Origin of the sequence: Micromonospora solifontis, from assembly GCF_003725545.1 — a bacterium.
GTDB lineage: Bacteria > Actinomycetota > Actinomycetes > Mycobacteriales > Micromonosporaceae > Micromonospora > Micromonospora solifontis.
In genome coordinates this window covers 1-57,671 of sequence record NZ_RJLN01000032.1, presented here as the reverse complement: position 1 = coordinate 57,671, position 57,671 = coordinate 1, and the positions used below count along the sequence as shown (strand labels likewise).

Annotated in this window: 31 protein-coding genes (1 of these 31 running past the window's edge); 22 read left to right on the top strand and 9 right to left on the bottom strand. The window is 75.1% G+C overall.

Annotated elements, in window-relative coordinates; translation table 11 throughout:
* From EFE23_RS13690 to EFE23_RS13665, 6 genes are all read left to right on the top strand, one after another.
* Positions 1–854, top strand: partial view of an NAD(P)/FAD-dependent oxidoreductase gene (locus EFE23_RS13690; protein WP_123241304.1) — the 3' portion only. 166 nt of this gene lie to the left of the window's left edge; the window shows 854 of its 1,020 coding nt (coding positions 167–1,020); its start codon lies off the left edge, out of view; its stop codon occupies positions 852–854.
* A gap of 20 nt (positions 855–874) precedes the next feature.
* Complete coding sequence (locus tag EFE23_RS13685) at positions 875–1,480, top strand: class I SAM-dependent methyltransferase (protein ID WP_123241294.1); 606 nt, start codon at positions 875–877, stop codon at positions 1,478–1,480.
* A gap of 253 nt (positions 1,481–1,733) precedes the next feature.
* Positions 1,734–4,004, top strand: coding sequence for an FAD-dependent monooxygenase (locus EFE23_RS13680; RefSeq protein ID WP_123241293.1), 2,271 nt, complete (start codon positions 1,734–1,736; stop codon positions 4,002–4,004).
* A complete protein-coding gene (locus EFE23_RS13675; protein WP_123241292.1) occupies positions 4,001–4,324 on the top strand; it encodes a putative quinol monooxygenase in 324 nt (107 codons plus the stop codon). Before EFE23_RS13680 ends, EFE23_RS13675 begins: the two co-directional genes overlap by 4 nt.
* Positions 4,321–5,544 carry a cytochrome P450 family protein gene (locus EFE23_RS13670; RefSeq protein WP_123241291.1) on the top strand — a complete coding sequence of 408 codons (1,224 nt, stop codon included), beginning with the start codon at positions 4,321–4,323 and terminating at the stop codon, positions 5,542–5,544. Before EFE23_RS13675 ends, EFE23_RS13670 begins: the two co-directional genes overlap by 4 nt.
* A gap of 38 nt (positions 5,545–5,582) precedes the next feature.
* Positions 5,583–6,251, top strand: coding sequence for a TcmI family type II polyketide cyclase (locus tag EFE23_RS13665; protein ID WP_123241290.1), 669 nt, complete (start codon positions 5,583–5,585; stop codon positions 6,249–6,251).
* 87 nt (positions 6,252–6,338) lie between these two features.
* Here EFE23_RS13665 and EFE23_RS13660 read toward each other — a convergent pair whose 3' ends face one another.
* On the bottom strand, positions 6,339–6,746 hold the full coding sequence (locus EFE23_RS13660; protein ID WP_158675858.1) for a nuclear transport factor 2 family protein: 408 nt from the start codon (positions 6,744–6,746) through the stop codon (positions 6,339–6,341).
* Between the two features lie 535 nt (positions 6,747–7,281).
* Here EFE23_RS13660 and EFE23_RS13655 point away from each other — a divergent pair.
* Positions 7,282–8,817, top strand: coding sequence for a DUF6851 domain-containing protein (locus tag EFE23_RS13655; RefSeq protein ID WP_199737066.1), 1,536 nt, complete (start codon positions 7,282–7,284; stop codon positions 8,815–8,817).
* On the opposite strand, the gene EFE23_RS13650 is transcribed toward EFE23_RS13655, so the two are convergent.
* The 6 genes from EFE23_RS13650 to EFE23_RS13625 are packed head-to-tail and all read right to left on the bottom strand — an operon-like array spanning position 8,783 to position 15,142.
* A complete protein-coding gene (locus tag EFE23_RS13650) occupies positions 8,783–9,268 on the bottom strand; it encodes an SRPBCC family protein (protein ID WP_123241288.1) in 486 nt (161 codons plus the stop codon). The two genes, EFE23_RS13655 and EFE23_RS13650, sit on opposite strands and share 35 nt — an antisense overlap.
* Positions 9,265–10,197, bottom strand: a complete 933-nt coding sequence (locus tag EFE23_RS13645) for a TauD/TfdA family dioxygenase (RefSeq protein WP_199737065.1) — start codon at positions 10,195–10,197, stop codon at positions 9,265–9,267. The genes EFE23_RS13650 and EFE23_RS13645 overlap by 4 nt, the downstream gene beginning before the upstream one ends.
* Entirely contained in the window at positions 10,194–11,819 is a 1,626-nt protein-coding gene (locus tag EFE23_RS13640) for an AMP-binding protein (RefSeq protein WP_123241286.1), read from the bottom strand. Before EFE23_RS13640 ends, EFE23_RS13645 begins: the two co-directional genes overlap by 4 nt.
* On the bottom strand, positions 11,809–12,519 hold the full coding sequence (locus EFE23_RS13635; protein WP_123241285.1) for a thermostable hemolysin: 711 nt from the start codon (positions 12,517–12,519) through the stop codon (positions 11,809–11,811). Before EFE23_RS13635 ends, EFE23_RS13640 begins: the two co-directional genes overlap by 11 nt.
* A complete protein-coding gene (locus EFE23_RS13630) occupies positions 12,516–13,895 on the bottom strand; it encodes an aspartate aminotransferase family protein (RefSeq protein ID WP_123241284.1) in 1,380 nt (459 codons plus the stop codon). The genes EFE23_RS13635 and EFE23_RS13630 overlap by 4 nt, the downstream gene beginning before the upstream one ends.
* On the bottom strand, positions 13,892–15,142 hold the full coding sequence (locus EFE23_RS13625; protein ID WP_123241283.1) for an aminotransferase class III-fold pyridoxal phosphate-dependent enzyme: 1,251 nt from the start codon (positions 15,140–15,142) through the stop codon (positions 13,892–13,894). Before EFE23_RS13625 ends, EFE23_RS13630 begins: the two co-directional genes overlap by 4 nt.
* A gap of 426 nt (positions 15,143–15,568) precedes the next feature.
* Here EFE23_RS13625 and EFE23_RS13620 point away from each other — a divergent pair, with 426 nt between their 5' ends.
* The 15 genes from EFE23_RS13620 to EFE23_RS13550 all read left to right on the top strand — a co-directional run bounded on the left by EFE23_RS13620 (position 15,569) and on the right by EFE23_RS13550 (position 51,487).
* Positions 15,569–16,921, top strand: a complete 1,353-nt coding sequence (locus EFE23_RS13620) for an FAD-binding oxidoreductase (protein ID WP_123241282.1) — start codon at positions 15,569–15,571, stop codon at positions 16,919–16,921.
* A gap of 636 nt (positions 16,922–17,557) precedes the next feature.
* Positions 17,558–19,477 carry an AfsR/SARP family transcriptional regulator gene (locus EFE23_RS13615; protein ID WP_233600972.1) on the top strand — a complete coding sequence of 640 codons (1,920 nt, stop codon included), beginning with the start codon at positions 17,558–17,560 and terminating at the stop codon, positions 19,475–19,477.
* Between the two features lie 128 nt (positions 19,478–19,605).
* Positions 19,606–20,967: an NAD(P)-binding protein gene (locus EFE23_RS13610; RefSeq protein ID WP_148058449.1), complete on the top strand. Its 1,362-nt coding sequence runs from the start codon at positions 19,606–19,608 to the stop codon at positions 20,965–20,967.
* 65 nt (positions 20,968–21,032) lie between these two features.
* Positions 21,033–22,367: an MFS transporter gene (locus tag EFE23_RS13605; protein WP_158675857.1), complete on the top strand. Its 1,335-nt coding sequence runs from the start codon at positions 21,033–21,035 to the stop codon at positions 22,365–22,367.
* Between the two features lie 576 nt (positions 22,368–22,943).
* Positions 22,944–24,221 carry an NAD(P)/FAD-dependent oxidoreductase gene (locus EFE23_RS13600; RefSeq protein WP_123241278.1) on the top strand — a complete coding sequence of 426 codons (1,278 nt, stop codon included), beginning with the start codon at positions 22,944–22,946 and terminating at the stop codon, positions 24,219–24,221.
* 66 nt (positions 24,222–24,287) lie between these two features.
* Entirely contained in the window at positions 24,288–25,547 is a 1,260-nt protein-coding gene (locus EFE23_RS13595; RefSeq protein WP_123241277.1) for a cation:proton antiporter, read from the top strand.
* Between the two features lie 12 nt (positions 25,548–25,559).
* On the top strand, positions 25,560–28,355 hold the full coding sequence (locus EFE23_RS13590; RefSeq protein WP_123241276.1) for an ATP-binding protein: 2,796 nt from the start codon (positions 25,560–25,562) through the stop codon (positions 28,353–28,355).
* Between the two features lie 49 nt (positions 28,356–28,404).
* The gene (locus tag EFE23_RS13585) at positions 28,405–30,075 is read left to right on the top strand and encodes an NAD(P)/FAD-dependent oxidoreductase (protein ID WP_233600971.1); all 1,671 of its coding nucleotides are present in this window, start codon (positions 28,405–28,407) and stop codon (positions 30,073–30,075) included.
* A gap of 312 nt (positions 30,076–30,387) precedes the next feature.
* Positions 30,388–36,660, top strand: a complete 6,273-nt coding sequence (locus tag EFE23_RS13580) for a type I polyketide synthase (protein WP_199737064.1) — start codon at positions 30,388–30,390, stop codon at positions 36,658–36,660.
* A 50-nt stretch (positions 36,661–36,710) separates the two neighbouring features.
* The gene (locus EFE23_RS13575; RefSeq protein WP_123241274.1) at positions 36,711–45,899 is read left to right on the top strand and encodes a type I polyketide synthase; all 9,189 of its coding nucleotides are present in this window, start codon (positions 36,711–36,713) and stop codon (positions 45,897–45,899) included.
* 11 nt (positions 45,900–45,910) lie between these two features.
* The gene (locus tag EFE23_RS13570) at positions 45,911–48,316 is read left to right on the top strand and encodes a type I polyketide synthase (RefSeq protein WP_123241301.1); all 2,406 of its coding nucleotides are present in this window, start codon (positions 45,911–45,913) and stop codon (positions 48,314–48,316) included.
* Positions 48,317–48,320: 4 nt separating this feature from the next.
* A complete protein-coding gene (locus tag EFE23_RS13565; protein ID WP_123241273.1) occupies positions 48,321–49,130 on the top strand; it encodes a thioesterase II family protein in 810 nt (269 codons plus the stop codon).
* 11 nt (positions 49,131–49,141) lie between these two features.
* Positions 49,142–49,705 (top strand): flavin reductase family protein, encoded by a 564-nt coding sequence (locus EFE23_RS13560; RefSeq protein WP_123241272.1) that lies wholly within the window; start codon positions 49,142–49,144, stop codon positions 49,703–49,705.
* A gap of 203 nt (positions 49,706–49,908) precedes the next feature.
* Positions 49,909–51,105, top strand: coding sequence for a helix-turn-helix domain-containing protein (locus EFE23_RS13555; RefSeq protein WP_123241300.1), 1,197 nt, complete (start codon positions 49,909–49,911; stop codon positions 51,103–51,105).
* A 136-nt stretch (positions 51,106–51,241) separates the two neighbouring features.
* On the top strand, positions 51,242–51,487 hold the full coding sequence (locus tag EFE23_RS13550; protein ID WP_123241299.1) for a hypothetical protein: 246 nt from the start codon (positions 51,242–51,244) through the stop codon (positions 51,485–51,487).
* Between the two features lie 766 nt (positions 51,488–52,253).
* Here EFE23_RS13550 and EFE23_RS13535 read toward each other — a convergent pair.
* Both EFE23_RS13535 and EFE23_RS13530 read right to left on the bottom strand, forming a co-directional pair.
* Positions 52,254–53,078 carry a PIN domain-containing protein gene (locus EFE23_RS13535; RefSeq protein ID WP_158675856.1) on the bottom strand — a complete coding sequence of 275 codons (825 nt, stop codon included), beginning with the start codon at positions 53,076–53,078 and terminating at the stop codon, positions 52,254–52,256.
* A 174-nt stretch (positions 53,079–53,252) separates the two neighbouring features.
* A complete protein-coding gene (locus EFE23_RS13530) occupies positions 53,253–57,275 on the bottom strand; it encodes a non-ribosomal peptide synthetase (RefSeq protein ID WP_123241268.1) in 4,023 nt (1,340 codons plus the stop codon).
* Positions 57,276–57,671: the final 396 nt, after the last annotated feature.

Genomic DNA, 57,671 nt, shown 5'->3' with positions numbered 1-57,671 from the left:
GCGAGGGGACGCCGCCGGCCGAACTGCTCGCGCGCGGCCGCGCGGAGGTCCGGGGGTACGGCGGCCAGGTGCTTCCCGGGGAGGTGGCGGCCGTGCGCCGCGACGGCGACGGATTCCTGGTGACGCTGGCCGACGGCCGGGTGACCCGGGCCCGCCGGTTGCTGGTCGCCAGCGGCCTGGTCGACGAGCTGCCCGACGTGCCCGGGCTTCGGGAACGGTGGGGCCGGGACGTGCTGCACTGCCCCTACTGCCACGGGTGGGAGGTCCGGGACCGGGCCATCGGGGTGCTGGCCGCTGGGCCGATGTCGGTGCACCAGGCGCTGCTGTTCCGCCAGCTGAGCGACGACGTCACCTACTTCGCCCACACCACCGGGCCGCTGGCGGACGAGCCGGCCGAGCAGTTCGCCGCCCGGGGCGTCCGGGTGGTGTCCGGCGAGGTGGCGGCGTTGGAGATCGCCGCGGACCGGCTCGTCGGGGTACGGCTGGCCGACGGCACCGTGGTGCGGCGGGACGCCCTCGCGGTCGCGCCGCGGATGCTCGCGCGGGCCGGTTTCCTGGCGGAGCTTGGGCTGGCGACCGCCGAGCACCCGTCGGGGATGGGCGAGCACGTCACCGCCGATCCCACCGGCCGGACCGGGGTGCCCGGGGTGTGGGTGGCGGGCAACGTCACCGATCCGTCCGCCCAGGTCGGCGCCGCCGCGGCGGCCGGCACGCTGGCGGCCGCCCAGATCAACGCCGACCTGGTCGGCGAGGAGACCCGTTGCGCGGTCGCCGCCCGGCGGGAGCCGTTCTCGCCCGCGGCCGAGGCGCGGGTGGGTGAACTGGTGGCGGGCGACCGCCGGCACGGGCTGTGAGCCCGGGAAGGAGCGATCAGATGTCCGAGCGGTTCGACGAGGCGTACTGGGAGCAGCGCTACCGCGGCCACGGCCCCGGCCACCGGCGCGAGCCGAACCCGTACCTGGTCGCGGCGGTGGCGGACCGGGCACCCGGCGTGGCGCTCGACGCGGGCTGCGGCGAGGGCGCCGAGGCCGGCTGGCTCGCCGCGCGGGGCTGGCGGGTGACGGCGGTGGACATCGCCGCCACCGCGCTGCGCCACGCCCGCGAGCACGCCACCGCCCTCGGCCCCGACGTCGCCGACCGGATCGACTGGGTGCGGGCCGACCTGACCGGGTGGACGCCCCCGGCGCAGCGGTACGACCTGGTCTGCGCCCACTACGTGCACCCCGCGACGGACGGCCCGGACCTGCTCCGCCGGCTGGCGGCGGCGGTCGCCCCGGGCGGCACGCTGCTCGTGGTCGGCCACGCCCCGTCGCCGGCCAACCCTGCCGCGGGCGCCACCGTCGAGGAGGCCACCGCGGTCCTGGACGCCGGGCGGTGGGAGGTGCAGCTGGCCGAGGCCCGGTCCCGGACGGCCGCCGGCCACCACGGCCACGACGTCACCCTCCACGACACCGTCGTCCGCGCCCGCCGGCGCCCCTGACCGGGTGCCGGCTTGCTCGGCGCGGCCGGGCCGGGCCGGCGTCGATCCGGCCCCGGAACCGGGCGTACGGCGGCGGGAACCGGTGGCCGCCCATTCCCGCCGCCGCGCCGGCAGACCCGGCCGGCGGTCGCCACGGGCGTCACCACGGGCGGACTCGACGCCCGCCGCCGGTGACGGCCGGTTGACGTGACCTCGGGCAGGGTCGCAGCACGACGTCCGCCCCTCGTCCCGTCAGGCCGCCCGAGGAGACCTCATGATCAGGACGATGCTCCGGCTCACCGCCCGCCCGGGCTGCGAGTCCGTGCTGGATGTCGCGTGCCGGACGGTCGCCGGGCAGATCGCCGGGCTGGCCGGCGGCGTCCGCCAGGAGGTGCTCCGCGACGCCACCGACCCGGCGGTGTTGGTCCTGGTCACCGAGTGGGTTGACGAGAGCGCCCGGCGCCGGTACGCGGACGGCCCGGTCGCCACGCGCTTCGTCGACGCCGTCCGTCCACTCTGCGCGGCGCCGCCGCGCGAGCGGGTGATGCGGGACGCGCCCACCGGGTCGACGATCTACGTGGACGTCGAGCTGACCGTGCCGGCCGACCGGCGGGCGGAGTTCCGGCGCGGCTACGTCGAGGTCCTCGCCCGGATGGCCGGGGTGCCCGGCTACCTGCGCGAGGAGCTGCTGCGCGAGCCGGGATCGGACACCCACCACATCTTCGCCGAGTGGCGTGGCGAGGCGGAGTTCCACCGCTGGATCGGCAACCCGGCGCACGCGCGGGAGGAGGCCGGCCCGATCGCGCCGTTCCTCCTCGACATCCGGCGCCGGCTCTTCCACGCCGTGACCGATCCGGACAGCAGCCGAGAACCCAGCGCGGGCAGGGAGGCGGACGTGCACAGGACAACGGACGTACTGGTCGTCGGGGCGGGGCCCACCGGGCTCACCGTCGCCGTCGAACTGGCTCGGCGGGGCGTCGAGTGCCAGGTGATCGACAAGCTGGCCGCGCCGCCCGGCCAGGCCGACAAGGCGATCGGCGTGCACTGCCGCACCATGGAGCTCTGGGAGGAGCAGGGCATCGTCCGCGAGGCGATGGACGCCGGGGTCTGGCTCACCGGCAACATGGTGTTCGTCAACGGTGTGGAGACGCACCGGATGAGCTGGGAGCTGCCCGGCCTGCCGTACGCCCACCTCGGCCTGCCCCAGTACGAGACCGAGCGGCTGCTCACCGAGCGGCTGGCCACCCTCGGGGTGCGCCCGCGGCGGGGGACCGAGCTGGTCTCGTTCAGCCAGGACGACGACGGGGTGTCGGCCGTCCTGGCCACCCCCGACGGCGGGACGGAGGAGGTACGCGCGAAGTACCTGGTCGGCTGCGACGGCGCGCACAGCCGGGTCCGGGAGCTGCTCGGCCTGACGTTCACCGGCGGACTGGGCCGGTTCCCGCAGCTGTTCATGCTCGGCGACGTGGACGTCGACTGGGACATGCCGGACGGCCACCTGCTCCGGTTCCTGCACGAAACTGACGGCCGGATGGACGGCATGCTGGTCTGCGTGCCGCTGCGCGGCGAGCACCGGTACCGGATCGCCACCCTCGCGCCGCCCCGGTTCTTCGCACAGACCGGCGGTCAGGACGCCCCGCCAGGGTTCAGCGAGGAACTGGCCGAACCGACGCTGGCCGACGTCCAGGCCGCGCTCGACCGGCTCGCGCCGCCCGGCACCCGGGCGTCGAACCTGCGCTGGTCCTCGGTGTTCCGGATCAGCCACGGCATCGTGGACCGCTACCGCGACGGCCGGGTGTTCGTGGCCGGCGACGCCGCCCACCTGCACCCGCCGGCGGGCGGCCAGGGCATGAACACCGGGATCCAGGACGCCTGGAACCTGGCCTGGAAGCTGGCCCTGGCGGTACGCGGGATCGCCGCTCCCGGCCTGCTCGACAGCTACGAGACCGAACGGCGACCGGAGGGCGAGGAGATCGTCGGCCGGGCGGTACGGATGGCCTTCACCGACGAGCTGGACCGCGCGGACCTGGAGCGGCAGTTCCTCCAGGAGATGTCCCTGCTGCTCAGCTACGCCGGCAGTCCACTGGTCGGCGAGTCGGTGGCCGACCCCGACGCGCTGCGCGGCGGCCCCGGGCCCGGCGATCTCGCCCCCGACGTGGCCGGCCTGCACCGGCGCGGGGTCGGGCACCCGCTGCGGCTGCGGGACCTGACCCGCGGCACCCGGCACACCCTGCTGCTCTACGCCGACGCCACCGCCGACGAGAAGGCGCTCACCGCGATGGCCGAGCTCAGCGCCGACGCGCAGCGGCAGATGTCCGGCGAGCTGGACGCGTACCTGCTGCTCAGCCCGGACGCCCGCGCGCCGCGGCTGCCCGCGCCACCCGCGGTGGTGGACGCCGACGGCGCGTTCCGGGCCCGCTACGGGGTCGCCGGCACGGCGCTCTACCTGGTCCGCCCCGACGGGCACGTCGGGTACCGCAGCCAGCCGGTCGACGGCGACGGCCTCCGCAAGCACCTGCACCTGCTCTTCGGCGGTGCCCGATGACCCGGGTCCGCACGGTGCTGGCGATGCGCGCCCGACCCGGCTGCGAGGAGCGGTTCGAGGCGGAATGGCGGGCGGCGGCCGAGGAGATCCGGACGCTGGACGGCTGCCTGCACCAGGACCTGGTCCGCGACGCCGACGACCCGCGCAGCTACCTGATCATCAGCGACTGGGCCGACCGGGACCGGCTGGACGCCTTCGGCCGCAGCGCACACCGGGACCGGCTGCTGCGGATCATCCGCGAGCTGCGCGAGTCCGCCCACCGGAACACCTACCAGGTGCTGCACAGCGTCAGCGGCGAGCCCCAGGAGCAGTCGAGATGACCGAAGACGCGGTGCCCGGCCGGGAGCTGTACAGCGACGAGTTCGCCGCCGACCCGTACCCCACCTTCGCCCGACTGCGGACCGACCGGCCGGTGTGCCCGGTCAGCGGCCGGTTCGACCAGTACCTGATCACCCGGTTCGACGACGCCCGGGTCGCGCTGACCGACCCCCGGCTCTCCAAGGACCTCTACGGGCCCGGCCAGCACTACCTGCGGATCTTCGGGCCGAACTCGGCCGGGCTGAACCGGAACATGCTCAACGCGGACCCGCCGGAACACACCCGGCTGCGCCGGATCGTGTCGCAGGCGTTCGCGCCGCGCCGCATCGAGGCGCTCCGGCCCCGGGTCGCCCGGATCGTGGACGACCTGCTCGACAAGGTGCTACCGCACGGCCGGTCCGAGCTGATGCACGACTTCGCGATACCGCTGCCGATGACGGTGATCTGCGAACTGCTCGGCATCCCGCCGGCCGACCACGGCCGGGTGCTGGACTGGACCCAGGTGATCCGGACCTCCGGCTCCTCCGGTCGCAGCGCGGAGGAGGAGCGGGCGGCGGTGCAGGACGCCCAGCTGCGACTGCACCACTACCTCGCCGACCTGGTCCGGGCCAAGCGGGCGCGCCCGGACGACGACCTGATCGGCGCCCTGATCGCGGCCTGCGACGACGACGCGGCGCTGTCCGAGGCGGAGGTCGTCGCCACCACGTTCCTGCTGCTGTTCGCCGGGCACCAGACCACCGCCGACTTCCTCGGCAACGCCGTGCTCGCCCTGCTCACCCATCCCGAGCAGCTCGAACTGCTGCGTACCACGCCGCAGCTGCTGCCGTCGGCGATCGAGGAGCTGCTCCGCTTCGACGGCCCGCTGCCGGTGGCCAGCCCGCGGATCGCCACCGAGGACGTCGAGTACCCGGGCGGCACGGTCCCGCGGGGCGCGATCGTCGGCGTGGTGATCAACGCGGCGAACCACGACCCGGCGCACTTCGCCGACCCGGACCGGCTGGACATCCGCCGCGTGCGCGGCCCGCACCTCGGCTTCGGCCACGGCGTCCACTACTGCCTCGGGGTGTCGCTGGCCCGGATGGAGGCGCAGATCGGTCTCGGGGCGCTGCTGCGCCGGCTGCCCGGGCTGCGCCTGGCCGTACCGGCCGCCGAGGTACGCCGGCTGCCGGCGGCGTCGCCGTTCCGGGGCCTGCTGGAACTACCGGTCACCTTCGCCGCCTGAGCCCCCGTCCGCCTTCCGATCCCACCCAAGGAGCAGCCATGGTCTTCCGTAACGTGATCGTCTGTCGCATGGTCCCCGGCAGCGAGGGCACGGTCGGTGACGTCTTCGGGTACTACGACCGGACCACCCGGCCGCAGGATCTCGGGGTCATCGGCCGGATCCTGCTCTCCCACCACGACCTCTACCTGCACGTCATCGAGCGCAGGCAGGATCCGAAAATCTCGGGGCAGACCCGGGGCCTGCCCGCGTTCCAGAAGATCGCCGAGGCCATCGGCCCGTACGTGACGCCGTACCCGAGGTACTGGAAGAACCCGTCCGACTCGGTGGCGAAGGAGTTCTACCGCTGGGCGCCGGAGGACGGCACGGCGCCCGGGGACACCACGCTGACCGTCGTCGTCCAGCGGATCAAACCGGGCGCCGAGGCGGACGTGGCGCGGATCTTCGCCGAGTCCGACGCCGGGCCGCTCCCGCGCGAGCTGGGCGTCGCCGCCCGCTACCTCTACTCGATCGACGACGTGTTCGTGCACCTGATCGAGCAGGACGCCGCGACCGCCGAGCAGCTCCGCCACCAGCACGAGCAGAGGCCGGCCTTCGGCAAGCTGATAGCGGAACTCGCCCCGTACGTCGAGCCGTACCGGCCGGAGAGCTGGCGGGGCCCGCAGGACTCGGTGGCCACCGTCTTCTACCGCTGGCGCGCCGAAGACTGACGCGTCGGTGAACCCGGCGGCAGCCCGGCAGCCGGGACGCGACCGCGCCCGACCCGTCGGTGACGGGTCGGGCGCGCGTCGGCCTGCTCAGCTCACCTGCTCGCCCCGGCTGGCGCGGACGATGCCGTCGGTGTCGGAGATGCCCTCGCCCTTGATCACCTTGCCGTCGCGCAGGGTCCAGAAGTGCACGAAGCGCACGTTGAATTCGCCGCCGCTGCGGAAGTGGCCGTACCACATCCCGATGGCCGCGGCCCAGTCGTCGCCGGAGACCCGGATCTCCTCGACGTCGAACCGGTTGTCGTCGAGCAGCTCCAGCGCCCCGGTGAAGTACTGCATCGCCCCGTCCAGCCCGCTGTAGTGGCCGGTGGACCACGGCAGGGACTTCGGGGTGACGATCTCCGCGTCCGGGTGGAAGAGGCTGACCACCGCCGGCGCGTCCATCCGCTTCAAGCCGTCGTAGAGCGCCTCCACGACCGCCTCGACCCGTTCCGTCATGCGATCCCTCCCCGGGGTACGGCCGCCCCACCGGGGCGGGCGATGCGCCTGTCCGTCCATGTCGGACGGTGCGCCTGCGTCGATGTCAGCCAAACGCACCGGACCAGCGCGGACAACCCCTAGCCAGCGGGCGGCAGCCCCTATCGACCGGACGCGGACGCCCCGCCCGGGATGCCGACCGGCGGGTAACCCTGGCCGGTCGGACAGCGGGCGGCGGGTCGTTCGGACACGGTTCGCGCAGCCCGGACCGGGCAGCAATCTGGGAGAAGACAGTGATGGCACTCACTCCCAGGATGGGAATCGCGCAAGGGTGGTCACCACGCCGCCCCCCGTCGGTCCCGCTGTCCGCATCAGCCCGACCGTCCTCATCGGACCTCCGCCCGCCACCCGATCGTCCGGCCCGGCGTCGCTTCCACCCACGCCGCAAACCGCCGGTCGGGTCCTCCTCCCGGCGTGATCCGCCGACCGGCGGGCGACCCGGTCCACGATCCCGCCCGCGCCGGTCCACCGGCGCCCTCCCCATGAAGGACGACACATGCAGGACTACTGGCTGGCCCGGGTGCGCCAGCACGCCACCTCCCGCCGTGCGGTGCTACTCGGCGCGGCCGGCGCCGGCGCCGGCCTGGCCCTCGGCGGCACCAGCGCCGCCTCGGCCGCGCCGTCCACCGCCGCCGATACGCCACCGTTCGACTTCGACAAGGGCAACGCGGCCGAGGAGGTGCTCGGGCCGTTCGCCGGCCCGGTGGTCGTCACCGCCGTCGGACAGGGCGACGCCACCCTGATCATCCGGTGGGCGCACATGCTGGAACTCTCCTGGTTCGACGCGATCGCCCCCTACCACCCGACGGCGGTGGGCATCTACACCCAGCTGCCCCGGCGGCCGCGCGCCGAGGCGGAGACCAACCGCAACAAGAACATCGCCATCCTGTACGCCTCATACCACGCGTTCAACAGCATCCTGCCGCAGCACAACCAGACCTGGCGGGCCATGCTGCAGTCGGTCGGCCTGGACCCGGCCGACGGGAGCACCGACCCGAGCACCCCGGTCGGTATCGGCAACCTGGCCGGCAAGGGCGTCGCGGCCTTCCGCGAGCACGACGGCATGAACCAGCTCGGCGACTACGGCGGCCAGGTCTACAACCGGCGGCCGTACTCCGACTACACCGGCTACCGGCCCAAGAACACCGCCTACGACCTGATCGACGCCTCGCGCTGGCAGCCGGCCATCGTCACCAAGGGCAACGGCATATTCCAGGTGCAGCAGTTCGTCACCCCGCAGCTGCAGCACGTCGCCCCGCTGAGCTTCACCGACCTCGAGGAGGTCCGGGCGCCGATACCGACCGCCAGCAACCACCGAAACAAGGCCGCGTACAAGAAGCAGGTGGACGACATCCTCGCCACCTCCGCCGGGCTCACCGACAAGCAGAAGATGATCGCCGAGTTCTTCGACAACAAGTTCGAGAGCCTCGGCATCGCGGTCGGGCAGGCCATCCAGAACGCCGGGCTGGGCCTGGACGCCTGGGTGCACCTGCACGCCGTGGTGGAGACCGCCACCTGGGACGCCGCCACCGCGATCTGGTGGAACAAGAACGTCTACGACGCGGTGCGCCCGTTCAGCGCGATCCGCCACGTCTACCAGGGCAGGACGGTGACCGCCTGGGGCGGCCCCGGCAAGGGCACCGTCCGCGACCTGCCCGCCGAGCAGTGGCGCAGCTATCTGCCGGTGCCCGACCACCCCGAGTATCCGTCCGGCTCGACCTCCCTCTGCACCGCCCAGGCGCAGGCGGCCCGCCGGTTCCTCGGCACCGACCAGGTGCAGTTCCGGTACGAGCGGAAGGCCGGCTCCTCGGTGATCGAACCGGGCGTCACCCCGCGCCAGGACCTCGTGCTGAGCTGGGACACCTGGACCGACTGGCTGCACGACTGCGGGATGAGCCGCTACTACGGCGGGGTGCACTTCCTGCCCGCCATCCGCGCCTCGTGGGACATCGGTCGGAAGATCGGCGATCACGCGTACGAGTTCGTGCAGCGGCACATCAACGGTGAGGCGGTGCTGCGGACTCGACGCTGACCTTCAGCGCCGCGAGCGTCCGCCGCATCCCGTCGCGGTTGTGCCGGGACCGGTCGCGGACCCCCGACGTCAGGGCGGAGACCCGGCGTCGGGCCGATCCGCGCCGGTCCCACCACGACTGGACGACCTCCGTCCCGGTGCCGTCCGGGGCGGAGGTCAGGTCGAAGCGCCAACTGGACACCAGCGTGCCGCCCAGCCGCACGTCGAAGGCGAAGCAGCGGCCGGGCTCGGCCGCCGTCACCGTGCACCGGGTGGTCCAGGAGCGCCACCGGCCCAGCCGGTTGTGGCCGCGGAAGGTGCTGCCCACGGTGAGCGGGAAGCCCGGGTCGTCGAGCGTGGCGCCGACGCACTCCGGGCTCCATTCGCCCATCCGCCGGACGTCGCTGACCGCCGCGTACACCGCGGCGGCCGGCGCCCGGACCGTGATCCGCTCCTGGACGGCCTCCGTCATGCCGCCGCGCGGAGCTCGTCGGACAGGTAGCTCTGCGCGTTGTAGATGGTGCGGGCCGGGTCGAGGATCCGCCGCCGCCCGTGCATCACCCGGGTGTTGTCGATGAGCGCCACGTCCCCATCCTGCCAGGCCAGATCCTCGGTGAGGGCCGCCGTGGTCTCCTCCACCTCGCGCATCAGCTCGGCGGAGAACTCGGTGCCGTCGGCGAAGGTGATCCGCGGCTTCTCGTAGTTGTAGGACGGGCCGAGGATGCTGTTGGCGAACGCCAGCCGGGAGCCGAACAGGGTCGGGTGCGCGGCCGGCACCTGGAACTCGTAGCGGATCGCGCCGCCGTCCAGCGGCTCGATCACGGTCCGGCCCGGCCCGGTGGCCAGCGCCCGCATGTCGTCCACGGTGATCTCGTCGGCCGGCTTGGCGTCGCCGAGCTGGTGCGCGACGAACGCCTTCCAGCGGTCCTCCTCCACCCGGCGGCTGTAGGCGATGTCCTGCGCGCCGAACTGCGCCCGGGCCTCCGCGCTGAACCCGTCCCAGACCCGGTAGCCGTCGCACACCGTGGTCTCCGAGCCCTCGGCGGCCGCCTTCTCGCAGAAGAACCAGGTCAGGTCGGGGGCGAACGGGCTGTTGCCGTTCTCGATGTGCAGCCCGACCGCGTCCGTGCCGGCGTCCACCTTCTGCGCGACGTCCCCGCCGTGGAACTCGCGGGCCGGGTCCAGGGTGATCCGGCCGGAGACGGCGTGCACCAGGGCGGAGAAGAGTTCCAGGTCGGCCCGGAAGCCGCGGAACACGATGAACCCCGACTCGCGCAGCAGCCGGACGGTGACCAGTGGGTCGAGGTCGGTGAGCGCGGCGGTGGACGGGGCGGTGCAGAGCAGCCCGTTGCCGCTGCCGTAGCGACTCATGGCGAAGGTCGTGGTCAGCATTGCCGTCATCTCCCGAGGGTGGTCTCGAAGGGCGTGGGCGTCGACGCCGGCCGGTCGGCCGGCGGGTCCAGCGGCCGGCAGGGCAGCCGTCCGTCGGCGATGGCCGCCCTGATCTCGTCCCGCCGGGGGCGGCCGGTCACCGTGAAGTACCGGCCGTACAGGTCGTCACCGGCGGGCAGCACGCAGGCGGCGGTGACCCGCTCCACGGCGGAGAGCCGCTGCGCGCCGAGCGCCGCGAGGTCCCGGCGGGCGGTCGCCTCGTCGGTCCCGTCGGCGACCAGGAACAGGCCGTGCAGCGTCTGCATCCCGTCGCCGACCACCGCGCCGGCGCGGACGAACGGCAGCGTGGCGTACTGCGCCTCCACCCATTCGGGGGCGACGTTGCGTCCGGCGGAGGTGACGATGACGTTCTTCTTCCGGCCGACGATGCGGATGTGGCCGGTCTCCTCGATCTCGGCGAGGTCGCCGGTGTGCAACCAGCCGTCCGGGTCGACCCGGCACGCGGACGGGTCGGTACCGGTGTAACCGGCGAACAGCGACGAGCTGCGCACCAGCAGTTCGCCGTCGTCGGCCAGCCGGACCTCGACGTGGTCCAGCGGCTGCCCGACCGTGCCGATCCGCCGGTTGCCGGGGCGGTTCCAGGAGACCGTCGAGCTGTTCTCGCTCAGGCCGTAGCCCTCGTACACAGTCAGGCCGTGCCGGTCCAGGCGGCGCAGCGTGCCGGGCTCGACCGGCGCGCCGCCGCAGCAGATCAGCGGCGGCGCGTCCCGGCCGAAGAGCTCCCGCGCCACCGGCCGGCCCTGCGCCGCGACCCGGTCCGCGCGGTCGGCCAGCTCCTCGGCCAGGGCGGGCGTGGCCACCAGCGCGGTCGGCCGGGCGGCCGGGGTGTAGCGCAGCACGGCACCGGCGGCGAACGACGAGGTGCCGACGAGCGGCTCGTCCGGCGGCAGCAGCACCACCGTGCCGCCGTGGCAGATCACCAGGTAGATCGCGGCGACCTGCTCGATCAGCAGGCTGAACGGGACCAGCGACAGGTAGCGGGTGTACGCGCCGGCCGGCATGACCCGGTCCAGCGACCGGAGCAGCGCGTCCAGGCCGGCGCCCCGGATGCGGACGCCCTTCGGGTGGGCGGTGGTGCCCGAGGTGTGCACCACCTTGCAGATCGCCTGCTCGTCCCGCCACGGGTCGTCCGGCCAGGGCGGGGCGGCCTCGACGGCCTCGGCCACCAGGTCGGCCAGCGCCAACGGGACGACCCGGCAGCCGGCCGGCAGCACCCGTTCGGCGCCCCATTCGGCCAGCCGCTGCCGGCCCGCCTCGTCCACCAGGCAGACGGTCGCCTCGGGCAGCAGACTGGCCGCCTGCTCGGCGGAGAACGCCAGCGGCACCGGCACCTCCACCGCGCCGGAGAGCAGCAGCGCGAGGTCGGCGACCACGAACTCCGCGGTGTTGCCGGCGAGCACCCCGACCACCGGCCGGTTCTCCGCCAGCCGCAGCCGGCCGGCCAGCACCCGGGCGGCGCCCACGCCGTCCCGGTAGGACAGCACACCGACCGGACGTCCCGCGCGGTCCAGCGCCTCGACCAGCGCGCGCCCGTCGGCGGCCAGGTGGGCGAGGCGTTCCTCAACGAGCATCGGTCATCGCCTCCCGGGGCAGCGCGCGGCGCAGCGCGACGTCGACGTTGAGGAAGCGGTACCGGCCGGTGCAGGCGCGCACGAGGTCGCCGATCCGGTCCAGCGGCACCAGGCCGGTGGTGGGCGCGTGATCGTAGTAGGTGCCCCAGCGCCTCCGCTCGCCGGGGGTCATCCACGTCGGCCGGGCCCGACCCAGGGACAGGAACGGCACCCCGAACTGCGGCAGCGCCGCCGCGAGGGGACCGGTCGCCGTGCACAGCGCGAAGCGCATGCCCTGGCACCAGGCGAGCAGCGGCAGCAGCCGGATCAGCTCGCCGCCGCTGCCGCCGACCGCCACGAAGGAGCCGACCTCCACCACGTCGTCGCGGGACACCGACGCCCCGGCGACCCGCTGGAGCACGTCCTCCAGCGGGTGGTCCAGGTAGCGCTCGGAGAAGAAGCCACGGGCGGAGTTGAAGGTCATCCCGCCGCAGGCCACGATCTCCTCCGGCCGGTCCGGGCGGTGCCGGGCGGCCAGGACGAAGCAGTCCGGCCGCGGGTCGATCAGGGCGCCGTACATCTCGGCGTATCCGGCGCGGACGAACGCGGCGGCCGCGTCCCACTCGGGCGACGGGGGGCTGGTGACGCGGACCCGCAGCGGGTCCGCGCCGATGGTCGCCGCCGGCCCCGGTGGGGCCGTGGCGGATCTGGTGATCGTCATGCGGCCTGCCAGTCCATCCGGATCGGGGATTTGTTCATCCGCAGCAGCAGCCGCGGGGGCAGCCGGTACTGCCGGCGCAGCAGCGCGGTCGCGGCGCGGGTCAGCGCGCGGGGTTGCCGGTCGAGCCAGGTGAGCGTCTCGTCGAGCGCGGCGAGCGCCTGGTCGATCTCCTCGGCCGTGCAGGTCAGCGGCGGGTACATGCGCAGCACCGGCTCGGCGATCTGCTCGTTGAGCGAGTGCCCGGTGTGGACGCCGCGCATCCCCATGCCGATCGACACCATCAGCTCCACGGCGGGGTTGGCCGTGCGCAGGCCGGTCATCAGACCGATGCCGGGCGCCGCGCGCAGGTGCTTCGGGTGCCGGCGGACGGCCTCCGCCAGGCCCTCGGTGAGCCGTGGCCCCAGCTCGGCGGCCCGGGCCGGCAGGTCGCGCTCGCGTACCTCGGCGATGGTGGCCGCCGCGGCCGCCACCGCGACGCCGGTGACGGCGCTGCCCGAGGTGAGCAGCGACGGGTGCCAGCGCGGGTGCCGCGCCGCGTCCTCGACCACCGCGGAGCTGAGCGCGCAGACGCCGATCGGCACGAACCCGCCGGTGAGCGCCTTGGACAACAGCATGACGTCCGGCCGCACGTCGTCGCGCTCGACCGCGAACATCCGCCCGGTCCGGCCGAACCCGGTCTGGATCTCGTCGGCCACGAACAGGGTGTCGGTGGCCGCGCAGGCCTCGGCGACCCCGCGGACGTAACCCGGTGGGGGAACGGTGAGGTGCGCCCCGCCCAGCACCGGCTCCAGGAACACCGCCGCCACCGAGCCGTCCGCGACGGCGGCGCGGACCGCCGCGGCGTCGCCGTACGGCACCACGACGAGGTGGCCGCCGAGCGGTTCGAACGGGGTGCGGTGGTTGCCCTGACCCAGCAGCGACAGGGCGGCCAGGGTCTTGCCGTGGTAGCTGCCGTCGGCGACGACGATCCGGTGCCGGTCGGGCCGGGCGAGCCGGACCGCGCGCAGCGCCGTCTCGCAGATCTCCGCGCCGGAGCAGCCGAGCGCGAAGCGGTCGAGGCCGGCCGGCAGGATCTCGCCCAGCGCCCGGAACAGCGCGGCGGTGGCGGGGTGCACCGCCCCGGGCGGTGCCGCCGGCGCCTGGCGCAGCGCCTCGGCCACCGCCGCGGCCACCCGCGGGTTGCCGTGCCCGACCAGGAAGACGCCGTAGCTGGCGGCCAGGTCCAGCGCCTCCGTGCCGTCCTCGGCGTACACCCGGCTGCCGCTGGCATGGCTCTCCACCGCCCGCCCGGCGGCGGCCAGCATGGTCGCCGCGGTCGGGTTCCAGTGCCGGCCCAGTGCGGAGAAGATGCGTTGCCGATCGTCCAGCGAGGTCATGCGCGTACCTCCCGCCCGGCGTCGGGGCCGGTGGTGGTGAGCCGGCCGCCGGCGGCGGCCACCCGGTCGAGGAGTTCGGCCACGTCGCCGGGCGCGGCGGTGAGCGGTGGCAGCACGGCCACCACGTCCCCGTCCGGGGGCCGCGCCAGCACGCGGTCCCGGGCCAGCTCGGTCACCAACGCCCGGGCGGCGTCGGGCCCGGCGAGCCGCAACCAGATCAGGGCGCCGTCGGCGCCGACGTCGGTCACCGCCCCGACGCCGGCCAGCGGCGCCAGCCGGGCACGGGCGAGGCGCTCCACCTCCCGCTGGCGGTCGGCCAGCCGCTCGTCGGCGACGACCGCCAGCACGGCCGTGACGGCCGCGGCGGAGAGCGGGTTGGCGCCGAAGGTCGAGCCGTGCAGGCTCGGGTTGCGGCGGGCGTAGACCCGGTCGTAGGTGGCCCGGCTGGTCACCACGCAGCCGACCGGCACCGCGTCCGCCCCGAGCGGCTCGCCGAGCACCAGGGCGTCCGGCGTGACCGGCAGCCGGGTGACCGCCAGGTCGACGCCGAGCCGGGCCGGGCCGGTGAGCCGTTCGTCGAGCACCAGCAGCGTCCCGGTGTGGTCACAGGCGGCCCGGAGCCGCCGCCACCAGTCGGCGGGCAGGTCGGCCAGCCGGCGGCCCGGGGCGGCCGGTGCCACCACCACCGCCGCGACGTCGTCGCGGACCCGGGCGACCAGCTCGTCGGGGCGGTCCCGGGGCACGGCGACCGGACCCAGCGGCTGGTCGGGCAGGAGGGGGAAGCCGTGGGTCAGCGACAGGCCGTGCAGGAGGGTGCCGTGGTCGGCGCCGGCGAAACCCATGACGAGGCGCCGGCGCGGGTGCGTGCCCTTGGCGAGCTTGAGCGCGGAGTCCAGCGCCTCGGCGCCGCTGTTGCACAGGTACGACACGGTCAGCGGGTCGGGGCAGAGCCGGTGCAGCGCGGTCACCGCCTCGGCCAGCGGCCGGCTCACCAGGATCCGGCTGGACAGGGCGGTCCGGCCGGCCTGCGCGACGAGCCGTTCGGTCACCGCCGGATGGCCGGGACCGAAGCCCGCCGAGGCCGCGTCGAGCCAGACGGAGCCGTCCGTCGCCTCGATCCGGGCGCCGACCTGGCGCCGGATCACCGGCGCCTGCGGGCCGGGGCCATCGATCAGGTGCCGGCGTACGACGGCGCCGTCGTCGAGGTCCGGCGCCTCGCGGGTTCCCAGGTGCGAATTGGTCGTCATGAGGTCACCAATCACGGCCGCCGACTCGTACGAAAAGGACGGAGTGGCGCAGGTATAGACGTTGCGGAATGGACGCGGGGTGCGCCGACGACCCCGTCGACCCGCTTCAGCATGTCGGCCCAAGTCTGAAAAGTCTTCGCGCAAATTGCTGTCTTGGCTGCCCGTCGGCCCTGCGTCCGGTCCACGGGACGCACCGCGCGACGGCGGAGAATCCGCAGCTCGCCGCGCTGATGGCGGCGGGCGGTCGAGCGGTGTCCGGGGCGCGTGACGGGAAGCCCGGGTCGCCTTCCGGACATCCGCCGGACGGCTGCCCGACGATCGGCGTACGCTACCCTTTCTCCGGCGCCGGTTAAAAGCCGACAGAGTATGTCGCGCCACGCGGTTAAGTAGTCTCGGACCGCGTGTCCGCCCATTATGGTTGCTGCCATGAATGGGATTTCGGGACCGATCCACCGTCCGGGCGACGCCGGCTACGACACCCACCGCGCCGGCTACAACCGGGTCATCGAGCACAAGCCCGCCCTGGTGGTCGAGGCCGCGGACGCCGACGACGTGGCGGCCGCGGTGCGCCTCGCCGCCGCCGAGGAACGGCCGGTCGCCGTGCAGGCGACCGGACACGGCCCGGCGGTGCCCGCCGACGACGCGGTGCTGGTCCACACCGGACGGATGGCCGGGGTACGGGTCGACCCGACCGCCCGGACCGCCCGGGTGGCCGCCGGCGCGCGGTGGCGGGACGTGCTCGCCGTGGCGGTCCCGCACGGTCTCGCGCCGCTCAACGGCTCCAGCCCGGTGGTCGGCGTGGTCGGCTACACCACCGGTGGCGGGGTCGGCATGCTCGGCCGGCGGTACGGCTTCGCGGCGGACCACGTGCGCGCGATCGACCTGGTGACCGCCGACGGCCGGCTGCGCCGGCTCACCGCGACGGAGGAGCCCGACCTGTTCTGGGCGGTGCGCGGCGGCAAGGGCAACTTCGGCGTGGTGACCGCCCTGGAGATCGACCTGTTCCCGGTCACCCGGCTCTACGGCGGGGGCCTCTACTTCGGCGCCGAGGCGGTGCCCGACGCGCTGCGCGCGTACGCCGAGTGGACCCGGACGGTGCCGGACGAGATGACCTCCTCGGTGCTGATGGTCCTGGTGCCGGACATCGAGGCCGCCCCGGCGCCGCTGCGCGGGCGGTACGTCATGCACCTGCGGATCGCCTGGTGCGGCGCGCCGGAGGAGGGGGAGCGGCTGGTCGCGCCGCTGCGCGCGGCGGCGCCCGCGCTGATGGACACCCTCGGGGTGCTGCCCTACGAGCGGGTTGGCTCGATCCACCACGAGCCCACCGACCCGGCGGCGAGTTACGGCCGGAACGTCACGCTGCGCGCCCTGGAGCCGGACACGGTGGCGGCGCTGCTGGCCGCGGCCGGTCCCGACGCGGGCGCCCCGTACGCGATCGAGCTGCGCCACCTCGGCGGCGCGTACGGCCGACCGCCGGCGGTGCCGAACGCGGTCGGCGGCCGGGACGCCGCGTTCAGCCTCTCCTCGATGTCCTTCGCCGACGGCGCCGACCTGGCGGCCCTGCGGGCTGCCCACGAGGGGCTGCACGAGCGGCTGCGCCCGTGGCTGGCCCCGGGCCTGGTCAACTTCCTCGGCGTGCACGACGCCACCGGGCCGACCGTGCGGGCCGCGTTCGGTCCGGAGCGCTACGAGCGGCTGGTGGACGTCAAGACCGAGTACGACCCGGCGAACCTGTTCCGGATCAACCACAACATCCCGCCCCGTAATGCGCCTCGATAATTGACGGCGAAACTGTCCACCTTGCTTTTCCTGACGCTCGACGGGCCCGTGCGTAAACGCCGGTGGCGGAAATGTTGCCGGCAGATGTCCGCTCCGGTCGAATGCCGCATACTCCGCATCCGGCGTTTGTCGGGAGTGCGATACAAATAGCCTTCAGTCGATGACTACCCTACGCAGGTGTCTCCTCGCTCACAGCAATATGGGAGTGGTTGCGGATGCGCCGTCCCTGGCAGAGTCTTTCCCGATCCTGCCGATGCCGCCGGCGTCGGGTTCGGCGTTCCGCCGTTGCCACCGCCGACCCGCCCCGCCGACACATCGCCGAAAGGAAACGCAGGGACACAATTAAATAGGACAAGAATCAACGTTACCTGTTTGGGTCGCCCGGTTTCCGGACCGGTTCCTGCCGGTCCCTGGACGGCCCATTCGGAAAGCCCACCGGAAAAGACGTCCCGGACGGCCCGGCCGAGCGCCCGCACAGGTCGGTCGGCCGGACGTGGGGAGGCGGTGGGCGGCAACGACGGTGGTGGTCTGCCGCCGGGCCCCGAGCACCGGGTTGTCACCCGGCCGCCCGGGACCCCGCGCGGGCGCTGGGGGAGGCGTTCGGTGCGACAAGTTCGGGAATCACTGTGTCTGGCCGTGCTCGGCCCCATGCGTGCCTGGCGGCACGGGGACGAGATCACGCTGGGCCCGCCGAAACAGCGGGCCGTGCTCGGCCTGCTGGCCAGTCGGGTCAACGACGTGGTCGGCTTCGAGGAGATCATCGACGCGGTCTGGGGCAGCGAGGTGCCGCCGACCGCCGCCAACGGGGTGCACACGTACGTCGCGGGTCTGCGTCGGGTGCTGGAACCGGGCCGCAGCCGGCGGGAGTTGGGCGACGTCCTGGTCTCCACCGGTGGCGGGTACGCCCTGTTCATGGACCCGGAAGACCTGGACACGACCCTCTTCGCGGCCCGGCACCGGCAGGCCCGCCGGCTGCGCGAGACGGGCGACGGCCCGGGCGCGGCGGAGGTCTACCAGTCGGCGCTGCGGCTGTGGCGCGGCGAGGCGTACTTCGGGGTGCCGGGGCCGTTCGCCGCGGTGGAGCGGACCCGGCTGCAGGAACTGCGGCTGACCGTGGTGGAGGAGCTGGCCGAACTCCTGCTCGACCTGCACCGGCCGGCCGACGCGGTCACCGTGCTCTCCGACGCGGTGGCCAAGGAACCGCTGCGCGAGAAGCTGCGCGGGCTGCTGATGCTCGCCCTCTACCGCAGCGGCCGGCAGGCCGACGCGCTGAGCCTCTACCGGGAGACCCGGCAACTGCTCCACGAGGAGCTGGGCATCGAGCCGGTCCTGGAGCTGCGCGACCTGCACAACCAGATCCTGGCCGGACACCCGGACCTGGACGACCCCGCGCCGCCGGAGCTGCTGGCCGAGACGCCCGCCGCGCCCGAGCCGCGCCCGGCCGACCTGCGCTGGCCGGCCCAGCTGCCCTGCCGGCCGCGCGGCTTCGCCGGTCGCCACGCGGAGCTGGCCCGGCTGCGTGACCTGATCGAGCGGGACCGGCATCGCGGCGTGACGACGGTGGCCGTGCTCGAGGGCGGGCCGGGCGCCGGCAAGACCGCCCTCGGCCTCGAACTGGCCCACGAGATCGCCGCCGGCTTTCCGGACGGCCAGCTGTTCGTCGACCTCCGCGGCTCCGCCCCGGCCGGCGGACCGCCGCTGTCCCCCCTGGACGCCCTCACCTTCGCGCTGGTCAGCCTCGGCATCGACCGCCCGCGCATCCCCGACGAGCTGCACGCGGCCAGCGCGCTCTACCGCAGCGTGCTGCACGGGCGGCGGGTGCTGGTGGTGCTCGACGACGCGGCGGACCCGGAGCAGGTCCGGCCGCTCATCCCGGGCGGCCCCGCCTGCGTCCTGGTGACCAGCCGTCGCCGGCAACGCGGGCTCGCCGCCCGCGACGGGGCGTACCGGGTGACCCTCGGGCCGGTTTCCACGGCGGAGGCCACCGAGCTGCTCGCCAACCTGGCCGGCGCGGGCCGGCTGACCGGTCCGGCGGACGAGATCGCCGAGCTGGCGGAGCTGTGCGGCCGGTTGCCGCTGGCGCTGCGGATCGCGGCCGTGACGCTGGCCGCCGAGCCCGCCCTCACCCCCGGCGACCTGGTCCGGCGGTACCGGCTGCCGCACACCCGGCTGGACCATCTCGCGGTACGCGGCGACTCGAGCACCGACGTGCGGGCCGCGCTGGCCGTCTCCTACCAGGGGCTGCCGCCGGAGGCCGCCCGGATGTTCCGGATGCTGGGCTGCTGCCCGAGCAGCGCGGTCACCACCCAGATGGCGGCCGCGCTGTCCGGACTGACCCGCGCCGAGGCGTACCACCAGCTCCAGGTCCTCGTCGACCATCACCTCCTCGAGGAGGTGAACGGCTGCCTGCACCGGTTCCCGGCGCTGGTCCGGGTCTACGCCACCGAGTGCGGCGAGGCCGAGCCGCGGGCCAGCCGGATGGCCGCGCTGGGCCGGATGCTCGGCCTCCAACGCCGGGAGGAGGCCCTCCGCCAGTACGAGGAGAGCGCCGCCTGAGCCCGTGCAGACATCGACCAGAGAACCTCCAGACCAGCGGCGGCAGACTCAGCACACCCGGCGGCGTCGCCGAACCGCGCGCCACCCGATGGTCTCGCTTCCCGACAGCAGCCCTGAGGAGAGAGTCCGTGAGCATGATCGGTAGCCATGCCATCGTCGTAGGTGGCTCCATCGGCGGGATGGCCGCGGCCACCGCCCTCGCCCGCCGGTTCGACCGGGTAACCGTCATCGACCGGGACAGCCTCCCGACCGAACAGGCCCGGGACCGCCGCGGCGTGCCGCACGGCATGCACGCGCACGCCCTGCTCATCAGTGGCCGGCTCGCCCTGGAGGAGCTGTACCCGGGCCTGACCGACGAGCTGATCGATGGCGGCGCGGTGCCCTTCGACCCCGGCGCCGACCTGCTGTTCCACCAGATGGGCGGGCTGCGGGTGCGGTTCCGCAGCGGCATGCTCGGGATCAGCCAGACCCGGGCGTTCCTGGAGCTGACCGTACGCAAGCGGGTCCTGCGGCTGCCCAACGTGACCGTCCACGACCGGCTCGCCGTCTCCGGCCTCACCGGGGTCAGCGGCCGGGTCACCGGAGTGGAGTTGGACGACGGCCGTACCCTCACGGCGGATCTCGTGGTGGACGCCACCGGCCGCAGCGGCGGCCGGTCCGACCGCTGGCTGGAGAAGCTCGACTGCCCGGCGCCGGAGAACGCGGTCGTCCGGATCGACGTCGGCTACACCAGCCGGATCTACGCGCGCCAGCCCGGGGACGTGCCCGACGGCACGCTGCTCGTTCTGATGGCCGCGGTGCCGCCGCACCACAAGAAGGCCGCGGCGGCCTTCGCCGTGGAGGGGGAGCGGTGGGTGGTGACCATCGGCGGCTGGCACAAGGACCACGCGCCGGCCGACCCGGCCGGCTTCCTCGCCTTCGCCGAGGGCCTGCCGTCGCCCGCCATCGCGCACCTGATCAAGAAGGCCGAGCCGCTCAGCGAGCTGGAGACCCGGCAGTTCCCGGCCGCCCGCCGCCGCTTCTTCGAGCGCCTCGACCGGCTGCCCGCCGGCTACGTCGCCCTCGGCGACACCATCTGCAGCTTCAACCCGCTGTACGGGCAGGGCATGACCGCCGCCACCCTGGAGGCCCTCGCCCTCGGCCGCAGTCTGGACAAGTTCGGCACCGCGTCGGCCGAGATGGCCCGGCACTACTACCGGGCCGCGGCGAAGGTGCTGGAGACGCCGTGGCGGATGGCGACCGGTGGTGACTTCGCCTACCCCGAGACCACCGGCCCCAAGCCGTTCGGCACGGACCTGATCAACCGGTACGCCCGGGAGGCGATGCTCGCCAGCCACGTCTCGCCGGAGGTGCACAAGGTGCTGTTGGAGATGCAGCACCTGCTCTGCCCGCCGTCGGCGTTGCTGCGGCCCACCACGGTGCTGCGCTCGCTGGTGGCCGCCCGCCGCTCGCCGGCCCGGGCCGAGGTCATCGCCCAGTCGGCCCGCTGAGCTCCGAGCGGGCCGGTCGCTGCCCGGGCCGCCCGGACCGTCCACCGTCGAACGAGGGAGCTGCCGTGCCACCGTCGAACCCGCCCCGGCCGCAGCGCTGGTGGGCCCTGGCCGCGGTGGTGGCCTGCCTGCTGCTGATCGGGCTCGACACCACGACCGTCTTCCTGGCCCTGCCGGAGTTGATGACCGCCCTCCCGGCCTCGGCCGGCCAGCTCCAGGGTGTCTTCGTCGGTTACCTGCTCGCCTTCGGCCTGCTGATGGTGCCGCTCGGCGCCCTCGCCGACCGGTTCGGCCGGCGGCGCGTACTCCTGGCGGGCCTGCTGGTCCTCGGGCTCGGCGCAGCCGGCGCGGCGCTGGCCGGCAGCGTCGCCGCGCTGCTGGTCGCCCGGGTCGCGATGGGCGTCGGCGCGGCCGTCGTCATGCCGACCGCGATGGCGATGCTGCCCGTGCTGTTCCCGCCCGAGGAGCGGGGCCGGGCGTTCGCGGCGGCCTCCGCCGCGGTGAGCCTCGGTCTCTGCCTCGGTCCCCTGGTCGCCGGCGCGCTGCTGGAACGGTACTGGTGGGGTTCGGTCTTCCTGGTCGACCTGCCGATCGTGGCGGTGGCCGCGCTGCTCGTGGCGGTGCTCTTCCCCGAGTCCCGGTCACCGGGACGTCCGGCCGCCGTCGGTGGTGCCCGGCTGAGCCGCCCCGTCCTGGTGCTGGCGCTGGTGTACGTGCTGATGACCGGGTTCCTGTTCGGGTTGACGCCGTACCTGAACGGGGTCGGCCCGGCCGGCGGGTTCTCCGCCGGCCTTCGGCTGCTGCCGCTGGTCGGGGCGCTGCTGGTCGGTGCGGGCCTCGGCGAGCGGATCGGCGGCCGGGTCGGCCCACGGGCGCCCGTGGTGGCCGGCGCGCTGCTGGCCGCCGCCGGCCTGGCGCTGTTCGCCACGACGGGCACCGCCACCGCCGCCGCCCGGGTGACCCTCGCACTGGTCGCCGTCGGGGCGGGCCTCGGCGCGATGCTGTCCGGTGCGATGCGGGCGGCCACCGCGGACAACCCGGACGACCTGCTCGGCGTGGTCCGCTTCACCACCGCGGTGCGCCAGGTCGCCGGGGCGGTCGGGGTGCTGCTCGCCGGCACCGCGCTGACCCTGGCGTACCGGGCCGGCTCCGGGGTCGTCGGCGCTCACCTGGGTGCTGCCCTGCGCCGGGCGGAGCAGGCCGGGGCGGCGGGCGAGGAACTGCGGGCCAGCGCTCGACTGGCCTACGTCGACGGCCTGCACGCGGCGGCGCTGCTCGGGGTCGGGCTGGCACTGCTCGCGGCCGGGCTCGCCGCGACCGGCCGGTTCGGGCCGCCCGCCGGTGGCCGGGCCCCGGCGGCACGGCGTCCGGCCCCGGCCGGCGCGGACCAGCCCGCCTGACCTCGGCCACCCCGGTACCACCCCCACCCTCCGCCCACCACCCGGTCGCGCTGGGCGGGCACCGGCCGGGCCGGGGGTGATTTCGCCCCGGGCTGCGGCAGTTCGGTGCCTCGGAGCGTCGCGATGCCGCTGTTCGCGGCGATCGGCGTGGCTGAGGCACGGGCTCGCGGAGGCAGCGACATCCCCGGCGCGGCGGGTGGAGAAGGGTCCGGGCGGATCAGCGGGTGGATCGCGGGGCGCGCCGCGCAGGGTGCGGAATGCAACGTGCGGCTCGTGCCGCGGGTCCCGTCGGCGGGATGGCCGGTGAGTCAGCTCCACGACTCTGTGTCCACTAGGGACGGCCGGCCAATCCTTGTCTGAGCTGCCCGGCGGCCGGTGCGCCGCCGCGCCGCCGCCGGCGTCCGGCCGGACTGGGGAACCCCTTAAGACCGCGTCCAGAGGGTCTGCAGAACGGTCTGCGCAGACTGGCGTGGCGCACCTGGGACCCGCTCGTCGGACCGCGCGGGGCCGGTCGTCAGACATCGGTCCGCCCGGGTCGCGCGCCCCTTTCGTGGCCCGATCAAGGGAGAGTTGCGAATGTCGTCCAATCTCTACGGCATCCCAGACGACTTCGACGTCGTCGTCATCGGTGGCGGCCCCGCTGGCGCCACGCTGTCAGCGCTGCTGAGCGAGCGCGGCCGGCGGGTCCTCGTGCTGGACCGCGAGCGCTTCCCCCGCTACCACATCGGGGAGTCCCTCATCCCGGGCTTCATGCGGCCGATGGAGGAGCTGAAGCTCCTCGACCGGATGGAGCAGCGCGGGTTCGAGAAGAAGCACGGCGGCACCCTGGTGTGGGGGGCTCAGAAGATCCCGTGGGGCTTCTCGTTCATCGAGGGCGGCCCCTACAGCTACTCGTACCACGTCCGCCGCGCGGACCTGGACTCGATGATCCTCGACCGGTCGCGCGAGCTCGGCACGCACGTCATCGAGGAGGCCACCGTCAAGGAGGCCATCGAGGAGGACGGCCGGATCGTCGGCGTCCGCTACACGATCCGCGGGTCCGAGGAGGTCCAGGAGGCCCGGGCCAAGCTGGTGGTCGACGCCTCCGGCCAGGCCCGCGTGCTGGGCCGCAAGCTCAGCAACGTCAACTGGCACGAGGACATGCGCAACGTCGCGGTCTGGACGTACTTCGACAACGCCGACCGGCTCCCCGGCGACGAGTACACCAACATCCTCATCGAGGGCCTGGAGGGTGGCTGGTTCTGGGGCATCCCGATCGACAAGGGCACGATGAGCGTCGGCTACGTCACCGCCTCCGCGGCGGCGGCCGCCTCCGACGAGTCGCTGGAGGACCTGTTCCGGGCCCAGCTCGCCCGTTCCAGCCAGCTCAAGGAGCTGCTCAAGAACGCCCGCCAGTCCAGCGGCTTCCGCTCGGCCCGCGACTGGTCGTACACCTGCGACCGGTTCTACGGCCCGGGTTGGGTGCTGGTCGGCGACGCCGCCGCGTTCGTCGACCCGCTCTTCTCCACCGGCGTCGCGCTGGCCACCCTGGCCGGCAGCGCCCTGTCGAAGATCCTCGACAAGGTGCTGGAGCACCCGGAGATCGAGGACGCCGCGCTGGAGCGGTACGCGACCGCGTACCGGGCCTTCTTCGACGAGATCCGCACCTTCGTCGGGAAGTTCTACGACCGCACGAAGTACAAGGAGTTCTACTGGGAGCAGGCCCAGACGATCGTCGACCCGTCGCGCGAGCGCGACCCGCGGGAGGACTTCGTCACCCTGGTCTCCGGCCTCAGCGGCCGTCACCCGCTGTTCAACATCAACGTGGACGACCTCATCGCCGAGCGCGCGGAAACCGCCGCGGTCGGAGCCTGACCCACCCACGCGGCAGCCGCTCCGGCGGCTGCCGCGTGGCGCCGCACCGACGTCGAATGGGGCCCGATGACCAGCCACACCGTCCAGATGTTGTTTGTCGACCTGGCGCTGATCCTGCTGCTCGCCCGCGGGTTCGGCGTGCTCGCCGTCCGGCTGGGGCAGCCGCCGGTGATCGGTGAGATCTTCGCCGGCATCCTGCTCGGGCCGACCCTGTTCGACGGCTGGATCGCCGCGAACCTGTTCCCGGCAGCCGTCCGGCCGCTGCTCTCCGGCATGGCGGACGTCGGGGTGGCCCTGTTCATGTTCGTGGTCGGCCTCGAGCTGGAGCGCGGCGTGCTGCGCGGCAAGGGACGGAACACCGCCGTGGTGGCGGCCGGCTCCACCCTGCTGCCGTTCGTCCTGGGGCTCGGGCTCGGCTGGTACCTGTGGCGCGGCCACGGTCACGGCGACGCCGTCGCGTTCGTGGTCTTCGTCGGGCTGTCGGTGTCGGTGACCGCGTTCCCGGTGCTCGCCCGGATCATCGCCGACCGGGGACTGGCCCGGACCGGCGTGGGCGCCTTCGCCCTGGCGGCCGCCGCCGTGGTCGACGTGGTGGCCTGGGTGGCCCTGGCCGCCGTGCAGGCCGCCATCGGCGGCGAGGACGGGCAATGGCGGGTCCTGCTGCTCCTGCCGTACGTGGCGGTGATGTTCCTCGCCGTCCGGCCACTGCTGCGCCGGCTGGTCAACGGCGGCGATCCGGGCGGCCCGCTCAGCGTCCCGCGGCTGGCCGCGCTGCTCAGCGGCGCCCTGCTCTCGGCCGCGGCCACCGAGGCGATGGGCATGCACTTCATCTTCGGCGCGTTCCTGTTCGGCCTGGTGATGCCGACCGGTGCCGCGGAACCGCGCAGTGAGTCCATCCAACGCCAGACCGGCCAGCTCACCGCCCTCCTGCTCCCGGTCTACTTCGTGGTCGCCGGGTTCAAGGTGGACCTCGGCGGGATCGGCCTGGGCGGGCTGCTGGACTTCGGCGCGATCCTGCTGGTCGCCGTCGCCGGCAAGCTCGGCGGCACCTACCTGGCCGCGCGGGTCCAGGGCGTACCCGCCCGCGCGTCGCTGGCGCTGGGCACGTTGCTGAACACCCGCGGGCTCACCGAACTGATCATCCTGGGCGTCGGGCTTCGGATCGGCCTGCTCGACGGCTCCCTCTACTCGCTGATGGTCGTCATGGCGCTGGTCACCACGGCGATGACCGGCCCGATGCTCGCCTGGATCTACCGCCGGCCGGTGGAGATCACCGCCTCGGCAAGGGGGCCGGCCCTGGTGCCGGCGGCCCGGTCGTCGGCTTAGGAGGAGAAACAGATGAACCTCGTCGAACGTGGATCGGAGCTGGCCACGCTGGCGGAGGTCCTGACCGCCTCCGCCGCGGGCAGCGGCGGCGCCGTACTGGTCAGTGGCGGCATCGGCTGCGGAAAGTCGGAACTGCTCGACGCCGTGCGCGGGCGGGCCGAGGCGGACGGCTTCGCGGTGCTCGCCGCGGTGGGCTGCTGGGCCGAACGGGAGTCGCCCGGCGGCGTCCTCGGCCAGCTGCTCCGCTACGCCGAGCTGCCCGGGGCGTCGCCGGGCCGGATCGGTGAGCTGCTCGACGGGCTCGGCGCCGCCGGCCCGGTCCCGGAGGCCGAGCCGCGCACCCTCGACGCGGGGGCCACCGCCGCCCTGCACCAGCTCTGCACCGAGGTGCTCCAGGTCGCCGAGCGGATGCCGGTGCTCATCTGCGTCGACGACGTGCAGTTCGCCGACGCGATCTCCCAGCACTGGCTGATCCAGCTGCTCGGCCGGCTGCGCAACACCAGGGTCGCGGTGGTCGTCGCCGAGTGCGTGCTCTCCCGGCCGACCAACCCGCGACTACGTGCCGAGCTGCTGCGGCTGCCCAGCTACCGCCGGATCCCGCTGCCGCGGCTCTCGCCGGCCGGGGTCGCCACCGTGCTGCGCCGGCACCTCGACCCGGACACCGCCGCCGCGCTGGCCGGCGAGGTCCACCACGTCAGCGCGGGGAATCCGCTGCTGGTCCGGGCGCTCGTCGAGGACCACCGCAACGGCGACCGGCCGCCGGCCGCCGCGGGTCGGCTGCGGGTCGGCGAGGCGTACGGGGACGCGGTGCTCAGCTGCGTGCTGCGGGGCCGGCCGGTGCTGATGCGGGTGGCCCAGGCGCTCGCCGTGCTCGACGAGGGCACCGGCAGTGCCGCGCTGGCGGTGCGCCTGCTCGACGACGAGGAGGCGGCCACGGTGCAGCGCGGGTTGGACGCGCTGGACGCCGCCGGCCTGCTGGACGGCGGAGCGCTGCGGCATCCGGCCGCCACCGCCGCGCTGCGGGCCAGCGTCCCGGCGCACGAACGCACCCGGCTGCACCGGCGGACCGCCGAACTGCTCTACTCCGACGGAGCGCCGCCGACCCGGGTGGCCCGCCACCTGGTCGCCGCCGACCGGACACTGCCCGACTGGGCGCTGCCGGTGCTGCGCGCCGCGGCCGAGCGGCACCTGGTGGAGAACCGGGCCGCCGACGCGTACGCCTGCGTCGAGGTGGCGCTGCGGATCTGCACCGACGAGAGCCTGCGCGTCCCGCTGAAGGCGCTGCTGACCAGCGCCGCCTGGCTGCTGAACCCCTCGATGAGCGTCCGGCACCTCGGCGAGCTGGCCGAGGCGCTGCGGGAGGGGCGGCTCGGCGACCGGCACGCGCTGATGCTGGCGAAGTACCTGCTCTGGCACGGCCGCTTCGAGGAGGCGGCGGAGGCGATCGAACGCATCGTCGCCCGCGCCGACGAGCACGACCCGACCGGCTCGGCGGAGCTGCGCGCGACCCGGGAGATCCTCGCCGCCTCATACCCGGCGCTGGTCTCCGGCCGGCTGCGCCCGGAACGCACCCCCGCCCGCCCCACCCGGGACCCCCGGGTACGCAGCGCCGCGGCGCTGTCGTCGCTGCTCGCCGGCGGCGACGAGGACGAGGCGGTGGCCGACGCGGAGGCCTGCATGCGGGCCATGCGGCTGACCAAGAAGACCCAGGAAGCGCTGATGTGCGCGGTGGCCACCCTCCAGTTCGCCGACCGGCTGCCCGCCGCGGCGAGCTGGTGCGACCACTGGCTGGCCGAGGCGCGGGCCTGGCAGGTGCCGCTCTGGGAGGCGGAGTTCGCCTCGCTGCGCGCCAGCATCGCGCTGCGGCAGGGCAACCCCCTGCTGGCCCGGCAGCTCGCCGAGGCGGCGCTCAAGCAGGTGCCGCTGGAGAGCTGGGGCGTCTGCATCGGCGGGCCGCTGGCCAACCTGGTGCAGGCCGCCACGGACACCGGCGACCACGAGGCGGCGTCGACGTACCTGGAGATGCCGGTGCCGGAGGGCATGTTCAAGAGCCGGTTCGGCCTCTACTACCTGCACGCCCGGGGGCGCTTCCAGCTGGAGAACGGCCGGCCGCACGCGGCGCTCAACGACCTGACCACCTGCGGGCAGCTGATGACCTCCTGGGGCTTCGACCGGCCCGCGCTGGTGCCGTGGCGGGCCGAGGCCGCCCAGGCGTACCTGCTCGCCGGCGATGTGGCGCGGGCCCGGGCCCTCGCCCGGGAACAGCTGGCCCTGGTCGGACCCCGGGCGTCCCGGACCCGCGGCATGTCGTTGCGGGTGCTGGCCGCGGTCAGCCCGCCCGGGGAGCGGGCCGACCTGCTCACCGAGGCGGTCGAGGTGCTCCGCGGCTGCGGCGACCAGGCCCAGCTGGCCCAGGCGCTCGGCGACCTGGGTTGCCTGCACTACCAGGCCGGCCGCCCGGCGCGCGCCCGGCCGCTGGTGGAGACGGCGGCCCGGCTGGCCCGGTCGTGCGGCGCCCGGCCGATCCTGCGCCGGCTGCCGCTGGAGGCCGGCCCGGCCCGGCCCGAGCCGGCCGACCCGGCCGAGCAGGTGAGCCGGGTGGCCGCGCTGTCGCTGCTGTCCGGCGCGGAGCGCCGGGTGGCGGCGCTGGCCGCGCGCGGCCACACCAACCGGGAGATCTCCCGTCGGCTGTGCATCACGGTCAGCACCGTGGAGCAGCACCTGACCCGGACCTTCCGCAAGCTCGGCGTCAAGACCCGGGCGGACCTGCCCGAAGAGATCGTGCTGGACATGGCGGTGGCGGGATGAGGCCCGCCGGCCGTCGCGCCCCCGCACACCGTTTCCCGACGAGAAGGAGGTGAGAAGATTGCCGCTCGACAGCTCCGGATCGGGACGTGACGACCGGTACGACGTGGCGATCCTCGGCAGTGGTATCGCTGGCGGCATGCTCGGTGCGGTACTGGCCCGCAACGGTGTCAAGGTGCTGCTGCTGGACGCCGGCGCCCACCCACGGTTCGCGATCGGGGAGTCCACCATCCCCTTCACGTCCGGGATGACCCGGATCATCGCGGACCGGTACGGCGTGCCGGAGATCAAGCCGCTGTCCAGCTTCCGTGGCGTGCAGAAGCACGTCTCCCGCAACTGCGGCCGCAAGCAGAACTTCGGCTTCATCTACCACCGGGAGGGGGCCCCGCAGGACCCGGGGGAGGTCAACCAGCTGGTCGTCCCGTCGATGCTGCGGACCGAGTCGCACCTGTTCCGCCAGGACGTCGACACGTACCTGTTCCAGGTCGCGGTGAAGTACGGCGCGCACACCCGGCTGAACACCCGAATCGTCGACGTGGAGATCGACCCGGACGAGGGCGCGGTGCTGCGCTCGGACCGGGGCGAGGAGTTCCGGGCCAGCTACGTGGTCGACGCCGGCGGGTTCCGCTCGCCGCTGGCCGACAAGTTCGAGCTGCGCGAGGTGCCCACTCGGGCCCGGACGCACTCGCGCAGCGTCTTCACGCACCTCATCGGGGTCCGCCCGTACGACAAGTCGCCAGCCGCCGCGCGCGGCCACGGCCAGCCGAACCCGTGGCACCACGGCACGCTGCACCACGTGTTCGACGGCGGCTGGATGTGGGTGATCCCCTTCGACAACCACCCGGACTCGCTCAACCCGCTGGTGAGCGTCGGACTGACCCTCGACCCGCGGGTGCACCCGAAGACCGACCTGCCGCCGGAGGAGGAGTTCCGGCAGTTCCTGAACCGCTTCCCGGACATCGCCTGGCAGTTCGAGGACGCCAAGCCGGTCCGGCCGTGGGTCTCCACCGGCCGGTTGCAGTACTCGGCGAAGCAGATCGTGGGTGACCGGTTCTGCCTGACCTCGCACGCCGCCGGTTTCATCGACCCGCTCTACTCGCGCGGCATGACGAACACCCTCGAACTGATCAACATCATGGCGTGGCGGTTGATCGCCGCCGCCCGGGACGGAAACTGGTCGACCGAGCGGTTCGAGTATCTGGAGACGCTCCAGCAGGGCCTGTTCGACTTCCACGACGACCTCGTCTACAGCTCGTTCGTCGCCTTCCGGGACTACGAATTGTGGAATGCGGTCAACCGCACGTGGCAGCTCGGCACCATGCTCGGGAATGTCGTCATCGAGGACGCCTACTTCCGCTATTCCCGCAGCGGTGACGACAAGGTTTTCCTCGCCCTGGAGGACAGCCGGCACCCCGGCTCACCGTTCCCGGTCAGCGAGAAGTTCAGCGAGTTGGGCTTCTTCACCCGGCAGACCTGCCAGGCGGTGGAGGCCGGCACGCTGTCCCCGAAGGACGGCGCCGCGCAGATCTTCGCCATGATCGCCTCGGCCGACTACCTGCCGCCGTCGTTCGGCTTCGGCGACCCCGTTAACCGTTGCTTCAGCGCCTCCCCGTCCAAGATGGCCCGCAACGCGGTGTGGAGCCGGCGCAAGGCACCGGAGGAGATCGGTGCCATGATGAGCCGGGCCACGGCCGGCCTGGTCCGGATGCGGCTGCGCCCCTGACCGCACCCCCTACCCGTACGGCGGCGGTCCCGGTGTCACCCACCGGGGCCGCCGCCGACGTGTGTGCGGGGTCACTCCACATTGGCCTCTTTCACTGCCAGTGGGGTCGCCGCGATAGGGGTCGGCCTCGGGTACGGATGGATCGAATCGGGGTTACCGCCCATTCGCCGCCCGCGTAGATTCTGGTGGGCGGCGACAATTTCGCCCGCACCCGTGGAATTTCCACACCGCCGGGCGACGACCGGTCGTAACCGCAATTTCTGCATTCTCCCGCCGCAGTCGGCGTCGACGAAAAGGCAGTGAATGGACGCGATGGCAGACTTCGACACGGCAGACCAGATCGCGATCGTCGGCATGGCCGGGCGGTTTCCCGGCGCCGACGATCCGCAGGCCCTGTGGCGACTCCTGACCGGACGCGGCGACGCCATCGTCGGCGTACCGGCGCAGCGCTGGGACGCCACCGCGCAGCTCGACCCGGAGCGCGAGATCCAGGCCGTGGGCGGCTTCCTCGACGGCGTGGACGGATTCGACGCCGCCTTCTTCGGCATCTCCCCCCGCGAGGCCGAGGACATCGACCCGCAGCAGCGGCTCATGCTCGAGGTGACCTGGCGGGCGCTGGAGGACGCCGGGCAGCCGGCGGCCGGCCTGGCCGGCACCCGCACCGGCGTCTACGTCGGCGCGTCCTGGCACGACTACGAGCTCGCCCGCCGCGAGCGCGGCGCCCCGACCAGCCAGCACAGCCTGGTCGGCAACGCCCTCGACGTGATCGCCGCCCGGGTGTCGTACGCCCTGAAGCTGCGCGGCCCCAGCCTGACCGTGGAAACCGGCTGCTCGTCGTCGCTGGTGGCCCTGCACCTGGCCGCGCAGGCGCTGCGCGCCGGGGAGATCGACGCCGCGGTCGTCGGCGGGGTGAACCTGATCCTCGCCCCCGACGTCTCCATCGGCCTGACCCACTTCGGCGGCCTCTCCCCGAACGGCCGGTGCGCCGCCTTCGCGGCCGAGGCCGACGGTTTCGTCCGCGGCGAGGGGGTGGCCGCCGTCCTGGTGAAGCGGCTCGACCGGGCGCTGCGCGACGGCGACCGGGTGCACGGCGTGCTGGTCCGGTCGGTGGTCAACAACGACGGCGGCGGGGAGAGCCTGGTCACCCCCAGCCCGGACGGGCAGCGCGAACTGCTCCGCCTGGCGTACGGCGACGGCGCCGTGCCGCTGGACCGGCTCGGCTATGTCGAGGCGCACGGCACCGGCACCGGCCGGGGCGACCCGATCGAGGCCGGCGCCATCGGCGAGGTGCTCGGCGCGGCCCGCACCGTCGGGCCGCTGCCGATCGGTTCGGTGAAGACCAACATCGGCCACCTGGAGGCCGCGGCCGGGATGGCCGGCCTGTTCAAGGTCCTGCTCGCGCTGCGGCACCGCACCGTGCCACCGAGCCTGCACTCCGCCACGCTCAACCCGGAGATCCCGTTCGACCGGCTCAACGTCACCGTGGTGCGCGAGCCGCTGCCGCTCCCCGCCGACGAACCGGTCTACCTCGGCGTCAACTCCTTCGGCTGGGGCGGCACCAACGCCCACGTGGTCGTCGGCCCGGCCCCCACGCCGGCCGCCGAGCCGGCCGCCGACCCCCCGGACACCGGCCTGCCCGCCGTGGTGCCGCTCTCCGCCCGCCAGCCGGCCGCGCTCGCCGCGCTCGCCGGCGACCTCGCCGGGCGGACGGCGGAGCCGGAGCCGGAGACCGACCTGACCGCCGTCGCGGGCACCCTCGCCTGGCACCGCGACCACTTCCCGGTACGCGCGGCCGTGGTCGCCGACCGGCCGGCCGCGCTCCGCGACGGGCTGGCCCGGCTCGCCGCCGCCGGCCCGGACGCGCCCGCGGACCCCGACCTGCCCACCGGCCGGGCCGTCCCGCACCGGCGTACCGCGTTCGTCTTCCCCGGTCAGGGCTCCCAGTGGCGGGGGATGGGCCGGGAGCTCTACAAGCGCAGCCCGGTCTTCGCCGACGTGGTGCGCCAGTGCGCCGAGGCGCTGCGCCCGCACGTCTCCTGGGACCTCACCGCGGTCATCGCCGACGAGGCGGGCGACGAGTGGACCACCCGGATCGACATGCTCCAGCCGACCCTCTGGGCGATGTCGCTCGGCCTGGCCGAGCTGTGGCGGGCCAACGGCGTGCACCCGGACCTGGTGCTCGGCCACAGCCAGGGCGAGATCACCGCGGCCACCCTGGCCGGCGCGCTCACCTACGCCGACGCCGCCCTGCTGATGGCCCGGCGCAGCGCCATCGCCCGGCGGGCCTCCGGGCGGGGCCTGATGCTCGCCGTGGACCTGGACCGGGACGGCGCCCGGGAGGCGCTGCAGGGCTTCGAGGAGACGGTGGCCCTGGCCGTGCACAACGGCCCCCGGTCCTGTGTGCTCTCCGGCGACCGGGACGACGTGCTCACCCTCAAGGAGCTGCTGGAGGCCGAGGAGGTCTTCTGCCGCCTGGTCAACGTGGACTACGCCTCGCACAGCCCGCACATGGAGGCGCTCCGCGACGACCTGCTGACCGCGCTGGCGCCGGTCCGCCCGACCACCGGCGGCGTGCCGCTGCTCTCCACCGTCCGGGTCGGACTGCTCGGCGGCCCCGAGCTCGACGCGTCGTACTGGGTGGAGAACCTCTGCCGGCCGGTGCTCTTCGCCGACGCCATGCGGCAGGCCTTCGACGACGGCGTCACCCACGTCGTCGAGATCAGCCCGCACCCGGTGCTCACCCCGGCCGTCGAACAGCTCGCCGCCGAGCGCGCCGAACCGGTCGCGGTGCTCTCCACGCTGCGCCGGGACCAGGGCGGCGCCGAGGACATGGCCCGCGCCCTGGCCCGGGCGTACGTGGCCGGACTGGGCCCGTTCGGCGGGCTGCCCCGGGGCCGCCGGGTGGACCTGCCGGGCTACCCGCTGCGGCCGGAGAAGTACTGGCCGGCCGCGCGCCCCCGGCGCACCGGGGGCCGCGGCTTCGAGGTGACGCTGACCCCGGCGCCCGGGCAGGTGGACACCTGGCACGCGCCGGTCGGGCTGACGCTGGCCGAGCAGCCCTGGCTGGCCGACCACCGGGTGCACGACGCCGTGGTGCTGCCCGGCGCCGCCATGCTCGGCCTGCTCCTGCTGGCCGCGCGGGCGCGCACCGGCGGCCGGCCCGGCCGCCTCGACGAGGTGACCTTCGACCGCGAGGTCACCTTCGCCGGCGACGACGTGCGGCTGACCGTGGAGTGGCGCGACGACGTCACCGAGGGCGGCAGCGTACGCCTGCTGCACCTGCCCGACGGCGCGGCGGGCTGGACCGCCGCGGCCGGCGGCCGGGTCTCCTACCGGGCGGCCGACGGCCCGGCCCCCGGCTTCCCCGACTGGGCCGAGCCGGCGGAGCCGGCCGACCCGGACGCCTTCTACCAGGAGTGGGCCGGTCGCGGGCTCCGCTACGGCCCGGCGTTCCGTCCGATCCGGACGCTCCGGGTGCACCCGGACGGCGCGGAGGCGGTCGGCGAGGTGGTCCTGCCCGACCGGCTGCGCGCCGGCAACCGGCCGCACACCCTGCACCCCGCGCTCGCCGACGGCGCCCTCCAGGTGGCGCTCGCGCTCTGCCCCGGCGACGACGCCGTCGTGCCGGTCGCCGTCGACCGGGTCCTGCTGCACACCGACCTCGACGAGCCGCCGACCACCGTCTGGTCGCACGTGATCCGGCACGACGCCGAGCACTACGACGTGCACGTCCTCGACGCCGGGCGGCGGCCCGTGCTGACCCTGCGCGGACTGCGCCTGCGGCCGCTGCCGGCCACCACCGGCGGCACCGACGACGCGGACCGGCTGCACCGCCTCGCCTGGACACCCGCCGAGCCGCCGGCCGTGCCGGCGCACCCCGGTCGCTGGCTGGTCTGCGGCCCGGCCCCCCGCGGCGAACTGGTCACCGCGCTGCGGGCCGCCGGTGCCGACGCCGTGGACGACGGCAACGACCTGCTCGCCACCGATCCCCGCGCGGAGGCCGCCGGGGTGGTCTTCGTCGCCCCGGACGGCGACGCCGGGCTCGGCGCGCAGCGCCAGAACCTGCTCCGGCTCACCGCCGTGGCCCGCGCCTGCGCCGGCCGGAGCGTCCCACCCCGACTCGCCGTGGTCACCACCCGGGCCCAGGCCGTCACGCCGGCCGACCGACCCGACCCGGGCGCGGCCCTCTACTGGGGCTACCTGCGGGCGCTGCGCCGGGAACACGGCGAACTCGACCCCCGGGTGATCGACGTGGACCCGGCCGATCCGGACCGGTCCCCCCGGTGCGCCGCCGAACTGCTCGGCGGGGAGGACGACCAGGTGGTGCTGCGCGCCGACGGCCGCCGGGTCGGCCGGCTGGCCCGCGGCGAGCTGCCCGAGGACGACGCCGCCGAGCTGCCCGTCCCGCGTACCGCCGCGCAGCCGTTCCGGGTCGTCCCGATCCGACCGGGCCGCTGGGAGGGCGTGGTGCCGGTCCCGCTGGCCCGGCGCGCCCCCGGGCCGGGCGAGGTGGAGGTGGAGGTCAGCGCCACCGGGCTCAACTTCATCGACGTGATGAAGGCCGTCGGCACGTACCCCGACCCGTCGGGCGGGGCCGAGCTGCTCGGCGGCGAGTGCGCCGGCCGGGTCGTCGCGGTCGGCGACGGGGTCAGCGAGCCCCGCCCCGGCGACCGCGTGGTCGCCTGCGCCTTCGGCGCGCTGGCCAGCCACGTCACCGTCCGGGCCGGGCACACCCGACCGATCCCCGCGGCGCTCGCCGACACCGACGCCGCCGCCCTCCCGCTGGTCTACGCCACCGCCTGGTACGCCCTGACCGACCTCGGCCGCCTCGCCCCCGGCGAGACCGTGCTGGTGCACTCCGCCGCCGGCGGCGTCGGCCTGGCCGCCGTGCAGGTGGCCCGCGCCCTCGGCGCCCGGGTCGTCGCCACCGCCGGCAGCGAGGCCAAACGCGCGCACCTGCGCACGCTCGGCGTCACCGACGTCTTCGACTCCCGCGACCTGGGCTGGGCCGCCCAGGTCCGGGCCGCGACCGGCGGGCGGGGCGTGGACGTCGTGCTCAACTCGCTGACCGGCGCGGCGATCCCGCTCGGCCTGGACGCGCTCGCCGAGGACGGCCGGTTCATCGAGATCGGCAAGAAGGACATCTACGCCGGGCGGCCGATCGGCCTGGACGCCTTCCGCAAGGGCATCACCCTCGCCGCCGTCGACCTCGCCGGCCTGATGGACCGGCGACCCGACCGCTTCGCCCGGCTCTTCGCCGAGGTGTGGCAGCGGGTCGCCGACGGCAGCCTCCCGCCGCTGCCCACCCGCGTCTTCGGGTACGCCGAGGCGGCCGAGGCGCTGCGCGAGATGTCCCACGGCACGCACGTCGGCAAGCTGGTGGTGGCCGACCCGACCACCGTCGACACGGTCACCGCGGTGCCGCTGCCCGAGGGGCGGTTCCGGGACGGGACGTACCTGATCAGCGGCGGCCTCGGCGCGCTCGGCCTGGCGCTGGCCGAGTTCCTCGCCGGGCACGGCGCCGGCGGGCTGGTGCTGTTCGGCCGCTCCGAGCCCGACGCCGCCGCGCAGGCCCGGGTGGCGGCGCTGCGCCGCACCACCGCCGTCGAGGTGCTGCGCTGCGACGTGGCGGACGAGGCCGCGCTGCGCCGGGCGCTGGCCGGGGTACGCGCCGGACTGCCGCCGGTGCGCGGTGTGTTCCACGCCGCCGGCCTGCTCGACGACGCCACCGTCGGCACCCTCACCGACGGGCAGGTGGCCCGGGTGCTGGCGCCCAAGGTGGACGGCGCGCTCGCCCTGGAGGCGGTCACCGTCGACGACCCGCTGGACCTGTTCGTGCTCTTCTCCTCGGCCGCCGCGCTGATCGGCAACGCCGGCCAGGCCGCGTACGGGGCGGCGAACGCGTACCTGGACGCGTTCGCCGAGGCGCGGCGGCGCGCCGGCCGGCCCGCGCTCAGCGTGCAGTGGGGCCCGTTCGGCGACGTCGGCCTCGCCGCGGCCGACGAGAACCGGGGCGCCCGGCTGGCCGAGCGGGGGATGGAGAGCTTCCCGACCACCGAGGCGTGGCCGGCGCTGGTGCGGATGCTCGGCCGCGACGAGCCGGTGGTCGGGTACGTGCCGCTGAACCTGCGCCGCTGGTTCGACGCGTACCCGGACACCGCCGCCCTGCCGAGCTGGCAGTGGCTGCGCGCGGCGGCCCGCGACGGCGAGGCCGCCGGTCCCGCGCACGGCTTCCGGGGCACCCTGCTCCAGACCCCGGCCGCCGAACGCGCCGCCCTGGCCGAGGCGAAGGTGCGCGAGCTGGCCGGCCGGGTGCTGCGACTGGACACCGAACGGGTCGACCGGGAGACCCCGTTCAAGGACCTCGGCCTCGACTCGCTGATGGGCCTGGAACTGCGCAACCGGCTGGAGCAGGCGTTCGGGCTGCGGTTGTCGCCCACCCTGCTGTGGACGTACGGCAGCGCCCGCGCCCTGGCCGGCGCCCTCTGCGAGCAGCTCGCCCGCACCGCCGAACCGCCGACCGCCGAGCCGGCCGAGCCCGACGGGGCGGGCACCGAGCCGGCCGTGCCGAGCGCCACCGGCTGACCCGCCGCACCGCCCGACCGACCGCATCCGCGCCCCGAGGAACCGAGGTCATGGACGACACCGACAACGCCGCCGCCAAGCGGCAGGACGCCCAGCTCAAGCGGGCCCTGGCCACCATCCGGACGCTGCGCCGCAAGCTGGACGAGCAGGGCGGCGACCAGCCCGTCGCGATCGTCGGGATCGGCCTGCGGCTGCCCGGCGGGATCGACGACACCGACGCGTACTGGGACGCGCTGGCCGCCGGCCGGGACCTGGTCGGGCCGATGCCCGCGGCCCGGCAGGGCCCGTTCGCCGCCGAGTGGGCGCAGCTGCCGCAGCGCGGCGGCTTCCTCGACGAGGTGCTCGACTTCGACGCCGACTTCTTCGGCATCAGTCCGCGCGAGGCCCGGGCCCTCGACCCGCAGCACCGGCTCCTGCTCGAGGTCGCCTGGGAGGCGCTGGAGAACGCCGCCGTCCCCGCCGACCGGCTCGTCGGCCGCCCCGCCGGGCTGTACGTCGGCATCACCGGCCAGGACTACCGGGACTGGCTCCCCGGCGAGCCGGACGCCTACTGGGCCACCGGCAACGGGCACTGCTTCGCCGCCGGCCGGCTCGCGTACAGCCTGGGCCTGACCGGCCCGGCCATGGCGGTCGACACGGCCTGCTCGTCCTCACTGGTCGCGGTGCACCTCGCGGTGCAGGCGCTGCGCCGGGGCGAGTGCGAGGTGGCCGTCGCGGCGGGCGTCAACCTGATCATGTCGCCCCGCTCCACCCGGCTGGTCGTGCAGACCCGCTCGCTCGCCCCGGACGGCCTGTGCAAGGCGTTCGACGCCCGGGCGAACGGTTTCACCCGGGGCGAGGGCGCCGGCGCGCTGGTGCTCAAGCCGCTCGCTCGCGCGGTCCGCGACGGCGACCGGATCCACGCGGTGATCCGGGGCAGCGCGGTCAACCAGGACGGCCGCTCCAGTGGCTTCACCGCGCCGAACGTGCTCTCCCAGGTGGCGCTCATCGAGGCGGCCCTGGCCGGGGCCGGCGCCCGGCCGGCGGACGTCGGGTACGTGGAGGCGCACGGCACCGGCACCGCACTCGGCGACCCGATCGAGCTGGAGGCGCTGGCCACCGTGCTCGGCCGGCGCAACGACGGCGCGCCCCTCGCGGTCGGCTCGGTGAAGACCAACCTCGGGCACCTGGAGGCCGCGGCCGGGGTGGCCGGCCTGGTCAAGGCGGTGCTCTGCGTGCAGCGCCGCCAGGTGCCGCCGGTGGTGCACCTGCGTACCCTCAACCCGCGCATCGACCTCGCCGGCACCGGGATGGTGGTGCCGGACCGGCTGGTCGACTGGGCCGAGGACGCCGGTCGGCTGGCCGGGGTCAGCTCGTTCGGGATGAGCGGCACCAACGCCCACCTGATCATCGGCGCGGTCGAGCCGGACGAACTGGCCGAGCGGCCGGCCGCGCCCGCCGGCCCGGTGACCGGTTTCGTGGTCTCCGCACGCACCCCGGAGGCGCTGCGCGAGCTGGCCGCCGCGTACGCCCAGCGGGTGCGGGGACTGTCGCCGGAGGACTATCCGGCCTTCGCCGCCACCGCCAACGCCGGGCGCAGCCGGCTGCCGGTCGCCGCCTGGATCGCCGCCGCCGACCCGGCGGCCGCCGCCGCGGGCCTCGCCGCGCTGGCCGGTGGCGGACCGGCGGTCGAGGTCGACCCGGCCGTGCTCGCCGCCGCGTCGGCCCAGCGGGCCGTGCTCGACCTGCCGGGCTATCCGTGGCAGCGCCGCCGGCACGCCCCGGAGTGGCCCACCGGCGGGGAAGCCGACGAACCCCGAACCGCGGCGCACACCCACGAGGTGGCCTGGACCGAGCTGGACCGGCCGGCCCCGGACCCCGACCCCGGCCCGCTGGTCCTGGCCGGCGACGACACCGCGCTCGTGGCGGAACTGGCCGCCACCGCGGCGGCCCGCGGGCTCACCGGCACGCTGCTCACGCCGCAGCCGGCCGCCACCCCACCCGGCTGGCGGGCGGGCGCGCTGCCCGGCGACCCGGGGGAGTGGACCGCGTTCTGGGCCGACCATCCCGACGGGACCCTCGTGCTCGTCCCGGCCGCGCACCTCGTCCTCAGCGACTTCGCCGCCGACGATCCGCACCTCACCGGGCTCGACGAGGAGAGCGCCGGCGGCGACCCGGCCGCCGCCGATCCGGACCGGCCCGCCACCGACCCGGTCGACCGGGCGGCGACCACCGTCGCCGCGGTGACCACGGCGGTGGCCGCCCTGGCCGGGGCCGACGGCCGTCGGGCGGTGCTGCTCACCCGGGGCGTCCGCCGTACCGGGCCGACCGACGAGGTGACCGCCACCGTCCACGGGCCGCTGCACGGCCTCGCCCCGGTGCTGGGGCTGGAGTTCGGTGCCGCCTTCGGCGCTGTGCTCGACCTGCCCGCCCGGCCGGGCCCCGACGACCTGGCCGCCGCGCTGGACCTGCTCACCGCGCCGCCCGGCCCGGTGCTGGAGGACCTGGTCGCGGTGCGCGCCGGCCGGCTCCGCGCCGCCCGGCTCCGGACCGCCGACCCCGTCCCGGCCGGCCTGCGGGTCCGCCCCGACGCCACCTACCTGGTCACCGGCGCGCTCGGCGCGGTCGGCCGGGAACTCGTCGCCGACCTGGTCCGGCGGGGCGCCCGCCGGCTGCTGCTGGTCGGCCGGCGCACCGAGGCCGACCTGGATCCGGCCGCGCGCGACCTGCTCACCCGGCTACGCGACGAGGGGATCGGGGTCGGGTACGTCGGCGGTGGGTGCGACACCGCCGACTCCCGCCGGCAGGTGAGCGACGCGCTGCGCGGCATGCCGCCGCTGGCCGGGGTGCTGCACGCCGCCGGCACCATCGCCCGGGTACCGGCCGGCGAACTGGACGCCGGGCTGATCGCCGCCGCCCTGCGGGCCAAGGTGGGCGGCGCGTGGTGGCTGCACCGGCTCACCCGGGACCTGCCGCTGGACTTCTTCGTGCTGGTCTCCTCGGTGTCCGCGCTCTGGGGCACCGAGGGCTACGCCGCGTACGCCGCCGCGAACGGCGGACTGGACGCCCTGGCCGCGTACCGCCGGTCGCTCGGGTTGCCGGCGGTCAGCATCGCGTACGGGCCGTGGGCGGTGTCCGGGATGGCCGACGGCGACTCCCGGGACCGGTTTGCCCGGCTCGGCGTGGGCGCGCTGGACCCGGCCACCGGTTGCGCGGCGCTGCGGGACGAGACGCCCGGAGCGGAGGGGTACCTGGTCGCCTGCCCGCTGGACCGGGCCCGGCTGGACAGCGTGCTGGGCGGGCTGCGCCCGCGCGGCCTGCTCGCCGCCGTGCCCGCCCCCGCCGGGGCCACGCCCGGGGCCGATGAGGTGGCCGCGCCCGTCGACGAACGGGAGCCGTCGGTGGTGGCGGAGCTGACCGCGCTGCCGGTGGGCGCCCGCCCCGCCGCCGCCCGCGCCCACGTGGCCCGGCTGCTGGCCGCCCAGCTCGGGCACCCGGAGGGCCACGTCGTGCGGGAGGACGCGGGCTTCTTCGACCTCGGCCTGGACTCCATCATGGCGGTGGACCTGGCCCGCCGGCTCGCCGAGGCGTTCGAGGTGCCGCTGCAGGTGGCCGATGTCTTCGACCACCCCACCGTGCGCCAGTTCGCCGCGCACCTGCTGTCCCTGCGCGCCGGCCCGACCGCCGGCGCCGGGCCGGCGGTGGGCGTACCGCCGGCCGACCACGCCCGGGTGCACGCCGCCGACCCGGCGTCGCCCGAAGCACCGGCCGTGGTGCGCCCCGTGTCTCCGGCCATCCCGATCGATCCCGTGCCGGCCGTCCCGCGGGTGGGGGAGCCGGCCGCCCCGGTCGCCACGGTGACCGGGTCGGCGGCGTCCCCGGCCGGGCCGGCGGCGATCGTCGGGATGGCCGGTCGCTTCCCCGGCGCGGACTCCGTGGAGGAGCTGTGGGACCTGCTCCGCTCCGGCCGGGACGCGGTCGGTCCGGTGCCGGCGCACCGCTGGAGTCACCGCATGTTCCACACCGCCGACCCGGACAGCGGTCCCCGGATCACCACCGACCAGGGCGGCTTCCTGCGCGACGTGGCCCGCTTCGACGCCGGGTTCTTCGGCGTGCCGACCCGCGAGGCGGAGAACCTCGACCCGCAGCAGCGACTGCTCCTGGAGTGCGCCTGGCACGCGCTGGAGGACGCCGGGATCGACCCGAAGGGGCTGGCCGGCACCCGTACCGGGGTCTTCGTCGGGGTGAGCAACGGCGACTACGCCCGGGTGCTGGCCGGCGCGGGGGTGGACCGGCTCGACGCGTACTACAGCACCGGCACCGCGCTCAACGCCGTCGCCGGCCGGCTGGCGTACGTGCTGGGCCTGGCCGGACCGGCGCTCGCCGTGGACACCGCCTGCTCGTCCTCGCTGGTCGCCCTGCACCTCGCCGTCCGCGCGCTGCGCGCCGGGGAGGTCGACGCGGCGATCGTCGGCGGGGTGAACGTCATCGTCGACCCGCTGGCCTCGGTGGCGGTGAGCCGGGCGCACATGCTCTCCCCGGACGGGCGGTGCCGGGCCTTCTCCGCCGACGCCAACGGGTTCGTCCGCTCCGAGGGCTGCGGGGTGCTCGTCCTCAAGCGACTCGCCGACGCCGACCGGGACGGCGACGCCGTGCTCGCCCTGGTCCGGGGCAGCGCGGTCAACCAGGACGGCAGCTCCTCCGGGCTGACCGCGCCGAGCGGCCGGGCCCAGGAGCAGGTCATCGCCGCCGCCCTCGCCGACGCGGGCGTGACCGGCGCCGCGGTGGACTTCCTGGAGGCGCACGGCACCGGCACCTCCCTCGGCGACCCGATCGAGGTCGGGGCGGCGTGGCGGGTGCTCGGCCCGGGCCGGGCCGCCGACCGGCCGCTGCGGCTCGGCTCGGTCAAGAGCAACCTCGGCCACTGCGAGTCCGCCGCCGGCATGGCCTCGGTGATCAAGACGGTGCTCGCCCTGCGGCACGGCACCATCCCGGCCAACCTGCACTTCACCGAGCCCAACCCGCACATCGACTGGGCCGGCATGGACGTCCGGGTGCTGGACACCCCCGCGGCCTGGCCGCGCGCCGGCCGGCCCCGGCTGGCCGGGGTGTCCGGCTTCGGCTTCACCGGCACGAACGCGCACATCCTGCTCGCCGACCCCGAACCGGACCGCGCCGCCGGCCCGGAGTGGACCGGGCTCCCCACCGGCGCGGCCGCGAGCGTCGGGGCGGCCAACGGCTCCCGCCCGGAGGGGCCCGCCGCCGGCCCGCTGCTCGTCCCGCTCTCCGCGCCGACCCCGGACGGGCTGCGCCGGCTGGTCGACCGCTGGCGGGACCGGATCGCGGGCGGGCCGGAGGAGGAGCTGCCCGACCTGGCGGCACTGGCCGGCACCGGGCGGGCCCACCTGCCGTACCGGGTGGCGCTGCTCGGCCGCGACCGCGAGCAGGTCCTCGCCGCCGCCGTGCCGGCCGACCCGGCCCCGGCGGGCCGGCCGCCCCGGATCGCGTTCCTCTTCTCCGGCCAGGGCAGCCAGTTCTTCGGCATGGGCCGCGAGCTGCACGCCACCGAGCCGGTGTTCCGGGCGGTCTTCGACGAGTGCGACCGGCGGCTCGCCCCGGCGCTCGGCGCCTCGCTGACCGAGCTGATCTTCACCGGCGAGGACCGGGCCGCGATCAACGAGACCCGGGTCACCCAGCCGGCCCTGGTCACCCTGGAGGTCGCCCTGGCCGAGCTGTGGCGATCCTGGGGCGTCACGCCGGCCGTGGTGATGGGCCACAGCGTCGGCGAGATCTCCGCCGCCATCGTGGCCGGGGTGCTGGACCTGTCCGCCGGGCTCGACCTGATCGCCGAGCGGGCCCGGCTGATGCAGGCCACCCGGCCGGGGGCGATGCTCGCCGTGGTCGCCACCGAGGAACGGGTCCGCGACCTGATCACCGGCACCGGGCTGGACGTGGCGGCGGTCAACGGTCCCGCGGCCACCGTGGTCTCCGGCCTGCCCGAGGAGGTCGACGCCCTGGCCGCCCGGCTGCGCGCCGAGGGCGTACGGCACCGGGCGCTGAGCGTCTCCCACGCGTTCCACTCGCGACTGCTGGACCCGGCGCTGGAGGAGTTCCGTGCGGTCTGCGCGACGGTCCACCACACCGGCCCCACCATCCCGGTGATCTCCAACCTGACCGGGGAGGTCGCCGGCCCCGACACGTACGACGCCGACTACTGGGTGCGCCACGCCCGCCAGCCGGTCCGCTTCCACGCCGGCGCGGCCCGGCTCGCCGCGCTCGACGTGGACGTGTGCCTGGAGATCGGCCCGGACCGTACCCTGGTCAACCTGGTCCGGGCCGCGGACCTGGCGCCGGCCGGCGGCCTGCTGTCGTCGCTGCGCCGCGGCACGCCGGACCGGGCCGCGCTGCTCGCGGCGGTCGCCGCGCTCTACCCGCTCGGCCAGGACCTGAACTGGTCCCGAGTGCAGCCCCGCCGCGCCGGCACCCGCGTGGACGCGCCGCGCTACCCGTTCGCGGAGACCCGCTACTGGGCGGTGACCACCGGCGGGCCGGTGGTCACCGCCGGTCCGGCCGCCGAGGCGCCGGCCTGGGGTACGCCGGTCCGCTCGCCCGCGCTGCGCGGCCGGGTGTTCCGGACCGAGCGCAGCACCGAGTTCCCGCCGCACCTGACCGACCACCGGCTCTACGGCACCGTCTCGGTGCCCGGCGCCTCGCAGACCGCCACCGTGCTCAGCGCGCTGGCCGGCGGCGGGACCCCGCCCGCCCTCGCCGACCTGGTCTTCCCCCGCGCTCTGGTGCTGCACGACGGCGAGCGGTACGAGCTGCAGGTCATCGAGGTCGAGCAGGAGCACGGCGGCCGGACGGTGAGCGTGCAGAGCCTGGTCGATCCGGAACGGGAGCGCTGGCAGGAGCACCTCTCCGCCCGCCTGCTGGCGGATCAGCCGGTCGAGCCGCGACCGGTGCCGGACCTCGCCGCGTTCCAGGCCGCCGCCGAGCGGCAGCTCGCCGGGACGGACTTCTACCGGCACTTCCGCGAGATGGGCTACCTGCTCGGCCCGTCGTTCCGCTGGATCGACCGGGTGTGGTTGCGCGGCGACGAGGCCCTGGTCCGGTACGCCCGCCCCGAGCGGATGAACGAGGACCCGGCCGGCTGGGCCATCCACCCCGGCCTGCTCGACTCCTGCCTGCAGAGCACGGTGACCTTCGGCGTCGACCCGGACGCGGCCGGCGGGTCGGCCGAGGAGGCCGGCCGGGCCGGGCTGGCGATCCCGTTCGCCGCCGCCCGGCTCACCCTGGCCCGCCGGCCCGACCCGGACGGGGAACTCTGGGGCCACGTGCGGGCCCGGCGGTCCACCCCCCGCCCCGACGGGACCCGACAGGTGGACGAGGCGGACCTGCACCTGTTCGACGGGCGCGGCCGTACCGTGCTGGCGGTCGACGGGTTCCGCATCCGGCACGCCCCGCGCGACCTGCTGGAGCGGTCACTCCGGGACACCGCCGTGCACGTGCACGAGCTGACCTGGACCGCGCCGGAACCGGACCGGCCCGCCCCGGCGCCGGCCGGGCCGCCGCGCGCCGCCGTCCTCGGCGGCGACGTCCGGCCCGCGCTCGCCGCGGCGGTCACCGACCTGGCCGCGCCGGACGACGGGCCGCCCGACCTGGTGCTGGACCTACGGTTCGCGGCCGCCGAGCCGGGGGAATCGGCCGACGTCGCGCTGTCCGCCGTCCGCCGGCTCGCCGACGACCTGCGGACCGCCTCCGCCGCCGTGCCGTACCTGGTGGTGTGTGCCGACGGGCCGGCGGCCGCCCCGGTCCGGGAGGCGCTGTGGGGGATGCTCGCCGCGGTCGAGGCGGAGCAGCCGGACCGCCGCCTGGTCCGGGTCGTGCTCGCCGCCGACGCCGACCCGCAGGCCGCCGCCGCGCTGCTGGTCGAGGAGGTACGCCGGGGCCTGCCGGAGACCCGGCTGCGGATCGAGGCCGACGGGCTGCGGGTGGCCCGGCTGCGCCCACTGCCCCCGGCCGAGGCCGACCTGCCGGCCGCCGTCACCACCGGCACCGCGCTGATCACCGGCGGGCTCGGCGCGCTGGGGCTGAGCGTCGCCGGCTTCCTCGCCCGGCAGGGCGTCCCCGCGATCACCCTGGTCGGCCGGTCCGCGCCCGACCCGGCGGCCAGCGCGGCGATCGACCAGCTCACCGCCGGCGGCACCCGGGTCCGGGTGGTGCGCGGCGACGTCACCGACCCCGGGGACTGCCGGCGGATGGTGGCCGAGGCGGAACGCGACGGGCCGATCGGCAGCGTCTGGCATCTCGCCGGGCGGACCGCCGACGGCGCCTTCGACCAGCTCGACGAGGCCGCCTACGCGGAGGTCTTCGCCGGCAAGGCGGCCGGCGCGGACCGGCTGCTGGCGGCCATGGCCGGGCGGCGGCCGGCGGCGCTGGTGCACTTCTCCTCGGTCTCCGCCGTGCTCGGCTCCGCCGGCCAGGCCAACTACGCCGCCGCCAACGGCTATCTGGCCGGCCTCGCCGCCCGGCTCCGCGACGGCGGCCTGCCCGCCGTCAGCATCGACTGGGGACCGTGGACGCCCCGGGTGAAGGGCGGCCTCGCCGCCACCGAGGCGACCCGGCGGGCCATCGACCGGCTGGGCGTGCGTGCCCTCACCGACGAGGAGGCCGAGACGATCCTGCGGGCCGCGCTCACCGCCGGCCGGGACCGCCTGGTCGCGGTGGCGGTGGACGCCCGGGCGTACGTCGAGCGGGCGGCCGGGCACCCGCGGGCGGCGCTGCTGCTGCCGCTGCTGCGGGGGGGACGGGTCGGCTCCGCCGCGCCCGCGGCCCCGGCCGCGCCGCGAGGCTGGCTGCGCGCGGAACTGGACCGGACGGCCGCCGACGAGCGGGAGGACCGGCTCCGGGCGGCCGTGCGGGGCGTGGCCGGTGAGGCGCTGGGCGACCCGGGGGCGCTCGACGACGAGGCCGGCTTCGTCGACCTCGGCCTCGACTCGATCATGGTGATCGACCTGCGGACCCGGCTGTCGCACGCCCTCGCCGTGGACCTGCCGGCCACCGTCGCCATCGACCACCCGACCATCGCGCAGGTCGCCGCGTACGCGATCGACCTGCTCTACCCCGACGACGAGCCGGTGGACACCCCGGCCGGCGGCTGGCCCGCGGAAGAACCCGGCGGGACCGACGGCGACCTGGCCGACCTGTCGATCGACGAGCTGGTCCGGGCCGTCCGGGCGGACCTGGCCATGGAGGAGTGAGGGACGTGACCATGGACGCCACCGAGCTGCGCCGACTCGTGGAGGACCAGCTCCGGCTCTCCCGCCGGCAGCAGGCCCGGATCCGCGAGCTGGAGCGGGAGCAGCGGCCGCCGCTCGCCGTCGTCGGGCTCGGCCTGCGCTTCCCCGGCAACCTGCGCACGCCGGAGCAGTTCTGGGACTTCCTGCGCGGCGACACGCACGCGGTCACCGGCATCCCCGAGGACCGGCCCGGGCTGCGGGCCGCGTACCAGCCGGGACCGGTCCGCCCCGGCCGCTCCTACGTGGACCGGGCCGCCTTCCTCAGCGACATCGGCCACTTCGACGCGGACTTCTTCGGCATCTCGCAGCGGGAGGCCGAGCTGCTCGACCCGCAGCAGCGGCTGCTGCTGGAGACCGCCTGGGAGGCCCTGGAACGGGCCGGGGTGGCGGTGCGCCGCACCGACCGGCTCGACGTCGGCGTCTACCTCGGCATGATGGCCTCCGAGTACGGCGAACGGCTGGCCGTGCGGGAGGACAAGACGCCGCTGGACCCGTACTACGCCACCGGCGGCGGCCTCTGTTTCGGCGCCGGCCGGATCAGCTACGTGATGGGCTTCGCCGGCCCGGTGGTCAGCGTGGACACCGCCTGTTCCTCCTCACTGGTGGCGATGCACCTGGCGGTCCGCGCGCTGCGTGCGCGGGAGTGCCGGTACGCGCTGGTCTGCGGCTCGAACCTGCTGCTGTCACCGAACCTGATGGTGTCGCTGTGCCAGAGCCGGGCGCTCTCCCCGACCGGCCGGTCCAAATCCTTCCTGGCCTCCGCCGACGGGTACGGCCGGGGCGAGGGCGTCGGCGTGCTGGTGCTGATGCGCCTCGACGAGGCGGAACGGGAGGGCCGGCCGATCCTGGCCGTGGTCCGGGGCAGCGCGGTCAACCACGACGGCGCCGCCTCCGGACTGACCGTGCCCAGCGGCCTCGCCCAGGAGCAGGTGGTCCGGGCCGCCCTGGCCGACGCCGGGGTGGGCGCCACCGACGTCGGCTGGGTCGAGGCGCACGGCACCGGCACGCTGCTCGGCGACCCCGTCGAGGTGGGCGCCCTGGACGCCGCCCTCGGCCCGGCGGTCCGGGAGCGCGGGGTGCCGCTCGGCATCGGCAGCGTCAAGTCCCGGCTCAACCACCTGGAGGCGGCCTCCGGCGTGGCGGGGCTGATGAAGACGGTGCTCATGCTGCGGCACGGCGAGATTCCGGCCGCGGCCGACGACGCCGACGGCCCGCTCAACGAGCACATCCCGTGGGACCGGCTCAGCTTCACCGTGCCCCGGCGCACCGCGCCCTGGCCGGCGGAACTGCCCCGCCGGGTGGCCGGGGTGAACTCGTTCGGGATGAGCGGCACCAACGCGCACGTGGTGCTCGAGGCGTACCGGCCGGCGGAGCGGGACCTGCCGGCCACGCCGGCCGGTCCCGAGCTGCTCACCCTCTCCGCCCGGGACCCGCAGGGCCTGGCCACCCTCGGCGCGGCCGTGGTGGCCCGGCTGCGCGTCGCCGGCCCGGCCGACCTGCCGTCGCTCTGTCACACCCTGCGCGCCGGCCGCGCGCCCTTCGGGTACCGGGTGGCGGTGGTCGGCGGCAACGCCGACGAACTCGCCGTCCGGCTGGCGGCGGCGGCCCGGCAGCCGGCCGGCCCGGTTGGGCGACCGCGCCCGGTCACCCTCTGGGCCGCCGCCGACCACAGCGCGCTGGAGGTCGCCTTGGACGCGGTCCGCGCCCGCTGGCCCCGGCTGGTCCCGGCCGAGCCGACCGGCGAGGTGCCCGGCCGGTGGGTGGCGCTGCTCGGCCGGCTCGGGATCCGGGTCCGGTCCCGCCGCGACCCCGGCCGGCCCGCCGACGCGGCCCGCCTGGAGTGGCGCGGCGAGGACGGTACGGCACACGTGGTGCCACTGGTCACCGCCGTCCCCGAGGCGGCACCGGGGCTGCTGCTGGACGCGCTCGCCGCGCTCTTTCTGGCCGGGCTCGACGTCCGCTTCGACGAGCTGCGCCCGGCCGGTGCGCGGATCCTGCCCGACCTGCCCACCTACCCGTTCCGGCGCCGGCGGTTCTGGGTGGACGAGCCGGTCGGCGCGGCCGGAACCGCGGCCGCGACCGGCGACGCCGGGAACGGGGAACCGCTGCCCACCGACCGGGCGGGCATCGAGGCGTACCTGATGAGCGAGCTGCGCGACGTGCTGCACGCCGAGGAGGAGCTGGACCCCAGCCGGTCCTTCCTGGAGACCGGCGGCGACTCGTTCGTCTCCACCCTGTTCATGACCCGGATCGAGGAACGCTTCCAGATCGCGCTCACCCCCGAGGACCTGCCCATCGAGCGCCCGCTGGCCGCGCTGCTGGCGACCATCGCCGACCACATCACCGGCCGCCTGGTCGCGGCCGGGGGACGGGAGTGACCCGATGACCGCCTTCCTCCGACCGCGGCCGGTGCCCGACCCCGACCTGCGCCTGGTGGCGTTCCACCACGCCGGCGGGTCGGGCAGCGCCTACTTCCCGCTCAGCCGGGGCATCCCGGCGGAGTGGGACCTGCTCCTGCCCGACCTGCCGGGTCGGGGCCGCCGCCACCGCGACGAGCCGCTGCGGGACATCCCCGCCATGGTCGCCCGGGTGGTCGAGGACCTGCTCGACTGGGCCGACGCGCCGTTGGCCCTGTTCGGGCACAGCCTGGGCGCGGTGGTCGCGGCGGAGACCGCGCGGGCACTCGGGGCGCACGGCGTCGAACCGGTCTGGCTCGGCGTCTCCGGCCGCCCCGCCGCCGGTTACCGCGGTCCGAAGGCGACCCTGCCGTACGACGTCTCCGACGACGAGATGCTGCGCCACCTGTTCGCGCTGGGCGGCATGCCGGACCGGATCCACGAGGTGCCCGAGTTCCGCGCCCAGCTGCTCCGGCTGGTCCGCGCCGATCTGGGGGCGCTGGCCGGGTACGCCCCGCCGGCCGTGCGCCCGCCGCTGACCGTGCCGATGACCGCCTTCGGCGGCACCGAGGACGACTGGGCGCCGCCGGCGGCGATCGCGGCCTGGGCGGCGGAGACCACGGGACCGTTCCGGCGGCTACTCTTCCCTGGCGGGCACTTCCACTTCCTCGGTCCCGCGTTCGGGTCCTTCACCGCCGCGCTGGTGGCGGAGGTCCGCGCCGCGACCCGGTCCACCTCCCGGCCCCGGCCCACGCCCGGCGTGGTCACCGCCGGAGCCGCGTCACCCCCGGTGTGAGGAGCGCACGGATGAACACCAAGGACCAGCTCGTACCGACGGAGACCCCGGCGGTCGACATGCGACCCCTGATGGCCAGCTTCCCGTCCGGGGTCACGGTGACCACGGCGCTGCACGGCGACGGCCGACCGTGGGGGATGACCTGCACGTCGCTGTGCAGCGTCTCCCTCGACCCGCCGATCCTGCTGGTCTGCCTGCGCTGCGGCAGCCCCACCCTGGACGCGATCGCGGCGACCCGGGCCTTCGCGGTGAACCTGCTGCACGACCAGGCCCGGGTCTTCGCCGAGTTGTTCGCCTCCGGGGCGGCCGACCGGTTCGAGCGGGTGCGGTGGACCGTCGGCCCGGAGGCCGGCGGCCCGCACCTGCTCGACGCCGCGCACACCATCGCCGACTGCGAGGTGGTCGACGACAGCGTGGTGGGCGACCACGCCGTGGTGATGGGCCGGGTCCGTGCGGTCACCCGGCTGCGCCCGCAGCGGCCCCTGCTCTACGGCCTGCGCCGCTACGCCACCTGGCCGGAACTGGTCGACGGCAGCTACCTCTCCTCGGACGCCCAGGCCTTCGACTGGTCCTAACCGCCCCCTCGGCAGTCGGCCCAGAGGGAGCCGAGCAACCCCGGTTCCTCTGGCTGCTGGTCTGGCGGGCCTCCCGGGGTACTTTGTCGCAACTCCGCTGCGGGAGAGCGCGTCGAGCTGCCGCGCGAGTACCGTCGACTGTGGCGGCCCGCCGGAGTAGCGGCCGGCGGTCCGCCGCCCAGACCGCTACCTGGGAGACGACGATGACCGACCCCACGACCTTCGGTGCCCGCCTCCGTGCCCACCGCGAACGTGCAGGTAAAACGCGTCCGGTTCTTGGTGGACTCGTCGGCCGGAGCGCCGAGTGGGTCAAGGCCCTGGAGAGCGGCCGTCTTCTCCCACCTCGCCTGCCCATGCTGCTCCGCCTGGCTGAGGTGCTCGATATCTCCGACCTGGCGGACCTGACCGGCGACCAGTCCTTGCCGGTGGCGTCGGTGACCCGCGCCGGCCATCCCGACGTGGACACCGTCGCCGCCGCGATGCAGCGCACTGCGGTACCGCCCGGGGAGCCGGCACCCGTCGAGGTGTTGCGCGGTTTGGTCGATCAGGCGTGGGCGCTGTGGCATCGGTCGACCGTCGAGCGTACGGCGGTCGCCGCGGTGCTTCCCGGGCTGCTGGCGGAGGCGCAACGCAGCGCTCGCCGGTTGGATGGCGTGGCCCGCCGGCAGGCGTTGGTCGAGTTGGCTCGGGTCTACCACCTTACGCAGTTGTACCTGGCGCACCAGCCGTATCCGGAGTTGGTGTGGCTCGCCGCCGACCGGGCGATGCTCGCTGCCCAGAACGCCGACGATCCGGCTGCGATCGCTGTGGCCGCCTGGTACTACGCCCACGTCTACCGGGGTGCGAATCAGGTCGACGCCGCTGAGCAGGTGCTCGTTGACACTGCCGGCTTGGTTGACCCGGCTGCGGGTGGTGAGCAGTTGGCGCGGTGGGGGCAGGCGCAGCTCGGCATCGCGCTCGGGCACAGCAAGGCCGGTCGGGCCGGGAAGGCATGGCGGGCATGGGACGCCGCCGAGGAGGCGGCGAGCCGGCTCGGCCCCACGTACGCCCACCCGTGGCTGATGTTCGGGCCGGCCGCCTGCGCGGCGTACGCGGTCACCATCGAGACGGACTTGTGTCGTCCTGGTGAGGCCGTGCGGCGGGCTGATACGGCGGACTATCGGGCGCTGCCGTCGTACACCCGTCGGGCTGCCGCCCTGCTCGAGGCCGCTCGGGCGCACATGCTGGACCGAGGCGAGGTCGCGGCGATCCACCTGCTGGGCCGGGCGCTGCGCGAGAGCGTGGACACGGTGCGGCACCAGCCGTTCGCCCGCACGGTCGCGCTGGAGTTGTCGAACCGGCCGGGCACGGTCGGGGAGGACGCGCGGGAGCTGGCTCTCGCGATCGGGGTCACGGGGTAACCCTCCCTCGGGTACAAACTGTCCCCGCCGCTGCCCGTGACCGCTCGTAGCGTCCACCTCACTGACGGCGGCGGATCTTCGTCAGGGCCTGACGAGACCTCGCCGCCTTCCGACACCCGACGTGGAGGCGGAACCTGTGGCGATCTGGTCCGAACTGCGCAAGCTGGTGAGGTGGCTGTTCCGGCGACCGGAGCCGCCACCACCACCGGGCACCGGGCAGCGGTACCAGGCGAGCGAACAGGCAGAAGCGCGGCGACGGCTGCTCGACCAGGCCGGACAGTTGCGGGACACCGAGTGGCATCGCCAGCCGACGCAGATCGTGCCCACCGTGCCGACGACGCTGGGCCAGCGCGCCGGCTACGGGATGAGGGGCCACCGGTGAGCCGAATGGTGGCCGGCGCTCGTGGTGCGTCGACCGAAGGCAGGCAGCGGGCCTTGTACGAGGAATATCTGCTCGCGGCCGCGCTGACCCTGGCTCGCCGCCACCGCCCGGTCTGGTCCTGGCGGCGGTGGCGGCGGGTCTGCCGCTGCGGAGCCGACTTGCCCTGCCATGTCCGGCACCGGGTTCCGATCGGTCGTGGGCACTGGCCGGCGGGGGGATGAGCGGTGACGCACCAGGAGCAGCAGATTCTTGGCGTACATCTGCGGGGTCTTGACGGGATGTGTGTGGGGTGCCGGGTGTGGTGGGGGCGGTTGGCTCCGTACCCGTGTTGGCAGGTGGAGTGGGCGACCAGCCGGCAGGCGCGGTCGCTGACGGCGGCGCTGCTCGGAGGTGGCGCGTGAGCACGCACGGGCCGGTGTTGCCGATCTGGAGCTGTGGTGGTTGTGGCGCGCCGTGGCCGTGTGCGACTCGGCGGCGGGAGTTGCGGGCGGAGTTCGCGGACGCGCCGGTGTCGCTGGCGCTGTACATGGGGGCGCACCTGGTCCGGGCCACGGCGGATCTGACCTGGGCGCCGGCCGGGACGCTGCACCGGCGCTTCCTCGGATGGACTGGAGAAGCCGACCAGCCGACGCCAACAGTCCAGCGAAGTGCAGCAACAGTGCCGGCCAGACCGCGCACAGACGAGCCGAAGCAAGCCGGATGAGCTCGGGGCAACCTCACATACTGACTGCCGAGGCCACGTAGCGCCGCCCTCACCGACGGGCTACTACTTCCCCGAAGTCGTTTCCTCCGCTTCGTAAGCTGCCTTAAGCTCCGTCTCCTGGTCTTTGCGTCTAGCCTTCACCGCTCGAAGCCCGACAGAGCGAGCACGGAATGATTGATTGGTGTCGCAAGTAAGGAGTGCAACCTCGCGTCCCGCGAGTGGCTGGATGGACAGTGCACGATCGATGATTTCGTCATCAATGATCGGCAGGCGTACGTGTCCCGGAGGGTCAAATAGGATCTCGATGGTGAGATCTCCGGTAGGGGCCTGAACCCCACCGGCGAGCTCGCGGAGCTCGGGTGACCGGAGCTCGTGGGGATCCTGCGGGGATCCGGCAACCACACGGTCGAGGATGGCGAGAGAAACGCGGGCTCGGTGGCGTACGGCAGTGCGGGCTTCCTTGAGCTCGTCAAGTTCATCCACTACCGCGATCGGGATCAGCGCCCGGATCGGGGTCCTCCAGTTGATGCCAAGGATGTGGTGGTAATCGGCTTGGTCGAACAGCCTCTCGCCTTGACAGAAGAAGCTCGTGTCCGGAACGACGTAGGTGGCGAGGTCGGTCCAGCGGGCAATTTGAGCCTCCAATTCTGTTCGGGCTGCCTCGAATTCGGCGATTCGCTGGTCGATCTCCCGGGCAAGAACCTGGTAGAACTGGGGCGTACCGATGGTAGGTGATCCGAGTAGAGCCCAGTAGCGTGGTGTGAGGACGAGGCGATGTATGTCCCGTTCAGCGATCTGGCCGGTAAGTTGGCTGACGGCCGAGTCTGTCCACCGGAAGTAAGCGCCTATGGGGGGCCCTCCATGATCGCCACGGCTACGGATGTTCATCGCTTCCGTGTGAAGATTCCGAAGTACTTCGCGCAGGTTTCGGCGGTCGGTACCAGGCAGTGGCGTAACGGGCATCCAGAGATTCTGTCACTCCTCTGTGGCATGCAGCCATCACGGCGAGGCTCGGTGCATCACGACGGCGGCCAGGCCTAAGCCGTCGGGGACTCCGCCCGCTCAGGGCGCTACGCCGAGCGCATCTCGCGCCTCCCCGGCCGCCGCCTTCGTTTCCGCCATCGCCGTCCCGGCGGCTACATCAGCCCCCGCCGTCTCCCTATCAATGGCGAAGCGGGCGATGCGCTCGGCCAGCCGGATCGAGGAGACCGCCGACACGATCGAGTGGTGGTCCTCCGGCCAGCGTTCCACCGTCAGCTCCGGGCAGATCGCGCGCCAGGCCGGCACCGGGTCCGGGCGCGCCACCCGGTCGGCCACGACCAGCAGCACGGGCGCCACCCCCGGGGCGGGCCGGTGGGCGGCCAGCGCGGCGAGGTTGTCCCCGTGCACCCGCACCAGCCGCCGGTACCCGGCCTCGTCCAGCTCGGCCGGGATCAGGCCGGCCGCCCGGGCCGCGGCGTGCGCCGCCCCGGCCAGCCCGGCCTCCGGCGCGGCGGCGAGCGCGGCGCCCACCGGCGCCGGCAGCCGGCCGCCAGCCAGGTCGGTGAGGAACTCGCGGTGCCGGTCCCGGTCGTCGGCCGGCAGCCGCACGGTGTGGATGTCGCTGTCGATCAGCACCACCTGGGCCGCCTCGCCCTCGTCGCGCAGCTGGGCGGCCAGCTCGTGGGCCAGCACGCCCCCCATCGACCAGCCGGCGAGCAGGTACGGACCGTGCGGCGCCAGCCGGCGCAGCTCGGCCCGGTAGCCGGCGGCCATGTCCGCGAGGCCGGCCGGGCCAGCCACGTCGCCGCCGGCGAGGGCGTGGCTCTGGAAGCCGTACACCGGGCCGTCCCAGGCGCGGGCCAGGACGGCGTAGCGGGCCACCGAGCCGCCGACCGGGTGGCACAGGAACAACGCCCGCCCGGCGCCCTCGGCCAGCGGTACGGCGCACCGGACGGCGCCGTCGCCGGCGGTGAGCCGGGCGGCCAGCCCGCGTACGGTGGGGGCGTCGAAGATCTGCCCGAACGGCACCTCCGTGCCGAGGTCGGCGCGGAGCCGCTGGACCAGGCGCAGGGCGAGCAGCGAGTTGCCGCCGAGGGCGAAGAAGTCGTCGTCCGGCCGGACCGCCGGCACCTCCAGCAGCTCTGTCCAGATCCGGCAGATCCGCTCCTCCACCGGGCTGGCACCATCCACGGTGGCGGGGGTGTCGTCGCGCGTGGCGGCCTCGGCGGCCGCGAGGGCCCGGTCCAGGTCCACCTTGCCGTTGCCGCTGAGCGGCAGCCGGTCCAGCAGGTGGATCCGCGCCGGCACCAGGTACGCGGGCAGCCGTTCCCGCAGGTACCCGGCGAGCGCCGCCGGGTCCGGCATGGCCTCCTCCTCGGGCACCACGATGGCGACCAGCCGGCGCTGCCCGCCCGGCACCTGCTGGGTGGTGACCGCGCAGTCGCGCACGCCGGGGTGGGTGCGGGCGACCGCCTCGATCTCGCCCGGTTCCACCCGGAACCCCTGCACCTTGACCTGCCGGTCCTCCCGGCCGAGGAACTCGATGGTGCCGTCCGGCCAGTACCGCCCCAGGTCGCCGGTGCGGTAGAGGCGTTCCCCGGTGGTCGGGTCGGTGACGAACCGTTCGGCGGTACGTTCCGGGTCCCGCCAGTACCCCTCGGCCAGCCCCACGCCACCGATGTGGATGCCACCGACCGCCCACGGTGGACGCAGCCGCAGCCGGTCGTCGAGCACCCGCATGGTCTGGTTCGGCAGCGGCCGGCCGTACGGGATGCTCCGCCACGCCGGGTCGACCGCGCGGACCTCGTAGCTGTTGGACCAGATCGCCGCCTCGGTGGCACCGCCCAGCGCGGTGACCCGGGTGCCCGGCCAGGTCTCCCGGAGCCGGTCCGGCAGGGTGGTGGGCACCCAGTCACCGCTGAGCAGGAACGCCCGGACCGGAGGCCGGTCGGCGGCCGGCCGGGTGGCCACCACCTCGACCAGCATCTGGGCGAGCGCGGGCACCGAGTTCCACACCGTCGCCCCGTGCCGGGTGGCGGTGTCCGCCCAGCCGACCGGGTCGGGGCGGCTCCCGCCGGCGGGCAGCACCAGGGTCGCGCCCGCGGCCAGGGTGCCGAACACGTCCCAGACGGACAGGTCGAAGCTGAGCGAGGAGATGCCGAACACCCGGTCGTCCGGACCCAGCCCGAAGCGGCGGTTGATGTCCGCCACCGTGTTGAGGGCGGCCCGGTGCGCCACCGCCACCCCCTTCGGCCGGCCGGTGGAGCCCGACGTCCAGATCACGTACGCCAGGTCGGTGGCCGGCCCGACCGGCGGGACCGGCTCGGCGGTGGGCGGGAGACGGTCCACCTCGATCGCCGGCACCGCACGCCCACCCAGGTCGGCCGGCCGGTGCGACTGGACCAGCGCCACCCGGGCCGGGCACTCATCGAGCAGGTGGCCGATCCGTTCCGCGGGCAGCGCCACGTCGACCGGGCAGTACGCCGCGCCGGCCCGCAGCACGCCGAGGACGGCGACCACCTGCTCCCAGCCCTTGGCCATCACCACCGGCACCAGGTCACCCGGGCCGACGCCGTGCCGGCGCAGCGCCGCCGCCACCGCGGCCGAGCCCGAGGCCAGCTCGCCGTAGCTGAGCGTCCGGGCGTCGGTGACCACCGCCGGGTGGTCCGGCCGTTCGGCGGCCCGGCGCAGGAAGCCGTCCTCCAGCCGGCCGGCCGGCGGCGGTCCGGCGGGCGCGTTGTCCCGGGCCACCACCGCCCGGTGGGCGGGCGGCACCGGATCCGCCGGCGCGCCGCCCCCGGCGAGCGACCGCAGCAGCCGCTCGTACGCCTCGAACGCCGCCTCCGGCAGCCCGGCGGGGAAGGCGTCGTCAACCACGTCCCAGATGCAGTCCACGCCGCCGTCCGGGGCGTCCTGGAGCTGGTTGTCGACCAGCACCTGGGGGGTGCGCAGGTGGCTGTCGACCTGCCGGCAGACCGGCCGCCCGACCGCCGCGCCGGCCGGCCGGCGCGGGGCGAGCATGCTGTTGAAGACGTACGGCAGGGCCGCCCGGCTGGTCCAGCCGCGCCGGGCCGCCAGCTCGCGGGTGACCTGGACCGCGGTGACGTCGCTGTGCGCCATGTCCCGCCAGAGCTGGCGCTGCGACCGCCGGGCCCGGTCCCAGAGGTCCTCGCCCGCGCCCAGGTCCACCTCGAGGGGCAGGGTGGCGCTGAGCTGGCCGACCACCCCGGCCAGTTCGGGGTGCAGGGTGGGCAGGTTCTGGTGCAGCACGTTGAGGCAGAACCGGGGCTGGGCGGCCCAGCTGCCGAGGACCTCGGCGAAGACCTGGAGCAGCGCGGTCGGCGGCAGCACCCGTTGCCGCCGGGCGGCGGCGCAGAGCCCGTCCCACTCGGCCCGGCTGAGGTGGCAGACCCGGCGGACCAGGCGGACCGGGTCGATGCCGGCCAGCGGGCGGGCCAGCGGCAGCTGTGGCGCCTCCGGCAACGTGTCCAGCCGCTGCTCCCAGTACCGCCAGTGCGCCCGGTACGGCTCGGTGTCCCGCCACGCCGCCAGGTCCCGCACGCTCTCGGCGAAGGTGCGGGCCACCGGCGGCAGCGCGACGCCGGAGTCCTGGTAGAGCTGCCACCACTCGCCGAGCAGGTGCCGGGTGCTGGTGGAGTCGAGCAGCAGCAGGCTCATCGCCAGGTGCAGCCGCCACCGGTGCCGGCGCAGCCGCTGGGCGACCACCTGGAACAGCGGCCACCCGGTCGGCTCCACCCCGGCCTCGGCGATCCGCTCCCGGACCGCGCGCAGCGCCGCCTCCCGGTCGGCGGGCGGCAGCCCGGTCAGGTCGGTCACCGCCAGCGGGAAGGGTGTCACCCGGGCATCGGGCAGCACCCGCTGGCCGCCCTCGGCGAGGATCTCCGTACGCAGGTGCTCGTGCCGCTCGATCAGCCGGTCCACGGCCGCCCGGGCCCGGTCCGGGTCGAAGCCGACCACGTCCAGCTCGACGTACATGGTGGGCCGGAAGCCGCCGAGTTCGATCAGCGGGCTGCTGCCGACGAGGTAGCCGGCCTGGAGGTCGGTCAGCGGGAAGGTGCGCCGCGACTCGGGGTCCGTCGTCACTGGGGCCTCCGGCGGGTACGGGTGTCGGTAGGGGTGCTCCGGGTGCTGCCCGGTGGGCGCGACCGGTGGATCCGGCCTGGTCGGCGGGGGTGGCGGGGCGCCGGACCGGGTCCGGGTCCGCCTAGAGGGTGCGCCTGTCGGGGCGTACTGTCTTCGCGCAGATTGCTGTTCCTGCAGCGCGCCGCCACCGTCGGCAGCGGCCCCGGCGGAGGCGGCGCCGGGCGGTGGTCGGGGCCGGGGCGTGGCGGGCGGCGGATTGTCCACCCGGGACGCTGCCGGAGCACCTCCCAGATTGCCCAGATTCGGCGCTTGTGACCGGCTTCCCGGGCTGCCTATCGTGCGCTCACCGCCCGACCGTCGAGGGAGCGTACGCCGATGACTCTCACCGCCTCCGCC

Excerpts from the sequence above, each read along its gene's own strand:
- EFE23_RS13685 (WP_123241294.1), top strand. The coding sequence starts at position 875 with ATGTCCGAGCGGTTCGACGAGGCGTACTGGGAGCAGCGCTACCGCGGC.
- EFE23_RS13680 (WP_123241293.1), top strand. The coding sequence starts at position 1,734 with ATGATCAGGACGATGCTCCGGCTCACCGCCCGCCCGGGCTGCGAGTCC.
- EFE23_RS13675 (WP_123241292.1), top strand. The coding sequence starts at position 4,001 with ATGACCCGGGTCCGCACGGTGCTGGCGATGCGCGCCCGACCCGGCTGC.
- EFE23_RS13670 (WP_123241291.1), top strand. The coding sequence starts at position 4,321 with ATGACCGAAGACGCGGTGCCCGGCCGGGAGCTGTACAGCGACGAGTTC.
- EFE23_RS13665 (WP_123241290.1), top strand. The coding sequence starts at position 5,583 with ATGGTCTTCCGTAACGTGATCGTCTGTCGCATGGTCCCCGGCAGCGAG.
- EFE23_RS13660 (WP_158675858.1), bottom strand. The coding sequence starts at position 6,746 with ATGACGGAACGGGTCGAGGCGGTCGTGGAGGCGCTCTACGACGGCTTG.
- EFE23_RS13655 (WP_199737066.1), top strand. The coding sequence starts at position 7,282 with ATGCAGGACTACTGGCTGGCCCGGGTGCGCCAGCACGCCACCTCCCGC.
- EFE23_RS13650 (WP_123241288.1), bottom strand. The coding sequence starts at position 9,268 with ATGACGGAGGCCGTCCAGGAGCGGATCACGGTCCGGGCGCCGGCCGCC.
- EFE23_RS13645 (WP_199737065.1), bottom strand. The coding sequence starts at position 10,197 with ATGACGGCAATGCTGACCACGACCTTCGCCATGAGTCGCTACGGCAGC.
- EFE23_RS13640 (WP_123241286.1), bottom strand. The coding sequence starts at position 11,819 with ATGCTCGTTGAGGAACGCCTCGCCCACCTGGCCGCCGACGGGCGCGCG.
- EFE23_RS13635 (WP_123241285.1), bottom strand. The coding sequence starts at position 12,519 with ATGACGATCACCAGATCCGCCACGGCCCCACCGGGGCCGGCGGCGACC.
- EFE23_RS13630 (WP_123241284.1), bottom strand. The coding sequence starts at position 13,895 with ATGACCTCGCTGGACGATCGGCAACGCATCTTCTCCGCACTGGGCCGG.
- EFE23_RS13625 (WP_123241283.1), bottom strand. The coding sequence starts at position 15,142 with ATGACGACCAATTCGCACCTGGGAACCCGCGAGGCGCCGGACCTCGAC.
- EFE23_RS13620 (WP_123241282.1), top strand. The coding sequence starts at position 15,569 with ATGAATGGGATTTCGGGACCGATCCACCGTCCGGGCGACGCCGGCTAC.
- EFE23_RS13600 (WP_123241278.1), top strand. The coding sequence starts at position 22,944 with ATGTCGTCCAATCTCTACGGCATCCCAGACGACTTCGACGTCGTCGTC.
- EFE23_RS13595 (WP_123241277.1), top strand. The coding sequence starts at position 24,288 with ATGACCAGCCACACCGTCCAGATGTTGTTTGTCGACCTGGCGCTGATC.
- EFE23_RS13590 (WP_123241276.1), top strand. The coding sequence starts at position 25,560 with ATGAACCTCGTCGAACGTGGATCGGAGCTGGCCACGCTGGCGGAGGTC.
- EFE23_RS13580 (WP_199737064.1), top strand. The coding sequence starts at position 30,388 with ATGGCAGACTTCGACACGGCAGACCAGATCGCGATCGTCGGCATGGCC.
- EFE23_RS13575 (WP_123241274.1), top strand. The coding sequence starts at position 36,711 with ATGGACGACACCGACAACGCCGCCGCCAAGCGGCAGGACGCCCAGCTC.
- EFE23_RS13570 (WP_123241301.1), top strand. The coding sequence starts at position 45,911 with ATGGACGCCACCGAGCTGCGCCGACTCGTGGAGGACCAGCTCCGGCTC.
- EFE23_RS13565 (WP_123241273.1), top strand. The coding sequence starts at position 48,321 with ATGACCGCCTTCCTCCGACCGCGGCCGGTGCCCGACCCCGACCTGCGC.
- EFE23_RS13560 (WP_123241272.1), top strand. The coding sequence starts at position 49,142 with ATGAACACCAAGGACCAGCTCGTACCGACGGAGACCCCGGCGGTCGAC.
- EFE23_RS13555 (WP_123241300.1), top strand. The coding sequence starts at position 49,909 with ATGACCGACCCCACGACCTTCGGTGCCCGCCTCCGTGCCCACCGCGAA.
- EFE23_RS13535 (WP_158675856.1), bottom strand. The coding sequence starts at position 53,078 with ATGAACATCCGTAGCCGTGGCGATCATGGAGGGCCCCCCATAGGCGCT.